This window comes from Simplicispira metamorpha, assembly GCF_004341365.1.
GTDB lineage: Bacteria > Pseudomonadota > Gammaproteobacteria > Burkholderiales > Burkholderiaceae_C > Simplicispira > Simplicispira metamorpha.
In genome coordinates, this window is sequence record NZ_SLXH01000028.1 from 1 (window position 1) to 56,527 (window position 56,527).

The window sequence follows — 56,527 nt, forward strand, 5'->3', positions numbered from 1 at the left end:
CGCCCAGTCATACAGCCGCTCGCCCTTGGCACCCGCGCCTGCTGAGAGGCGCTGCCAAGCGCTTGCTGGTTGCGCTTGTGCGATGGTCTGGGCGCTGCTGTAGTTGGGCCCTTGCCACCACAGGGGCTCATTGCAGGCAACCGCCAGCACAAAGGACTGCTCGCGCGATTCCAGCCACGCGCGCAGGCGCCGGTCGCCGCCATACACTGCATCGCCTGTGACCCAGCCACAAGGCACCCCGGCATCGAGCGCGCGCTCGATCATGCGCTGGGCCAGTTGGGGCTTGGTCTGAAACTCTACCGAGGACGGTATCCCTGCCGCCTGGCAGCGTGCCCTGTCCTCGATCCACTCCCGGGGCAGGTACAGCTGGCGGTCGATGAAGGCGCCGCCTCCACAGCCGGCGTAGTGCAAAAAGACGCCGACCTGGCTGTTCTCAATGCGACCAGCCGTGCCGCTGTACTGGCGCTTGACGCCTGCCGAATGTCGCCCCTTCTTGATAAAGCCGGTCTCATCGACGATCAGCACTGCCTCTGCATCGCCCAGGTGCTCTGTCACGTAGTCACGCAGAATGTCCCGCGCCAGATCTGCATCCCAATGCGCACGCTCGAGCAGGTGCTGCACGCCGTCGGGCGTGGTATCACCGATGAACTCTGCCAGCTGCCAGCTGTTCTTGCGCTCGACGTTGCTCAGCAGCCCTTGCAGATAGCCCAGCACGCGGGCCCTGGGCTCGGGCCGCTTGAACAACGGCGCCAGGCGGCTGTGAACGCTGAGCAATTCCTGTAGCCACGGCTGCACCTCTACCGTCATCTTGACTTGCCACGTTGTTTTGACGCGTGGCACTTTACATCAAGTACTACGGCTGTAGTACTAGATCAGGCCTTCATAGCTGCCGCCGTCGACCTGCAGATTCTGGCCACTGATGTAGCCCGCCTGGGCCGAGCACAGGAAAGCGCAAGCATCCGCGAATTCTTCAGGTCGCCCAAACCGCCTGGCAGCGACCGGTTTGAGCAACTCCGCGCGGGCTTGCTCTTGGGAAATCTGCCTGCGCTGGGCCAGTTGCCCAGCCATGTATGCGATGCGGTCGGTCTCGATGCGTTCGGGCAGCAGGTTGTTGATGGTGACATTGTCTCGCACCACCTCGTTGGACATGGCCTTCGAAAAGGCGGTAAGGCCCGCTCGCGAGGCCGTCGAAAGTCCGAGCATCAGCTTCGGCGATTTCACCATGGCCGACGTGATGTTGACGATGCGCCCGAAGCGGCGCTCCCGCATCCCGGGCACCACCGCCTGGATCAGCAAAATGCCGCTGAGCATGTTGCTCTCGACGGCCGCGATCCACGTTGCGTGGTCCCATTGCCCGGCTTCGCCTGGCGCTGGCCCGCCGTTGTTGGTCACCAAGATGTCAGGGGACGGACAGGCGGCCAGCAGCGCGGCGCGCCCCGCATCGGTGCCGACATCCCCCATGACGGCGACCGGAGGCTGGCCCGACACCGCCGCGATCTCCGCAGCGGCTGCATGCAGCGCCTGCGCATTGCGGCCATTGATGACCACCATGCAGCCTTCCCGCGCGAGCGCCAAGGCGCATGCCTTCCCGAGTCCTCTCGAAGAAGCGCAAATGATGGCCTTGCGGCCAGCGATGCCCAGATCCATCGGTCACTTCCTATTCGAGCTTGCCCATGCGCCGAACCGCCTGGTTCATGCGTGCAGCGTCCTGACTCCAGAATGCCCGGAACTCGTCCGCGTCGAGGTAGGCGGGAGTTCCCTCTGCCTTGAGCAACGCTTGCTTGAATTCGGGATTCTCGGCGGCGATGCGAAACGCCGACTGCAACCGCTCCATCACGGTCGGTGACACGTCAAACGGTACGAAAGCCCCCGTCCACGGCAGCACGCCCACGTTCAGTCCCGAGGCCTCGGTGCTTGGAGCGGACGGGAACTGTGGCCACGCCTCCGCCCCCACGGTGGCCAGGACGCGCAGCTTACCCGCCCGGACATGGGAAGCGATCAAGGAACGCGGCAACATCGTGAAATCGACCTGGCCGCCAAGCAGCCCCACCATCAGGGGCGCGCCTCCCGCATAGGGGATGTGGTTGAGCTTGAGCCCGGCCTCATGGGCAAAGATCTCCACCGGAATGTGCACGGTGCCATAGTTCCCTGACGAGCCATAGCTCATCTCGCCGGGCCGCGAACGCGCACGGACCATCAGGTCGCTCAAGGTTTGCAGAGGGCTATCGGCCCTCACCACGATAGCGAGCGGATCGGTGCTGATGCGCGCCACCGGCTTGAGCTGGCTCAGCAGGAATGCCGGCTTTTGCTGGTTGACTTGGGCTTGCTCAGGCAAGGTTGACAAGCTCGACAGCGTGAAGAGGATCGAATAGCCGTCAGGCTTGGCGCTGGCGACGGCGGCCGCGCCGATCGCACCGGCCGCGCCCGCGCGGTTCTGAACCACCACGGGCTGGCCAAGCACCCGCTCCAGCGACGGTGCGAACTGCCGCGCCACGCTGTCGGCAAGGCCTCCAGGCGGAAAAGGTACCACCAGGTTCACGGGCCGGCGAGGAAAGGCATCCTGGGCAGCAAGCGGATTGGAAGCAATGCCGGCCGCACTCACGAGCAGCCAACGGCGACGAGACATCTGGAACGGGTTCTTCATGGGAACTCCTTCAGTCCCACACCACGTGCACTTCATGGGGGCCACGCAACTGGGCCCCGGAGATCCGGGGAGCGGGCCTCGCAGGGTCCAGCCGCAGGTTGGGCAATAGATCCAGCACGGCATTGAGCGCCACCTGCATCTCGGTCTTGGCGATGAACTGGCCGATGCACATGTGCGGACCGAAGCCAAAGCCGAACGAGGGCTTGGGCTTGCGGTCGATGTCGAACCGATCGGCCTGCTCGAAGGCCTCCTCATCACGATTGGCCGACATCACGATCGCCTGCACCATCGCGCCCTTCGGGATCTGCGCGCCACCGATCTCCAGATCCTCAGCCGCCTGGCGCACCTTGAATGTCGCGACGGGCTCGAACCGAACCGCTTCGTCGATCGCCTTGCCGACCAGCGCGCGATCATTCCGCACACGCTCGAGCAGTTCCGGCCGCTCCAGCAGCAATACCAGCAGCGACCCGAAGGTGCGCGTGGTGGTCTCACCGGCGGCCGGCAGCAGCGAGCGCACGAAGGTCGAGATCTCATGGTCGTCCAACTGGCGGCCCTCGTACTCAGCGCGAATCAGCCTGCTGATCAAATCCTCCCCCGTCGCGCCTTCGGCCCGCACCTGAACCACCGCTTCCTTGACTGCGTCATAGAGCATCTTGGCGGCCTCCATGGCCGCTCCGCGCGCCCGGGCTGCCTTTTCCGGGTCGACCTGGGGTCCCGCGAGGATGGCCAGGGCCCAGGCGGCGACCTGGTGGATGCGCTCTGGATCATTTTCCGGAAAACCGATCAGCGAATAGATCAGTCGGATGGGAAAGTGCAGCGCGAAGTCCATCAGGTCAGCGCGCTTGCAGGCTACCAGCGGCAGCAGGTATTCATCGCGAATGATGGCGTCCATCTTAGGCTTCCACCGGGTGACCACGTCGGGCATGAAGACCGGTTGCAGCAGTGCCCGTGCCCGGCGGTGCTCCTCTCCGTCCATCCCTGTCAGGATCAAGCCGTCAAAAAAAGCGCCCAGGCCTTCCGCGATGAAGCCACTGGTAAAGCGGGTCGGATCCCGAAGCACCGCCATCACGTCACGGTACTTGAAGACCGTGAACGTCGGACGGTTCGCATCTTGGCCCGCGATATTGGGCACACCGAGCCCGGCCATGAAGTTTTCCGCCACCACGGGGGAATTCCGGCGCATGGCGGCGTAGACCGCATGGAGATCGACGTCGGATCCGCGGTAGTTGTCCGCGACCCCCGCAAATGCCCGTTCGAGGGATGAAGTTCTGGTGCTGGTCATCGCAGGTTTCCTTCGCAAACTTTGCATCGCGCTCGGTGATTTATAGACATTTTTTCGAATTGTGCATCATTTAACACATATCAAATAACTCGTAAACCCGTGAAGGCACATAGTAAACACCTATGTCACTTCGATGAACATATGATCACAATCAAAAAAAGTGTTCAATTATTCCATGAGCAACCATTCCTCAAGCCCGCCTCTCTCTGAGGCTCGCCGTCCAAAGGCCCAAGGAGTCGGCGAAAGCACTGGCCGTGTGGCCGGAGCGGCGAGGCAGGTTGACAAAACCCTCTCGGATGGCCAATACCTCGATGAATGCGCTGTAGGCCGCCCGATCATGGACGCGCATCTGCCTCCGATCGACCCCATAAAGGATCAACATCCCTTGGGTGATCACCGCCGCCGGGTGGCGCGGGAGCGGCGCGAGCGCATGCGCGAACGCCTGATTGCGGCCACCATGGACGCCTACCGCAAGAGCGCGGGAAAACGCCGCCCCGTGATCGATGACGTGATCCGTGCGGCCAATGTCTCCCGCGGCACTTTCTATAAATACTTCGACACGCTGGACGAAGTTCTTGCGGAGATCGGCCGCACCACAGCGAGCGAAATGCTGCAGAGTTTCGAACGCCTGTTCGAGCCCCTGGATGACGGCGCAGTGATGCTCGCCACGGGCCCGTTGATGGCGCTGGCCCGTGCGGCGATGGATCCTGCCCACGGCGCCATTGTTTCTCATGCGGACTTGGTCGATCGCATCAACGGCGACGATCCGCGCCGCCAATTGGCTTTCCGCAGCCTGAACTATGGACACGAGCAAGGCGTCTTCCAGTTCGACTCGATCGAGGCCGCCTTCGATCTGGTGATAGGCACCAGTGTCGAAGGGGCTCGGCGCATCTCCCGTACGGGACAGCTCAATGGGGCCTGCATCCGCGAGACCGTGGTCATGATCCTGCTCGGCCTGGGCATGAAGCTCCCGGCGGCCAGGATCGCCGTGGCCATCGCCTGGCAGAGGCTCCAGGATGCGTCCGAACACTTGCATTGGTGGAAGCCAGTCGCGCCCGCCTAAGCCCGCCCTCTTCTTTTCCAGGAATCTGTATGAGCACTACACCTCTCTATGACGCCATCGTCATCGGCGCAGGCCACAACGGGCTGGCCAGCGCCTGCTATCTCGCCGCCGAGGGCCGCAAGGTCATCGTCGTCGAATCCCTCGGCAAGGTCGGTGGCATGGCCTCCTCCGGCTATCTGATACCCGAAGCCCCAAATCATCTGGTGCACCCCTGCGCCCTCGATCTGATGTCTCTGCGCGTGCATCCCATGATGCCGCAGGAGCTCCAGCTGGAGCGCCACGGCTTTCGTCAGACCGAAATGGAGCCTGGCTATGTCTATCTGCATCCGGATGGCAACTCACTCGTATTCGGCCGCAGCGCGGAGCAGACCGCCGCTGAGATCCGCCGTTTCAGCACGGCAGACGCCACGGAGTTCCTGGCCCTGATGCAACTGGTAAACACCTTCATCGACTTGGCGATCCCCATGATGCGGGTCGATCCCGCGCAGATGAATCTAGGAGCGAAATGGCAGGCGCTCAAGGTGCTGATCAAGAACCGGCACCTCAGGCCGGAACTCATGGGCTTGATGAAAAGCCCCGCCTACACCTCCATCATGGAACGGTTCGAGCACCCGGTCACGCAATCCGCCCTGTGCTGCCTGCTGGGTGCCGCCGGCCCTATCACAGGCGAGGGTACCGGGGTCTATTTCGCGCTGCTGGGTTTCATCCAGCGCTTCGGCCTGGGCCGCGCCGTGGGAGGCATGCAGACTCTGTCTGACGCCCTGGCGGCCCGCCTGACGGAACTGGGGGGCGAGATTCGGCTCCATGCTCCTGCTGCCGAGATCGTGGCCCGTGGCGGTCAAACCCAGGGCGTCCGGCTTGCCAGCGGCGAAGTGCTCGAGTCACGCAGCGTTGTCGCGGCGGTGCACCCCAAGATTGCCATGAATATGGTGACACCTGGCGCCATAGAACGCCGCTACCTGACGCGGGTCGATCTGGCGCCAGCCAATGCCCACGGCGGCTCGCCCATGAAGATCGACGTCGCACTTCGCGGCCAGGTTCGCGCCAGCCGCCACGAAGCCTTGCGCGCCGACGGACTGAGTCTTCGCAAGAGCGTGCTGCTGATCGGCACCGTGGAAGCGGTGCTCGACAACTTCAAATGCGCAGCGCGTGGCGATGTCTCCCGACTGCCCTATCTGTGGGCCACGGCACCGAGTGCCGTGGACCCCACGCAGGCCCCCGAAGGCCAGGACATCGCCTACCTGTATCCGATCGCCATGCCCCTCGAACCACGCGAAGGATGGGATGCCATCCGTGCCGCGGTGACACAAATGGTCATCGACCAAACGGACGCGTACCTGCCAGGGTTCAAGTCACAGGAGATTGGCCGCCGCGCCGAAGCGGCACCCGACTTCGCCAGTCGGCTGAATGTTCCCAACGGCTGCGTGGTGCACATCGACACCGGTGCCTCGCGTACAGGGCTCATGCGGCCGGCCTTCGGGCTCGGCGGCGACACGTTGCCGGTGAAGGGGCTGTTCTTCGGCGGCGCCGGCATCCATCCCGGCGGTGGCATCAATGGGCTGCCGGGCCGCATAGCCGCTGGCCGCGTGAAACGCTATCTGAAGTAAGTCCGTTATCCCCACTTTCCCATATCCATCCCTAAAGGAGACGCTCCATGAATACCACGACCAAAACCACCACCGAGAACGCCCAGAAGCTCGAAGCGGCCTATGCCAGCGTGTCCGACCTCTATCGCGGCAAAACGGACGACCTGTATGCCGCCTGCCGCGAGATGCGCAAGACCACACGCGTCTACGAAGGCGACTTCATTGCCAAGTTCCTCGGGGTTCCGACCAACGCCGGGTTGCAGACCCGGCCGACCTACGCCGTGTTCCAGTATCAGGACGTGATGAATGTGCTCAAAGACGCCAACACCTTCACCAGCGGATTCATCCTCGAAGGCATGGGCAAGGTGTGGGATGGCCTGATGATCCTGGGCATGGACGGCGAGGCCCACCGCAAGGTGCGCGCCCTGCTGCAGCCGGCGTTCATGCCGGAAAACGTGAACAAGTGGCGCCCGAAGATCGACCGCGTCGCGCGCGAGGATTTCATCATGCCTCTGCTGCCCGACAAGAAAGCCGACCTCATGGAAATGGGCCTGAACTTTCCGGTGCGTGCCATGTACGCCCTCGTAGGCTTCCCGGAAGACAACCCCGATCAGTACAACCAATATGCAGTCTGGGCGCTATCGATGCTGGCGGCCAACCAGCTTGACAAAGCCAAGGCCGAGGAAGGCCGCCGGGTCGCCGCCATTGCGGTCAAGAGCCTGTACGACGCGCTCATGGAGCAGGTCCAGCGGCGCCGCGCCGAAGGCGCAACGGGCGATGACCTCATTACCCGCCTGATGAACGCCGAATACGAGGGCCACAAGCTCGACGACCACGAGGTCGCGACCTTCGCCCGCTCGCTGCTGCCCGCTGCCGGTGAGACCACCACACGAACCTTCAGTGCGGCGATGACGTTCCTGCTGACCATCCCCGGCCTGCTCGACCGCGTGCGCAACGACCGCAATCTGGTGCCCAAGCTGATCGACGAAGCCGTGCGTTTCGAGCCCTCCTCCACGTTCAAGGTGCGCGAGACCTCCGCCGACGTACAGATCGGTGACGTGACGATCCCCAAGGGCTCCTTCGTCCAGTGCATGGTCGCCTCGGCCAACCGCGACGAAAGCGCCTTCGAGAATCCCGACGTGTTCGACATCGATCGCCGCCAGAAGCCGTCGTTCGGCTTCGGCTTTGGCCCGCACATGTGCATTGGCCAGTTCGTGGCCAAGCTCGAACTGAACTGCGCGATCAACGGGATTCTGGACCTCATGCCCAACGTGCGGCTCGACCCCGAGCAACCCGCGCCCAAAATCGAAGGCGCCCATCTGCGCGGGGCCAAGAGCGTGCACGTCATCTGGGATTGATCAGGAAGGCCCCTCCGATCATGCGAACCTTCGACACGATCCCCGAGCGCTCCGACTTCGCCTACCAATGCCTGGTCGGCCCGCAAAAGGTCAGCGGCGCCAGGCTGGCCGATCTGCGCGACCACTTCGGCCTCAAGCTCACCAAGCACATGCCGTTTGGCAGCGTGCGCGACGATGAAGGCCACATCTACTCGGTGGTGCGCGCTCTCAACGCGCCGGACAGCACGCCCAACCCCACCAAGTTCATCTACCAGAGCACCCGCCTGGATGGCCAGAACATCCGCATCGACAAGGAAAAGATCGCCTCCAGAGCGCTCACCCTGTTTCCCGCACGCGGGCTCGATGGCGACACCGCCTGGTGGTCCAGCCATCCAGAGGATCCCGGTCAGCCCTGGCGGCTGACCGCCTCTGGCACCGGGTTCAGTTGGCGGGAAGAGGGCTTGCTCGACCTCACCGGCCAACTCATCGGCAATGGCATGCAGTGGTATTTGCCTGGGGTGGACTGGGGCACCTTCTACGTCGCACAGCTCTACGACGTGCAGGGCACCTGCGAGGGCAGAAAGGTCAAGGGCATGATTTCCCTGGACCAGGCCTGGATGGCGGAAGGCGGCGCCATCCACATGCACAAGGACCTGGTCGTCAACAACAAGATGCACGTCATCTGGTGGAACTTTGCCACGATCTACAAGGACGGGAGCTGGGATGTCGGCTCCTTCCTGGTCGGCCACGACAAACTGGGCTACGCCATTCTCCAGAACGAAAAGGGCGAAGTTCGCTGCACCACGGATATCGAAGGCACGGTGCGCCATGAAAAGGACGGCTGGTTCGCCGAGGACGCGCGCATCATCCTGGAAGGCAAAGAGGAATGGGAGTTCCTGCCCGACCCCAAAGGCCGAATGCTCGACTTCGTGGGCGGTTTTCCCATCACAGCCCAGCAGGAAGGACGATGGCGCCGAGTAGGCGATACGCGCGAGCCCGACCGCTGGATGGCCTGGGGCGAAAGCGACAAGCGCAATGGCACGGCACGTAACGTCCGTGGCACCGAAATCTGAACTGGAGACCATGTCATGGACAAAAACACCATCGAACATTTCCTGCACGCTCAGGTGCGGGCTTGGAACGCCGGCGACAAGGAAGGCTTCTTCGCTGCCTACCGCTCCGTAGCGCCCGAGAGCCTACAAATCGAGTATGTCGGTCGAGGTCCTGCGGCCGAAGGCTGGACGATCCTGGAGGGCATGTGGACGCAGCAAAATTCCAAGATCGAGATCGAAGAAGTGGCCCTGATCATCAATGGGAGCGAGGTCGCATGCCACAACCGGAACAAGGTGCGGGGCAATTCGCTGACCATCGAGACCATCGAGCTATACCACTTCGACAATGGCAGGCTGACCGTGCGCTATTTCATTCACCAGCCCTGAAGCAGTGAAAGATGCCCTGCACCCGACCCGAAAGCCTTGGCAAGCGCGCTCCGCAGCTCTGCCACCATCGCTGAACGAGCAACTCCACGGCCGGTGCTTGAGCCCCTGCGAGGCAGACCGTTAGCCGCGCGTGACGGTTGCCCGCTGGGCCTATAGCGAAAGTGCTCTGCCGAAACTGCAGATCCCGGAACTCATTGCGATCTCATCCCGTTTCCATGGGCTGCCGACATGAGTGCTGCCTCCACAGAGATAAATCACCATGCATCAGATCCCTTCAGAACAGATCAAGCGCTTCATGAGCGGCCAGGTCCGCTGCTGGAACAACCACGACAAGGCCGGCCTGCTAGCCCTGTACCGCGAAGTGGCCCCAGACCTCCTGGACATCGAATACGTGGGCCGCGCGCAGCAGGCCGATGGCTGGCTCGTCATCGAAGAGATGTACGACAAGCACAACCACCAGTTCCGCCTCGAGGTCGTGAGCACCATCATCAACGGCAACGAGGCCGCTGTGCACCACCGCAACTGCATCGTCGGCACGAACCAGGTGATCGAGAGCATCGAGACCTACCGGTTCGGTCTCGGCAGCCTGCACGTGCGCTACTTCCTCAAGCATCCAGAGGATGCCGCCGTGAACCTGGAACAGTTCCGCGGCTTCGCCGCCACCCCGTCGAAGGAAGTCCCATGAGCAAGCCCGCGCTTCCCGGCCCGCACGTGGGCCGCTTCAAGGACCAGGTTGCCATCGTCACGGGCGGCGCTTCCGGCATCGGCGAGGCCACCTGCCGTCGCCTCGTCGCCGAAGGCGCCACCGTGGTCGTGGCCGACGTCAACGCCGAACGGGCCGCAGCGCTGGCTTCGGAGCTGGGCCCACGTGCCAGCGCGCAGGTCTTCGACGCCGCAGACGTGCGAAGCATCGAGCGACTCGTTCAGGGCACGGTCGAGCGCTTCGGGCGACTGGACGTGCTGCATAACAATGCCGCATTGAGTTCTCCGGTCATCCATGCCAAGGACAAGAACGCCATCGACATCGAATTCGAGGTCTGGGATCAGGTCATGGCCGTGAACCTGCGCGGCTACCTGGCGGGTTGCAAGTACGCGCTGCCGACCATGATCGCCCAAGGCGGTGGCACGATCGTGAACACCGCGTCGACCGGCGGGTTCTCGGGCGACATCACGCGCATGGCCTACAGCGTGTCGAAGGCAGCCATCATCGGCCTGACCCGCCAGATTGCCACCCACCATGGCGCCCAGGGCGTGCGCTGCAATGCCGTCGCGCCCGGCCTGGTGCTCACTCCCGGCACGCGTGGCGCGGCCGCGAGCGTGATCGACGTAATGCAGCGCCACCTGCTGGTGCCCGAGTTCGGCGAGCCCGAGGACATCGCAGCGCTGGTGTGTTTCCTGGCCTCAGGCGAGGCGCGCTACATCAACGGGCAGACGTACATCGCCGACGGCGGCATGCTGGCGCACAACCCGACCATGGCCGACCTCGTCGACATGGCCAAGTCCAGGAAGAGCAGTTGAACCACGTGAACCTCTTCCATAGCGGCTGGCGCAAGGCGTTGGACAAATCGGCCTGATGCCACACACCCCCGCCGACTCGCTGCTCGCCCCGTTCCGAGGGTCGGGCTTCCGTTACCTGTGGCTGGCCTGGCTGTCCGGCAACATGACCATGTGGATGCACGAGGTAACCGCCGCCTGGCGCATGGCCCAGCTCACCGACAGTCCCGCGTGGGTGGCCTGGGTACAGGCGGCCGGCACCTTGCCGCTGTTCGTGCTGGGCCTGGCCAGCGGCGCGCTGGCCGACCTGCTCAACCGCAGGCGTTTCCTCGCCGTGGCGCAAGCCTGGATCGCCGTTGTGGCGGCCGTGCTGGCGGTGCTCGCAGGCATCGATGCCCTGACCCCAGGAACGCTGTTGCTGCTGTGCCTGCTCAATGGCGTTGGACTGGCGTTGCGGTTTCCGGTGTTCTCGGCCCTAGTGCCGGACCTGGTGGAGCGGCGCCTGCTTGCCTCTGCCCTGACCCTCAACGCCCTGGCCATCAACCTGACGCGGGTGCTGGGCCCTATCGTCGCGGGCATCGTCCTGGCCTGGCAGGGAACGGCGATGGTGTTCGCACTCAACGCCGTGCTGTCCATATTGGCCGGCGTACTGATCTGGCGCGCTCCCATTGCCCCCCATGTTCCCCCCGCCGAACGCCCGCGCCTGCTGCAGGCCATGCGCGATGGCGTGAGCCATGCCCGGACCTCTCCCATACTGCGGGCGGTGCTGTTCCGCGCTTTCATCTTCTTCACCCAGGCCGTAGCGCTGGTGGCCTTGCTGCCCCTGGTCGCCAAGGACATCGGCGCCAACGAAACCACCTACACCACCCTGCTGGCCTCCATGGGCGCGGGGGCCGTGCTCGCCGCCATGGCCCTGCCCCGCCTCCCGGCACTGGCGGCGCGCAACCGGATCATCGATGGGGGCGTGTGGCTGCACGCGCTGGCCACGCTGGGCGCAGTTTGGGCGCCCAGCGCGTGGACGCTCGCGCCAGCGCTCGCCCTGTCCGGTGCGGTCTGGCTGTGTGTGGCCAACACGCTCACCATGTGCGCGCAATTGGCATTGCCGGCCACCTTGCGCGCAAGGGGCATGGCGATCTACCAGATGAGCATCATGGGCGGCAGCGCGGCGGGGGCCATTCTGTGGGGCACCATCGCGGAACGCACCTCGGTGGGTGCATCCCTGGCGGCATCGGCGATTGCCAGCCTGCTGCTACTGCTGTGGACCCGTGGCACCAGCCTAGAAGAACGCGCCCGTCACTAAGCTTGCGGCCCCAGGGCGCCAGCAGTCACGCCGTCCTTGAATGCAAACACTTCGACGCCGACCGCTTCGCAGTCGGGGTAGACATCGGGTTTCTCGGTCGAGACGCGTGCTGCCAGTACCTGGGGATGGGCGAGCAGCGCGCGCAGCAGATCATCCGCCAGCGTCTCCTGCAATTGGATATGCCCGCGCCCCACGCGCTCCCGAACCGCCTCACGCACGAAATCGTAGTCCACGACCTCCCCCAGATGGTCATCCACCGGTGTGCTGCACGCCAGGGGAACGTACAGATCCACATTGATGCGCACACGCTGCGGATGCCCCTGCTCAAAGGCATGCGCCCCGATGTTGATGTCTACCACATGGTTGCGCAGGAAAAGGCGGCGACACCGCGCCAATGCAGGAGTCAGAAGGGTGTTGGACATTTCAGCGGGCTCCCATCTCGCGAGCCAGGAACATCACGTCGCGCGGCTGGCGGGTCAGGTGCTGGCCTCCATCGACAAGGATGGTGGAGCCTGTCGAAGCCGGGAATGTCAGCAGGAAGCGGACCGCGTCGGCGATATCCTCCGGCGGGGAGCTTCGCCCCAGCGGATTGAGCAGTTGGCCCAACTCGAACTCCCGCTCGTTCATCGGCCCGGACAGCAGGGCGAGCCCCGGAGCCACACCTCCTACACGCAAGCGCGGCGCCATGGCCATGGCCAACATTTTTGTGGCTGCTTCCAGCGCCGCCTTGGACAGGGTGTAGGAAAAATAGTCAGGGTTCGGGTTCCACAGCTTCTGATCGAGCAGATTCACCACGCACCCTGTCCTCCCGGTATCCATCAGATGCTGGTACAAGGCCTGCGCCAGCAAGATGGCGGGCGCGGTGTTGGCCTTCCAGTGAAGCTCCATCGCCGCCAATCCGCAGGTCTCGGCGTTGTCGTACTCGAAAACGGACGCATTGTTCACTACGGCATCAATGCGGCCGAATCGCCTCACCACCTCAGGCACCAGCGCTCGGCAACCGGCCTCATCGCTCAAGTCGGCGTAGAGCGCTTCCGCTTGTCCTTCACCGCGGCGCAGCTCCCTGAGCGTGTCCTGCGCTTCCTCCGACGAGTGCCGATAGGTGATCGCCACGTTCCATCCAGCCGCAGCCAGATCAAGCGCGATCACGCGTCCAATGCGGCGAGCACCGCCGGTAACAAGCACGACAGAACGGGACATCGGTTCAGGCTCTCGATAAAAAATACTAGGCAGAAAAGCGGCGGGCTGCCGTACCGCGGCTCAGCGATCTAGCGCCAAGGCCCGGCGCCGCGCAGGGCGATCGGCGCGGGCCAGATAGGCGTCGATGACCGGGCAGCCGCCCAGCAGCGGGCGCGCAGTGTCGAACAAGCTCATGAACAGGATGTCCGCAGCGGTGAAACGCTGCCCGAGCAGGTAGGGGCCGCGTGACAGCGTGTGCCGGATGCGCTGCATCATTGATTGACTCAGGCCGCGCATCGCCGGATCCTGCACCAGCAGGCCCTTCTCCTCCATGTAGACCAGGGGTTCGGTCAAACCCACCTGATAGAAGAGCCAGGTGAGATAGGCTCCACGCAACGCATGCCCCGCCGGCACGCCGACCTCGGCCTCGGGATGCAGATCGGTCAGGTAAAGCGCAATGGCAGCCGTCTCGGATACCAAGTGGCCATCGTGCTCCAGCGCGGGCGTGAACCCATGCGGGTGCGGATTGCGCGGATCGGCTTCACTGCCATCGTTGCGCGGGTATTTCACCACCACGACCTCCCGTTCCATGCCCAATTCCTCCAGCAGCCACAGAATGCGCGCCGAATTGGAGCCGGGTGCGTGATACAGCTTCAGCATCATGTGTCCTTGTAGCGAGATAGGCGATGTGATCGACGCCCGTGCAAAACCGCGTCATCGTTCTTTATCAGTCGTGCCTGGCCTGGGTCGGCAACCCAAAAGCAGCCCAGGCACCCGCGGAGAGCGCCGCACCGGTCATCCAGAACACCGGGGCAACACCCAGCGCGGCGCCGGCGGCGCCAAAACCCAAGGGCATCACCAAGGTGGAGAAATGGATGACGGTGGACCGCAGGCCAAGGGCCTCGCCTTGGCGCTCCGGCGGTGCAAAGGTGTGCAGGCTGGACATGACAGCGGGCTGGATGGCCCCCAGTCCCAGGCCTATGGTGCCGGCGCAAGCCGCCATGGCCCACGTGCTGTCCAACCAGGGATAGAGCAGGAAAACCGATGCCGTCAAGGTCAGCGCACCGGTCATCACCCACCGGGGCTGGAGACGCTCCGCCAAAAAGGGGATCGCCAGCCGCACGGCCGCTGAGGTGACGGCGTAGCTGGCCAGCACCGTGCCGATGGCCGATGCGCTCAAGCCCCGCTCGTGACCCAGGATCGGCAACGCAAAAGCGTGTGCATCCCAGCAGGCGGCAATCAGCCAATTGATGAAGAACAGTCGCCGAAGATCGCGGTCGCCCAGCAGGTCCCAAGCCTTCGGGGGAGTATCGGTCCGTTTCGCGGGCGCCCGAGGCGCCTCGGCAGGGACTCGGGTGGTGGCGAGCAGCGTCCCCAGAGGCAGCAGAGCCAGTCCGACGAAAGCCGCGCGATAGCTCACATGGTCGATCAGCATGCCCGCCAGGACCGGGCCGATGAAAGTCGCGATGGACGGCGCGAGTGCCACCCAGCTGAAGATCCGCAGGCGTTCCGCCTCGCCCCGGGCCAGCCGGCCTGCCGTGCGCTGCAGTGAAATCATGCCCACCGCAGAGCCCGCCCCCACCAGGGCCGCGGCGCCTCCCAGAGCCCAGACATGGGACGCCGAAGCGGCAAGAGCGGCCCCCGCCAGCGCCAGCAAGGCACCAATGCGCGTTCCCAGGTGGTACCCCCGACGATCCACCAGGCGCCCGGCAGGAATGGCGAGCACAAAGGGGAAGGCGGCAAACAGCGCCATCAACAACCCGATCACGGCAGGGCCCCGCGATTCGCTCACCGCCAACAAGGGGACGGTCATGCGCATGCCGTTGAGGCAGCCATGCAATCCGACCTGCGCGGCGACCAGCGTCAGCAGCGTCCATCCGAAACTGAAACGCCCGCTGCGCGCCATGGAATCAACCGAGGGCATCCTCGATGGCCGCGATCAGCCTTGCATCATCGGGTGCCACGTCGGGAGCGAAACGGGCCACCACGGCCCCATCACGGCCAATCAGGAATTTCTCGAAGTTCCACATCACATCGGTATCTGCCTTGGGCAGCAGTTGATGCTTGGACAAGGTGTCGCGCAGCCGTGGATCGCCGGACGCGACGGCATGAGGCTGCGCAGCGATCAGGGTGGCATAGAGCGGGTGTCTGGGCTCACTGTTGATCCGCAATTTGGTGAAAAGCGGAAAGCTCACGCGGTAGTTGGTGTCGCAGAAGTCGCGGATCTCGTCCTCGCTTCCCGGCTCCTGGCCCGCAAAATCGTTGCAGGGAAATCCCAGCACGTGCAGGCCACGGTCGCGAAAGCGGTCGTACAGGGACTGCAGGCCGGCGTACTGCGGGGTCAGCCCGCATTGGGAAGCCACGTTGACAACCAGCATCACCTGTCCCTTGAAGGGGGCAAGGCTCGTATCGGAGCCGTTCAGGGCCTGAAGGGGAATGTCGAAGATCGATGTGCTCACGGTGATACCTCCTGGTAGGCTTGTTGAACCAAAGTCATGCGGCCGCCCGCCAGCATCAAAGCGCAGAACATCTGCAGTTCAACGCTCTCGGCGGTCGAAAAGTGCTCGGCCAACGCTGTGAAATGCCCTTCTCCAATGGCATGCGCATCGGCTGCGAACAGCTCGGCATACGCCAGCGCGGCCCGCTCGGCGGGCGAAAAGTGGGCGCTGCCGATCTGCTGGCAATTGAGGGCTTCCAGGTCTTGCGCGTCCACGCGGTCGCTCTTGCGCGCCAGCTGGCAGGCTTGGCACTGCGTGATGCTGGCGATGCGCAGCCGCACCAGTTCCCGCAGCCGCCCGTCCAGCACGCCGTGGCTGTGGAACTGGTCCAGCAGCGCCAGCCATGCCAGCGCGGCCTGCGGCCGGTGGGCCCAGACCTGCACCGGCACGGTGGAACTGAGCATGCGTGTCTCGACGCCCCGCCGCACGGCCTCGCGCAGTTGCGCCGGAAAATCGGCCAGCGGCACCAGCGGCAGGCGCGCCACGGTCACAGCCGCTCGATGAGGGTGGCGGTCCCCATGCCGCCGGCGCAGCAGATCGCCTGCAGCGCATAACGTCCGCCCCGACGCTCCAGCTCGTGCAGCATCGACGTCATGATGCGCGCTCCGCTCGCCCCCAAGGGGTGCCCCAGCGCGATGGCGCCGCCGTTGACGTTCAAACGCTCGGAAGACACGCCCAGCTCTTTCATCCAGACCAGGGGAACCGAGGCAAACGCCTCGTTGATCTCGAAGAGGTCGATGTCGTCCAGTGTGAGCCCCGCCTGCGCCAGCACTTTGCGGGTGGCCGCGACCGGCCCGGTCAGCATCAGCGTGGGATCGGAGCCCACCGTGGTCATGCCGAGAATGCGCGCGCGGGGCTTGAGGCCCAGCGATCGGGCCTTGACCGAAGACATCAGCAGCAAACCCGCCGCCCCATCCGAGATCTGCGAAGAGTTCCCGGCAGTCAGGCGACCGTCCGCGCGGAAGCTGGTTTTGAGGGTCGCCAGCTTCTCGACGGCCGTACCGGGACGGATCGTTTCGTCTGCGGAGAACAAGTGCGCCTCGCCCTCTGCGCCCTTCTCGCGCACCTGCATCACGGGCACCGGCACGATTTCTTTCTCGAAATGGCCGGCAGAGGCAGCCGCGCAAGCGCGCCGATGGCTTTCCGCGGCGAACGCATCGAGGTCTTCCCGGCCCAGCTCCCACTGGTCGCACAAGCGCTCGGCCGCTTCACCCTGGCTCGTCATTTCGTAGCGCTCGGCGACCATCCAGCCAAAGGCCTCCCCATGGATGCTGCGGTTGCTGCCCATGGGCACCCGGCTCATGTTCTCGGCACCGCCGGCCACGACCACCTCGGCCGACCCGAACGCAATCAGGCCCGCAGCCACGTGCACGGCCTCTTCACCCGAACCGCATTTGCGGTCGATCGTCAGGCCAGGAATCGTGCAGGGCCAGCCGGCCCCCAGCAGTGAAGTGCGCGCGATATTGGCCGACTGCTCACCGACCTGGGTGACGCAGCCGAAGATGACATCGTCCACCAATTCCGGCTCAAGCCCCGAACGGGTAATGAGCTCGTCCAGGACGACGGCACCCAGGTGATCGGCGCGCACGGGCGCCAGGCTGCCTTTGAATTTTCCGACGGGCGTGCGAACCGCCCCGACGATCACCACATCCGGGCGGCTCACAGAACGCTCGCTTTCAGGCCGGAGCCAGGAATGCGCTGGCCTTTTTCGTCGTACTGGTACACGCCCGCGCCGGTCTTGCGCCCATGGCGGCCGGAGGCCACCATCTTGATGATCAGAGGGCAGGGACGGAACTTGTCGCCCAGCGTCGAGTGCAGGTAACGAAGCACCGACAGCCGGGTATCCCATCCGGTCAGGTCTCCGAGTTCGAGGGGCCCCATCGGATGGTTGAAGCCCATGCGCAGCGCCGTGTCGATGTCCTCGGCAGTGGCCACGCCTTCCTGCAGCATCCACATCGCTTCGTTGCCCAGCATGGCCGACATCCGGCTGGTGGTCAGGCCCGGGGACTCGTTGACGATGATCGACGTCTTGCCCAGCGCGTCGCTGTATTCGCGGGTTCTGGCCACGGTCTCGTCGCTGGTGGCGATGCCGCGCACCAGCTCGACCAGCTTCATCTTGTGCACCGGATTGAAGAAGTGCATGCCCACCACCCGTTCAGGCTGGGGCACGGCCGTGGCGATCTCGGTCACGCTCAGCGCGGAGGTGTTCGTGGCGATGATGGCGTCGGGCAGCATGTGGGCGGCGGCCGTGGCCACCACCTGCTTCTTCACCGCGATGTTCTCGGTGACGGTCTCGACCAGCAGTGCGGCCCCCGCGGATGCGGCAGCGAGATCGGCTTGCGTCGTGAGCCTGGATTTCGCCGCCTCGGCCACCGCCGCATCGAGCTTGCCGAGGCGAACCCCGTCGTCCAGGATCTTGGCCACGGCGGAGAGTGCCTTGGCGGCCGCAGCCTCGTTGCTGTCCACCAGCACGGTGACGAAGCCGGAGCTGGCGAAGGCATGGGCGATGCCGGTTCCCATCAGGCCGCCACCGGCGACGACCACCTTGTTTTGCGTAATGCTCATGTACTGTCTCCCTGATTGCTTATTGGGCTGTCGTGACGATGTTGCGCAACAGACCGATGCCGGGAATCTCGGCCTCGACCACGTCACCGGGCTTGAGAAACTTGCCGGAACCCTGCCCCGTGCCGGCCGGCGAGCCGGTGAACATGACATCGCCGCTCTCGAAACGCGAGCGCTCGTCCACGAACTTCACCAGTTCCGCGACATCCCAGGTCATCTCAGCCGTGTCGCCGTCCTGGCGAATTTCCCCATTCACGCGCAGCAGCAGGCGCAGCGACAGCTTTCCCTCGCGCGCAAACTCATCGCGCGTCACGATCCACGGGCCGAGGCCCGTGGTCTGGTCACCGCTCTTGGCCGCAAATAGATCCATTCCGACACCGGGCGGTCCGCTGCGCTGCAGATCGCGCGAGCTCACGTCGTTGCCCACGGTGTATCCCAGCACGCTGGAGATGGGGTCATCGCGGTTGACCGTGTCGCCGATCACGGCCACCAGTTCCACCTCGTGATCCAGCTCCTGCGTCAGGGGCGGGTAGCGCAATGCGTCGTTCGCCCCGATGAGCGCGCCATGGGCCTTCAGGAAGGCGATAGGCTGGCTGTGGCTCTTGATGCCGAAGTCGGCCGCGAGGTGCTTGGCGTAGTTGGCCCCAGCGACCACCACCCGGTTGGTCTTCTCGATGGGTGGCAGAAGCCGCACCGAGTCGAGCGCGCGCACGGCGCCACGGAAGCGCAGCGCAGCCTCCCCCTCGCCGCGCGTGATAGCCGGGCCCCAATCGGAGACCCCGCCCTCGATCGGGCGCAGTTCGTCGCGTTCGGTATCGACCAGCGCCCAGAACGGGGCACCGCCATCGGTGCAGCGTGCGAGCTTCATGCGGCGACTCTGGCAGCAGGTTGGACGGCGGGCTTGCCCAGCTTGGCAGGATCCAGGTGCAGCAGCTCGCACGCATTCTTCCAGCGAATCTTCTGCAGATCGTCGTCCGACAGGCGCAGGCCATCGGTCAGGTCGTGGCGAACGGCATCGCTGCCGCCGAAGTTGCTGCCATACAGAACGCGATCGGCACCAATGATGTCAACCAGTGCCTGGCGCATCGGCACCTCGTGCAATTCGACGTCGAACCAGAAGTTCTTCAGATACTCCTCGACCGGCTTCTTGTTGAACGCCACGTCGAGATTGCGGTTGGTCTGGGCCAGACGGCCGAGCTGGTACGGGATGTACCCGCCGCCATGGGTGATGTAGACCTTGAGATTGGGGAAGCGATCCAGAACGCCGCCATTGATAAGGTACCAGAAGAATCGCGTCTCGTCGTAGTTCATGCCGACGATGGCCGTGGTTTCGTACTGGTCATGGTCGGCCTGCATGCCCCAGGTGACCGATTGGTTGTAGCCGTGGATGAAGATCGGCAGATCGAGGTCGCACATCGTTTTCCAGACGACGTCGAGCTGCGGCGAATCCGCCTCCAACCCGCCGAAGTTCGCGCCGCCAGCCACCAGGCCCTTCGCGCCGAGTTCGGTGCAGGCGCGGCGGATTTCCTTGGCTGCGTCGTGCGGCGCATTCAGCGGCGCATGGGCCCAGAACATCAGGCGATCCGGCGCGGCCGAGCAGTAGTCGGCAAGGATATCGTTGACCTTGGTGGCGAAGCGCACCGAGAACTCGGGGTCGGCCCAGTACATGTAGCAGTGCGAAGGCACCGACAGCACCTGCGCATTCTGCCCTGCGGCATCCATGCCATTGAGGCGGTTCTTCGGATCCGCCCAACGGGCCATGTATTCCTCGACGCTCGGTCCCTTCCCGGCACGAACCGCTGCCTTGCGTTCGGGCGAGCCCAGGCGCAGCACCCAATGGCCAACGCGAAGCTTGACGTCGCCATCCGGGTGCCGCTCAAAGAACGGCCCCCAAAACGGATGCTGGTTGTAGTACCCCGGTAGCGGGGCATGGGCGTGGAGGTCGATCAGCATGGTGATTCTTTCAGGTTCGGGCACGGCCCCAAGGGCCGGTGCAGATGTCGTTCGCGTGCTACTGAAGCAGTGACAGCCGCCAGAAATCCGGCATGCGTTTACACTGCGTCAATGCGATATTAATCAAAAACAGAGATTTTGTTCAAGTTATCGCAAACACTGAGGCGACGACACAGCCGCTACAGGCACCCTGAAGACTGTCTTGCATGGAGCTCTTTATGTACAAACACCTACTCGTCGCCCTGGACGACACCCCGCTGGGAATGGCAACCGTCACCCATTCGGTCAGCTTTGCGCGGGCACTGGGGGCCCGGATCACCTTTTTCCACGCGGCCCCCGATCTGGCCGCCACCGGCGAAGGCTCCATGCTGCATTCGCTCGACCGCCAAGCCTTCACCGCCGAAAGCGACATGCCCCGACATGCGGTGCTGCTCAAGGCGGCCACGGCCGCGAGGATCGGCGGCGTCGAATGCTCGACGGATGCGCTCGTCAGCGACCATCCGGCCCAGGCCATTCTCGAAGCGGCGCAACGGCACGCCTGCGATCTGCTCTTCGTGAGTTCCCACGGCCGCGTGCCTGGCTTGCGGGGTTGGCTGCACAGCAGCGTGACCCGCCAGCTGCTGCAAATCGCCAACCTTCCCGTGCATGTGGCCAGCATCGAGTCGAATGACGAGCAGGCCGACGCGAACCGCGCGCTCGCCATCGTGGCGGGAGAACATCGTTCCATCGCTGCGGTACTCACCGGTCTGCAGCAATTGGATCGCGCAGGGCGTATCGATGGCACGATTCCCGACGTGGCGCTGATGCGGCAAATGGCCGACTACCTGCGCCAGTTTCCGGCGAGGCTGCACCACCCCAAGGAAGAGGCCTTCATCTTCCGCCTGCTCCGGCAGCGCACGAGCGAACACAACGCAATGCTGGACGAACTGGAACGGCAGCATGTGCTGGAAAATACCTTGATCGATGCCTTGTTCACCGCCCTCGCCCGTCACGGGCATGGAGATGCAGACGCCGCGGAAGCAGTCACCGCCGCCGTCCAGCGCCTCAGCGGCGCGGTCTGGGAGCACATGTCCCTGGAGGAGACCGTCATTTTCCCGGCTGCACGCCGGCATCTGACCAGCACCGACTGGTCAGCTGTCTACAAAGCCTTTTCCGCGCACCACGACCCCCTTTTCAGCCACTCCCCCGAGATGCCAATGAGGCAATTGTTCGCACGCATCGCTACCGCCCTGCAATAGGGTGACGGGTGCATGCCACTGCCGCAGGAGACAATTCACCGCCTGGCGCGGGGGGGCGCACCTGTGGCCAGGGCCTCCACCATTCGGCCAATGCGCCGGGGCAACGTCTTGCGATCAGCATCCCCCGGCACCAGTTGCTCGCTCAACACATAGCGGATCAGGAGTTCGCATACCAGTTCCCGATCCACCTTGACGCCAAAACGAACCTCCCAGGCATCGAAAACAGAGCCGAGAACGTCCTGGAACCGGACCACCGAGTCGTGGAAGATGCGGCGAAAGAAACCAAGGGCGTATTCCGGTGCGGCGACCAGCAACCGGCGCGCGCGGCCATGCTCCAGGTAGTGGTCCAGGTAGCGAATCAACGCGTCGAAGCGCTCGTCGGGGTCCTGGTAGGGTTGGACGGCCTCTGCCAAGGTGACATGGAACTGCTCGCGTTTGTGACGGGCAAACGCATCCAGCAGTTCATCCTGAGACGCGAAATAGCGATAGAACGTGCCGCGGGAAATACCCGCCTCGCGGCAGACATCGAGTATCGAGATCCGCTCGGCGCCAGATTTCAGCACGATGTTCTCGGTGACCATCAGGATGTTCGCAATCGTTTGCTCGGAACGCCGGTTGCTGCGCCCACGGCGTACGCCAACCGGCCCTGTCTCTGCGGCCACCGGGCTCTTCTTCTCCACCATGGCGACAGCCGCCGCAGATTTCTGCACAACAGGCGCCGCAACGCCACGATCCACCACCCTGCGACGGGGCTTGCCAACCGCTTTCGATGCGACTGCGGCTTGCTTGTTCGTACTCTTGAGGGTCATTTCCATGCTTTCTGAGGTTCAGTGAGAGATTCGGCGCTTGGCGATGCGGCCAAGGGTTTACCAGCACGCGCGGTGAAAAATCTAAATATAGAATTCTCATCTTTATCTAGAATTTTTTGCATCCTTGGGTGTGGCTTGGAGCGTTTTGCATGGCAGGAATCGGCAATCCCGACACGTGGTCCCTCGGTCAACAAGATACGGTCATTGCGGCGCTCGAACGCGCGGTAGCCAAACATTCCGACCGGGTGTTGCTCGACTTCTCGGGTGAACTCCATACCTACGGCGAAGTGGATCGCCAGTCGACCCGTTTGGCCCATGCGTTCGCGGCGCTGGGCGTGCAACCCGGCCAGACGGTCGTGACGATGCTCGACAACAACATCGATGCCGTGCTGTGCTGGTTCGCCATCAATAAGCTCTGCGCCGTCAGCGTACCCATCAATACCGCGCTCAAGGGTGAATTCCTGCGCCACCAGATTGCCGATGCCGGCGCGGCGCTCGTGGTCTGCGAGGCCGCGTATGCCGAACGCATCGCGGCGGTTTCGGACGGGTTGCCGGACGTGCAGCAGGTCCTGACCCGGGGCACGCCCGGCGACAGGCAGTGCGGCACCCTGCCCCTGGCCTCGCTCGACGAACACCGCGGCAGCGATGACAGCGCGTTCGAGCGCAAACCCCAGCCCTGGGAACTGGCCTGCCTCATCTACACCTCGGGCACGACCGGACCGTCCAAGGGCTGCATGATCAGCTACAACTACATGTGCAATCTGGCGCGTCTGCAACTGCGCGCTGGGCCGGCCAACGAAAACGACGTCACGATCACGCCCCTGCCGCTGTTCCACATGAACGCCATGTGCGTGGGCGTGCTGGCATCGATTCTGGTCGGCGCCCGCGTCGCTTTCGTTCCGCGTTTTTCGGTGTCGAACTTCTGGCCCGAAGTGGAGCGCAGCGGTGCCACCATCGCCTCCATCTTGGGCAGCATGGGGGCGATGCTGGCCAACGCGCCGGATACCGAGGCCGGGCGGCGCTGCAAGGGGCAAATCCATACAGTGCGGGGCAATCCGTTCACGGAGGAAGTCAAATCCATCTGGCGCGAACGCTTCGGCGCGAAACAGGTGGGCGGCAACGGCTATGGCCTCACCGAAGCGGCAGTGATCACTTCGCTGGCCGGTGGCGAATATGCCGCCCCCGGTTCGTCTGGAAAGCGTATTCCCGATTTCGACGTGCGCATCGTGGACGACCTCGACCGGGAAGTGCCGACCGGGACTTCTGGCGAAATCGTGGTGCGGCCGCTGCGCCCGGACATCATGTTCATGGGCTACTGGCGCAGGCCGGAAGACACGCTGAAGATCATGCGCAACCTCTGGCTGCACACCGGGGATATTGGCAAGTTCGACGAGCAAGGCTTTTTCTATTTCGTTGATCGCAAGAAAGACTACCTGCGCAGACGCGGCGAAAACATCTCCAGCTTCGAGATGGAAGCCGCCTTCGCCCGCCACCCGGCCCTGGCCGAAGTCGCCGTTCACGCCGTCTCGTCCGACAAGGGGGAAGACGACGTCAAGGTGACCGCCATGCTGCGCCCCGGCATGGCGCTGGCGCCCGAGGATCTTTTCAGGTGGGCCATCGACGCCGTCCCCTACTACGCCCTGCCGCGTTACATCGAATTCCGCGACAGCCTTCCCAAGAACCCCCAGGGGCGGGTTCTGAAGTATGAACTGCGCGACCAAGGTTGCACACCGGCCACCTGGGACCAGGAAACCAGCGGCATTCAGGTCACCAAGCGCTGAAGCCAGTCTCCGGTGCATCAGTATTCGCGCACCGGCACATGGGCCGGGCGCGAGTTGTAGCCTGGCAAATGCAGCCCGCCATCCACGTGCATGGTGATTCCGGTCACGAACCGCGCCATCTCCGAGCCCAGAAAGACGGCCACAGGCCCAATATCCAGTTCCGGATCACCCGAGCGACCCATGGGCCGGGCGGCGGCCGAGCGCTCGGCGAAACCGGGGATTTCGGCGGCCAGCTTATGGAATGTCGCCCCCATGGCGGTCGGTGCAATGGCGTTGCAAGTGATGTTGAACCGGCCCCATTCGGCCGCCGCGCTGCGCGTCAGTCCGATGACACCGGATTTGCCCGTGTTGTAGTCGGCATGCTGCCAGGCTCCGATGTCCACGTCGATCGACGTGAAATTGATGATGCGCCCACCACCACGCGCACGCATGTGCGGCAAGGCAGCGCGCATGGCCCACCAGGACGCCCAGACGGTAGATGTCAGCGTACGCTCCAGCATCGCATCCGTCTTGTCCTCCAGCAACACGTTCTCAGATGGGACGAAGGCATTGTTGATGAGAATGTCGAGCCCGCCAAAGCTATCCACCGCGGCCTGAATGGCGGCTTCCACGCTGTCCTTGCGGAGCACGTTGGTAGGCACGAACAGGGCGCGCGCGCCCATCTGCTGGAGTTCGGCCTCGGCCTCGGCGCCGGTCACGGGATCGAGCTCGGCAATCAGTACCGCAGCGCCTTCTCGCGCATAGCAGCGTGCAATGCCGCGTCCGATACCACCGCCCGCTCCGGTGATCAGCGCCACCTTGTCTTTTAGCAAGCCCATTGAATCTCCTTATATTAGACAGAATTCTTTTTATCGTACACTTTAAGACACTTCGTGTCAGCCGGAAAAATCAGGCTTCGCGCGTTGCCAGCCGACGGCAGAGGCCCCGAAAGAAAGTTCCCATGCCTGTATTCCGACGCCGCATTCTGATCGCAACCGATCCCGTGGAAGCCGGCTTTCGCTGCCGGGCCGCGCTGGAGGATGACTTCCATCATTTCCGGGTCGAACTCGTCGTCCGGGATGGGCTCATCGCCTTCGTGCGTGGCGAAGCTCCTCGCCACCCTTACAGCCTGTGTCCTTCGGCGGCTGGCCAACTCCAACAGCTGGTCGGCACTCCCCCTGCGACAAGCGCCCACGGCGTGATGCGCCAAGTCGATCCCAGCGAGCAATGCACCCACATGCTGGAACTCAGCGGCCTGGCCGCGGCCGCCGCGTCCCGGGCCCTGCCGCGACGCCGTTATGACATCGAGGTGCCACTGAGAATCGAAGGACGCACATACGCGACCCTCGATCGCGACGGCATCCGGCTGCTGGCCTGGGATATCCAGGACCTGGACATCGTAGGGCCTCCCCCTTACGAAGGCATCGGGTTGCGCCAGGGCATGGCGCGCTGGGCGTTTGCCCACCTGACCGAAGACATGGCCGAAGCAGCACTGGTATTGCGGCGATGTGCCGTGATTTCCATGGGGAAGAATCGTCCCCTCGATGCACAGCGCCATGCCAGAACGACCGGGGCCTGCTATGCGCAGCAGCCTGGAAGAGCCCCTCTGGCTTTGCGCCAAGTGGGCTCGACCTGGAATTTCACGTGGCAGCCCGGCCAGCTATGCCGCGATGACCAGGAATGGCTCGCGTTCAAGGCTTGAAGGCAAGCGCGAGGTCAAAGGAAGATGGCCAGATTCGGCGTACCCAGCACGGCCTGGTCCAGCAGGATCTCGCGCTTGGCCAGCTTGAACCCCTCGCCATCAGCCCGCAGGATGTCCCTGCGTTCCGCGCTGATCAGGTCGTATTCATCGAAGTTGAACCGGCTGCGCGTCACTAGCAGATAGCTGCGCACACTGTATTCCTGGGGCTTGTCCGTCTCTTCGACCAGAACGTTGGTCACGAGTCGGCGCGTGCGCGATGGTGGATCTTCCGCCCAGGCGCTCTTGGTGCCGGTAAGGCGCACGATGCGCCCCATCACGGAGCGCCAATCGTCGTGGTAGTGCTGCATGGTGCGCACCACCGATGCCGCCTGCTGGTTGACCGGCCGTGTTTCCCTCAAGGGAGCGGAGTAGATCAGGTCTTGCGCGAGCAGGGCGCCCCATTCCTTGAGGCGGATTTCGTCAAGCAGGCGCGCCTCGACGTACAGAAATTGAAGGATCTGGTTGTAAACCGGCGATCCGATAGGCACCAGGGCGCCTTGGGCTTCACTCATGGGAGTCTCCGAGATTGGATGGTATCGAGTTGCAAGGAAGGATCAGACCGCGTCGCCCATGAGCTGGCGCCAGTACAACCACCAGTGCCACTGCGTGTCGTCCTTGGTGAAGCCTTCGTTGACGATGCCCGGGCCGGGCCAGCCTTTGGGCGCCCCGGTTTCATAGACAGCCTGGTACTTCAGGGTCATCTTCTTGCCCTGCGCGCCCTTGGCGGCCAGGGTCATGTGCGGCCAGGTGTCGGAGTCGTCCTGCTCCACCATGCCTGATGTGCCAAACAGCTGGATGGTCTGCCTGAGCATCTTGTCGCGCAACTCCTGCGGGGCGTCCTTTTCCGCAAAGATCCAGTTCACGAACTCCAGCTTGTCGGGCCCCTTCGGGACGTAGGCATGCATGGTCATCGAGCCGACCACCGAGCCATCGGCCTGTGGGATGTAGACGAAGCCAAACAGCACGTTCGGGAAGATGCCGCCGACCTGCGGCGGCATGCTGGTCTGCACATGCAGCTGTTCGGGCGTGAGGTTGCGCTTGAGCTGCTCGACCATCTCCTTCGTCATGCCGGCTGGCGGGAGCGCATTGAGCTTTTCGTCCACGCTCAGCACGTCGGGATCGAGCCCGGTCATGCGGCGAATCTTCCGCCCCAGGTCGATGCATCGCAACGCGTGCCCGTGCGGCGAACTGACTTCCACCCCGTACATCTCTGGGCTCAGGTCGCCACCGCTGCCCTCCCCTTCGCCCTTCTTGGAATAGTTGCCGACCTCGCCAAGCCAGCGGTGCAGGGTCAGCGTGTGGTAGCCGTCGGCGGCAGACTGCTCCCCTGCTGCCTTCCAGTTGGCACGCACCGTGAAGCGCTGCGGCGGCCCCAGCACTTCCATGCCTTTGTCGGTGCGCTTGAAAAGGATGTCGTAGTACCACTTGGCGTCGCCAAGGAATTCCTCGAACGAGGGGCCATCGATGTTCCAGGTTGCAAAGATCAGCCCGCCATACAAGGTGACCCGGGCCTTCTTCAACCCCAGTTCCTCCTTGCTCATCATCTTGCCGTGCATCGTCTCCTTCTCGACCGGCGCGCCGAGAAAGGCTCCGTTCGGACGGAAAGCCCAGCCATGGTAGATGCAGGTGTGGATCTGCGTGTTGCCCGCATCCAGGGTCGAAACCCGCATGCCCCGGTGCGTGCACAGGTTGAGAAGCACGTGAACCTCGCCCGACTTATCGCGCGTGACCAGCACCGAGTCGGAACCCATGTCGCGAGTGACGAAGTCCCCCGAGTTGGGAATCTCGGACTCATGGCCGAGGAAAACCCAGATCTTGCCGAAGATCCGCTCCATCTCCAGCTCGTAGAGCTCGGGGTCCGAGAGCGCGCGCATCTGCACCTCCCGTGTGTTCACATTGACCAGATCAACGACCTTGGTTCCATCGGAAAGCGTGGGGGGGGTGGGGCTTAGCATGCGCGTCTCCTTCATCTGTTTGGGCAGCTGTGGGGACGAAATATAAACAACCTAGCAAAGTCTGTACATATAAAGCCCGTTCCAGTGGCCCAAATGCGGCCAAAAACCAGGGTTAACACTAGGTTCGCGCATACCCTCCCAGCCTGGCATCCGCGCCATCCTTCTGGTTCGTGCCGAATTCCGATCAGGCCTTGAGAGAAGCGGTGATCTTGGCATGTGGCCCCGCCACCTGGCTTGCCCAGGCGTCCGGCATCTGGTCGAAGCGATACCCGACATGGTCAAAGGTGATGCGATGCTCGTGCGCCATCCGCAGGAGCCGGCGCCAGGTGGCCTCGCGATCGCTGGCCGAGCGCTGCCCCGTACCCACGCAACTGAGCGTGCGGAACAGCAGGTCGGCGATATCGAGCTTCACTTCGCGCCCGCCCCCCGTGCCGACGGTGAGGATGCGCGCGCCCCAGCGCGTGGCCTTCAGCGCCGCGAGCATGGGCGCACCGCATACGCCGTCGAGAACCACGTCGAACCCCTCGCCCGCCACGGCCTTCAGGGCCACGGCATCGTCGGTGCCGCCCAGGGCCACCACCGCGTCGGCCAGGCCCCGCGCGCGCAAGCGCTCCAGGGCGGCCGCATCGCGGGCCGCCCCCACCACACGGCCAGCGCCCAGAATGCGCGCGAGCTGCAGGGCGAGCTGCCCGAGCGTTCCCGTGGCCCCCAAGATCAGCACGGTTTCGCCAGGCTGGATGCGGGCCTGTTCCAGCGGCAGCAGTGCGCCGGTGCCCGCGATGCCCATGGTGATGGCCAGCGCATCGTCGACATCGTCGGGAACGTCCCACACCTCTTCGGTAGGTACCAAGGTGCGTTCGGCCCAGGCCCCGAAGGGCGCCACCGAGCGCTCGCCGAAATAGACCCGGCGCCCGTCCGGGGCGTGGCCTACCCCCTCGCCCCGAATCACGCACGGGAATTGCACGCCCAGGCGGTAGGCCCCCAGAACATCCCAGCCTCCCAGCCCCGCGGTATCGACCTTGATCAAGGTCGCGCCCTCGCGGGCCTGTGGTTCGGGAAAGTCCTGCAGAACCGGCGGCAGTCCGCGCTCGGCAATCACGGCCGCCCGCATCATGCAGCCCCCAGATCGTAGAGATGGCTCATCTGATGCTCCCAAAGGCTACAGCGCGGTCTCTGCGTCCGCATCAGCGAACATCTTGTTGATGTCGCCCGAGGTCACCGGCTTGCCCGTCTGCCGCACCGGCTTGGCCCCCCCCATGCCCAGCATCGGTTCGACACTCACGTGCTTGGCCTGCGCCCGCAGCGCTCCCACGGTGCAGTTCTCGCGTCCCAGGATGGAGAACGGGTCGTAGGAGAACTCGCGCATGGCGTTGAGGTGGCCGATCTTGTCGATCTGCGCGTCTGTCAGGTGCCGGGTCTGCGCATGGAAGATCTCCGGCGAACCCGGCCAGGTGCAGTCGGAGTGCGGGTAGTCGCACTCCCAGGTCACCTTGTCTTCGCCGATGTCGGCCAGATTGCGCAAGCCGAACTCGTCTTCGATGAAGCAGGTGATGATGTGCTGCCTGAAGACGTCGCTGGGCTTGCCGCCGCCGAAGTCCGTCATGGTCCACTCGTGATGGTGCCGGTAGGTGAAGTCGGCACGCTCCAGCAGGTATGGAATCCATCCGATGCTGCCCTCGGAGAGGGCCATGCGCAGATTGGGGTACTTCTTCCACATGGGGGCCCATATCCAGTCGGCGGCCGAGTTGGCGATCGAGATCGGCATCGAGGTGATCCAGGCATCGATCGGCGTGAGGTCCGAGGCATGCTCGGCCTTGACGCCGGTGCCGATGTGGCAGCAGATCACCACGTCATTGTCCGCGCAAGCCTTCCACACCGGATCCCAATGGTCGGAGTGGATCGAGGGGAACCCATGCAGCGCGGGGTTGTCCGAGAGGGAGATCGCGTGAACCCCCAGCTTGGCCATGCGGCGGATCTCCTGGGCAGCCAGTTCACCATCCCACCATGGAATCAGGCTCAGCGGAATGAACCGCCCCGGCGCTGCATTGCACCAGTCGTGCAGGTGCCAGTCGTTGTAGGCCTGGATGGCGGCGAACGAAACCTCCCGCGCATCCCTGTACTGCTGGAAGCGCTGCCCCGCGAAACCGGGAAAGGTCGGGAAGCAGATGGAGCCCAGCACACCATTGGCGTTCATATCGTCCACCCGGGCCTTGATGTCCCACGTCCCGCGGCGCATGTGCTCGTAGCCCAAAGGCTCCATGCCGTATTCGTCCTTGGGGCGCCCCACCACGGAGTTCAGGCCCATGTAGCCTGTCGCGCGGTCTTCGAAGACCCAGACGTCACGGCCCCTGCTTTGAACCACCTTGGGCTGGCGGCCCTTGAATTTGGCTGGCATGTGGCGATCAAAAGCCCCGCGCGGCTCGATCGCGTGGTCGTCAACGCTGACAAGAATGAGGTCGTCGAGTTTCATGATGGACTCCAGATAAAGGAATATGCAAACAAAAGATGAAACCCCGATCGCGCCTGGAACGATCGGGAATCTGCGCCGCGCCGGCCGCGCCGCACATCGCGGCGGGCACGTCCGGCGGGGAATACCGTGCGGCTGATTTGACGGCCTGGGGCTTCAGTCCCAGATCACGGGCACAGAGGACGCGCCGCGCAGCATGCTGCCGGCGATCACGGGCGCGGGGCGATCCGGATCGAGCCGGATGTTGGGGAACAGGTCGAGCACCGCGTTGATGGCGATGGAAAGCTCCATCTTCGCCAGGTACTGGCCGATGCACATGTGCGGGCCGAAGCCGAAGGTGAAGGACGGCTTCTGGCGGCGGTCGATGTCGAAGGTGTCGCTGTTATCGAAGATCTCTTCGTCGCGGTTGGCGGAGGCGACCACGCACTGCACCATCGCATCCCTGGGGATCTGCACGCCCCGGATCTCGACATCGCGAACGGCCTGGCGCACCTTGACGGTGGACACGGGCTCGAAGCGCACCCCCTCGTCGATCAGCTTGGACACCAGGCTGCGATCGTTGCGGACCCGTTCGACCAGGGCGGGACGCTGCAGCAGCAGCGTCATGATCGAGCTGAAGGTCCGGGTGGTGGTTTCGCCGCCGGCGGCCACCATCGAACGCGCGAAGGTCGTGATTTCGTGGTCGTCGAGCTTGCGCCCCTCGAATTCGGCGCGCAGCAGGCGGCACACCAGGTCGTCTCCGGGAGCTCCTTCGGCGCGGCGGCGCTTGACCAGCGCCATCACGGTCTCATACAAGGTGTTGGTGGCCTTCATCGCGCGCTCGCGGGACGCGGCCTCCTCGGCCGGGTCGATCTTCGGGCCAGCCAGCACGGTCAGGCCCATCGCCGCGTACTCGTAGAAATTGCCCAGTTCCTCGTCGGGAAAGCCGATCAATCCGTAGATGACGCGGATCGGGAAGTACAGGCCGAAGTCCAGCAGGTCGGCGCGCTTGTCGGGCACCAGGGGCAGGATGAACTCGTCGCGGATCTGGTGCTCTATCGCGGCGCGCCAGGGCAGCACGGCATCGGGTGCAAACACCGGCTGCAGCAGCCCGCGGGCCTTGCGGTGCGCCTCGCCATCCATGGCCGTGATGACCAGTCCGTCGGCACTGAAAAAGCTGCCGAAGCCCTTGGCCATGAAGCGGCTGTTGAAGGTGGCGGAGTCCTGCAGCACGTTCTTGACGTCGTTGTACTTGAACAGGGTGAAGGTCGGGTGGCCGTGGTTGGCACCGGCATGCGTGGGCACGCCGATGCTGTTCATGAAGTCGCCGGTCGCGACCGGCGACGTCGCGCGCCTGTCGCGGCACACCGCGTACAGGTCGATGTCGGTCCCTCGGTAGTTGGCCGAAAGTGCAGCGAAAGCCTCTTCGAGCTTCTCGGAACGATAGGTGGTTTTCATTTTTTCCTCAAAGGTGGAAGGCGACACCGCAGGTCACAGAAAAATGCCGAGGTTGGGCGTGCCGAGCACGGATTGGTCAATCAGGACCTCGCGCCGCGCCAGTTGCAAGGCGCCGCCCTCCTTGCGCAACACGTCATGGCGGTCGCAGGGGATCAGGTCAAAATAGTCAAAATCGAATCGGTTCCGGGTGAGAAGCATGTAGCTCTGCACCTTGAATTCATTCGGCTTGTCGGTCTTGTAGACGCGCACGTTGCTGACCATCCGGCGCGTGCGCGAGGGAGGGTCTTCGCACCAGGCGCTGCGGGTTTCCGTGATACGGCGCACGCGCAGCATCAACGAGGCATAGTTGTCGTGCATGTGCTGAACGGTTCGAATGGTCGTGCCGTCCTGCATGCGCACAGGGCGTGTCAAGCGCTGCGGGACGTTGTATTCGATGTCCTGCGCCAGCAGCGCGCGCCATTCGTCAAAGCGCAGTTCATCGAGCATCTCCGCCTCGTCAATGAGGAATTCGACGCATTCGTTGTAAAGGGGACTGCCGACAGGCATGCGGTTGCCGCGCACGGTGGATGGCAGAGGTGTGGGTTCGAGCAGGTTGGCAAGCATGGTGATCTCCTGGTGGTGAAGGGTTGGCATCGGCGGCTCAAGACTCGCGAGTCATCAGCTCGTGCCAGTACTGCCAGAAGCTCCAGTTGGTGTCGTCCTTGGTGAAGCCGCTGCCAACATGACCGGGACCCGGCCAGCCGTCAGGCTTGCCGGTCTCATACTTGGCTTGGTATTTGAGCGTGATGTTCTTGCTCATCGCCCCTTTGGAGACGATGGTCTGGTGCGGCCAGGTGTCCGAGTCGTCCTGCTCCACCATGCCGGAAGTGCCCAGGAACTGGCAGGAAATGCGCAGCATCGCGGCCTTCTGCTCGGGCGGCGTATCCTTTTCTGCCAGGATCCAGTTCATGAACATGAACTTATCCGGCCCCATGGGCACATAGGTGTGCAGGGCCATCGCGCCCGTCACCTTGCCATCGGCCGTCGGCAGGTAGATGAACTCGAACAGTCCGTTGGGAAAGAAGTTGCCCACTTGCGGCGGGTTGGAGCTCATGATCTCGATCTGCTCAGGCGAGAGGCGGCTCACCACATCGGGGATCATCTCGGCCGTCAAGCCCGGGGGGGGCAGGACAGTGAGCTTTTCCTGGGCCGAAAGCTCGGCTGGATCCCTGCCTGTGATCCGGTGAACCTTACGGCCCAGATCGATACAACGCATGGTGTGGCCATGGTCAGTCCAGACTTCAACGCCATACATTTCCGGTGTCAGGTCCGCCCCACCTCCTTCGGCATTGGGCTTCTTCGCATAGGGGCCGATCTCACCCAGCCAGCGGTGCAGGGTCAGCGTGTGATAGCCATCGCATGCCCCCTGCTCGGCAGCTGTCTTCCAATTGGCCTTGATGATGAAGCGCTGCGGTGGCCCCAAAACCTCCATGCCACTGGTGGTACGGCACCACATGGTGTCGTAGTAGAACTTTGCGTCTCCCAGGAACTCGTCGAAGGAAGGGCCGTCGAGGTTCCAGGTGGCGAAAATCATGCCGCCGTAGACCGCCACGCGGGCCTTGGTGAGCGAGAGTTGCTCTTTGCTCATCATCTTCCCGTGCATGCACTCCTTGTCGACGGGGGCGCCGATGAAGTCCCCATTGGGCTTGAATGCCCAGCCGTGGTAGATGCACATGTGGGCCTGGGTGTTGCCCACGTCCAGCGTGGAGACCTTCATGCCCCGGTGGGTGCAGACGTTGAGCACCACGTGCACCTGGCCCTCGCGGTCACGCGTGACGAGGACCGAATCCGAACCCATATCCCGCTGGACGAAATCTCCCGAGTTGGGTATTTCCGTTTCATGGGCCAGGAAGACCCAGGTCTTGGCGAAGATCTTTTCCATCTCGAGCTGGTACAGCTCGGCATCGGACAAGACCCGCATCTTCACTTCACGGGTGTCCAGATTGATGAGGTCCGAGATCCTGGTTCCGTCGGACAACACCGGATTGCTACGCGTCAACATTTCATCGTCTCCTTGGGACCGGCACGATTGCCGGCATGGAGACAATTTAGGACATTTTTTCTATTTGTGTTCAACTTCTAGAGGTTTACCCGAAGCCGAAACGCCTGCCCTGTTGATCTATCGCAAATTACCAGGGGGGGATGGCCGTGAAAGGCGCCTTCAAGAAGTCTCCGTTCCCGCCGGATGCAAGGCAACGCCAATCGCCAGCATGATCAAGAGCACCGCGGCCCCGTCTTGCCAATGCAGCGCCTCGTTCAGCCACAGCGCGCCCGACAGCAGCCCGAGCACGGGGATCAGGGAAATGCTGACACTCGCTGCGACTGGCGGCAAGGCGCGGGCCAGGGCGAACCACGCCACGTGGCAAAACCCAAAAATCAACAGTGCGTTGTAGGCGATCGCTGCCCAGACCCGTGGCGAAGGCTGGTTCGCGGGCAGGCCATCGGTGCTCCCCACATACAGCAGAACCGCGACTGTCGTGATCGCCGTCATCCAGAACCCGATCGCGAGCACAGGCACATCCATGGCGCTGCGCCGCAGTTGCTGGGTTCCCAGGGCCCACACCGCGGTTCCGGCCAGCAGGGTGAGCCCGGCCAAGGGAACCCCGCTGAGGCGCGAGAATTCATGCCACAGCAGCAACACCACGCCTACAGTAGCGCTTCCCACGCCCACCCATTGCGGCCGGGACAGGCGCTGGCGATACAGCAACATGCCCCAGAGCGCCGAAAACACGGGCATGGTGTAGCCGATGATCGCCGCCCGGCCGGAACTCAGGCCCGGCAAAGCCCACATCAGACACAGGTGCCAGGCCACCATGTTGGTGGTTGCCAGCAGCAGCAACTCGCCCCAGTACCGTCGTGGCACCTGCAGGGGCACCCGCAGCAGCTTCAGTCCCACCCACAGGCACGGCAGGCCCAATACCATGGACCAGGCCCGGAACGCCATCGCGGGATAGGCGCCGACGGCTGATTTCATGATGGGCCAATTCACCCCCCAGAACAGGGTGACGAACACGAGCAGCCAGACCTGGCGTCGGCTCAGGACAAAACCCGTCATGCCGCGACGGAGGTATCGAGCTTCAGCAGGCGGCGCGCATTCCCGCTGCGGATCTTGGCCACGTCGGCGTCGGAAAGGCCCAGTCCGGCGGTCAGGTCGCCATTGTCGTAGGCCCCCCCGAAGTTGGTGCCGTAGAGGATCTGATCGGCACCCACCACCTCCACCACGGCGCGGCGCAGCGCCGGATGGTGCACGTCCAGGTCGAACCAGAAGTTGGACAGGTAGTCCATGAACGGGCGCTTGTTGCGTGCGTCGGGCGCCATCGACTTGTTCAGCTCGGCCAGGCGCCCGAGCTGGAACACAGCCATGCCACCGGCGTGGTTGATGTAGGTTTTCAGCGTGGGGAACACGTCCAGCGCGCCGCCGCAGATCAGGTACCAGAAGAATAGGGTTTCATCGACGCAATCGCCCACGATCGAGGTGGTCTCGAAACGGTCTTCCGCATGCTTGTCGCCCCACCATACGGACTGGTTGTAACCATGCACCATCAGTGGCACATCCAGCCGCGTGACAGCCTCCCAAACGGGGAACAATTCCTCGCTATAGGCCTGCAGGCCCTTGAAATTGGCGCCCCCCACGCAGACCCCCTTGGCCCCGAGTTGCGTGACGGCGCGCTCGATCTCGCGTGCAGCCGCGACCGGATCGGCCAGGTTGGCGTGTGCCCAGAAAGCAAAGTGCGCCGGGTCCTGGGCGCAGTAGGCGGACATCTCGTCGTTGCAGATGCGCGCGTATTCGCTTCCGAAGTCGTCCGCCCAGTACATGAATGCATGCGAGGGCGTGGACACCACTATCTGGTCCACGCCGCGCTGGGCCATCAGTTCGCGGCGCGCGGCATGCGTCATCTTTGCCAGCAGGTTCGCCTCCGCCTGCTGGTCCGAGGCGGCCTTCGATTTTTGCTTGGTTCCCAGCGCGAAGTGCCCGACGGTGAACCCCTGCATCTTCATGAAAGGCCCCCAGAAATCGTGGCGGTTGAGCATTCCAGGAGTCAGCAGGTGTGCGTGGGCGTCGATCAGCATAGGTCGTCAGGGTGATGGGACGGGGAATGGCCCCCGGGACAGCCGCCCGGACTTGACATCAGCCGAGCCAGCACAGTCTAATGTTTGAACACTTATTGTCAATGTGTTTCAATTTCAGCAAGAACCTGAGAGACCCGATGCAACCCACCACATACCACCTGCTTGGCCGTACCGGTTTGCGCGTCTCGCGCCTGTCCCTGGGTACCATGACCTTTGGCACCGAGAACGGTTGGGGCTGCGACCGGGAGACCGCACGCGCGATGTTCGACACCTACCTGGCATCCGGGGGGAATTTCATCGATTCGGCGGACATCTACACGCAAGGCACCGCCGAGACCTGGCTGGGCGAATTTATGTCGGAAACGGGTATGCGCGATCGCGTCGTTCTGGCCACCAAGTACAGCTTCAATCACCAGAACCCGCAAGGCAACCCGAACGCCGCGGGCAACGGCCGCAAGAATCTGATCCGTTCCCTGGATGCCTCGCTGGCGCGGCTGAAGACGGACTATGTGGATCTCTACTACCTCCATGCATGGGATGGCATCACGCCGGCGGAGGAGGTTCTGCGCAGCATGGATCAGTTGGTGCGCGCCGGCAAGATCCGCCACTGGGCGCTCTCGGACGTGCCCGCCTGGTATGCCGCGCGCATCACCACCCTGGCGCAGTACCATGGCCTCGAAGGTCCTTGCGCGGTGCAGCTCGAGTATTCGCTGGTGCAGCGCGGCATCGAGTACGAGTTTCCCGCCATGTGCCAGGAAGTGGGCCTCGGGCTGGTGGCCTGGAGTCCTTTGGGCGGCGGCCTGCTGTCCGGCAAGTACCAGCCCAATGTGGAGGCACAAGCACAGCAGGCTGGGCGCATCAGGGCCACCGCCGCGGTGGCGACACCCGCGCTGAACAAGCTGACGCCGCGCAACTGGGAGATCGTCGCGGCGCTCGAATCCGTCGCCAATGAATTGGGGCAGCCCATGGCCAGGGTGGCCATCAACTGGCTGTCGGGCCGCCCGGCGCTCAGTTCGGTGATCCTGGGCGCCACCCGGCTCGAACAGCTGCAGGACAGCTTGGGCGCGCTGGACTTCGAGTTGCCTTCCGAACTCCGTACCCGGCTTGATCAGGTGAGCGCGTTGCCACCGCTGTTTCCCTACAACTTTCTGAGCGCCATTCAGCCGCGCATGCACGGGGGAGCCAGCGTGTCGCCCCATCCTCCCCACTTTGACGAACCTCCTGCGGCTCGCAGTGGCGGCTGGCGCTGAGCGACAGAACAGCGCCCCTGGAGAACCCGCCCATCCTTGGCAAATGTCCGGGGAACTCGCACGAAAGAGCCTCGGAGGAACCCGTGAAAATGGCAGGCATGGCCTCCCGGCCAATCGAAACGGAGACATCCACATGATTTGCTGGACCCGGCGTCGGATGCTTGGCCTCGCGGCCAGTGCACTCCCGACATGGGCAGCTCCTGGCTACGCCCAAACCACCTGGCCCACCAAGCCAGTCTCGATCACGGTGGCATACGCCGGTGGCGGTGCCATCGACGGGCTGATTCGCTACTGCACCGAGCAGATCCAAAAGCGCCATCCCGAGATCGTGTTCGTCATCGAGTACAAGCCTGGCGCAGGCGGCAACATTGCGGCGGACGCTGTCGCCCGCATGAAAGGCGATGGGCACCAGTTCCTGATGACAGGATCCTCGACCCAGGCGGCCAACGTCAGCTTGTACAAAACCCTCCCATTCGATCCGGAAAAGGATTGCGCGCCGATCGCCTCCATGGCCACCGTGCCTTACATCCTGGTGGTCAACCCCGCGCGCGTGCCGGTCAGCACGTTCCAGGAGTTCGTCGCCTTCGTCAAATCCAGGCCGGGCCAGTTGAGCTACGCCAGTTCGGCGATCACCGGAAGGCTCGCTGGCGAGATTCTCAAGCAGCGCACGGGATTGCAGGCGACCTTCGTGCCGTACAAGACCTTGGCCCAGGTGGTTTCCGACATCATCGGCGGCCATCTTGACTACGCCTTTGGCGACCCCCAGGGCTACCTGCCACATGTGCGCTCCGGCCGCCTGCGTGCAATTGCCGTGACGACGCGCGCGCGCATCGCAGCCGCCAGCGACATTCCTACCCTCGCGGAGTCGGGCGTCGCTGATTTCGACGTCTCCGCGTGGCTGGCTCTCTACGGGAAGGCCGGGATGCCAGCCTTCGCAATCCAACGCTTCAACCAGTTGATCAACGAGGTGCTGGAAGCGCCCGAGGGCCAGGCATTCCTTACCAGCATCGGGCTGCAGCCACTGCTTGGCAAGCCCGACCAGCTTGCCGCCCTGCAAAAGCGCGATACGCTGGCCTGGGCACAGGCCATCCGGGCGGCAGGCATCACGATCGAATAGTCCATGCCTGAAATCAGGTCCCCCGCCAACGCCAACCCTATGCCTGCGGTCGATCCCGTTTACCTTTGCGAGGGTGCGTTGGGCTTCTGGCAAATTGCCGAGCGGCAGCCCAGCCGCATCGCGATCACGGAATCCAATGGCGGCTGCAGCACGTTCGGCGAGCTGCGCGACCGCGTCGATCGCATGTCCCATGCGCTGCGCGGCTGCGGTGCGAAGACCGGCGACGCCGTCGCGGTCTTGTTGCCGAACTCCAGCGACTGGCTGGCGAGCGCGCTCGCCATCTCGCAAATAGGCGCCTACCTGGTGCCTTTGAATTGGCACCTGACGGCCGAAGAATTGGCCTACCTGTTGTCCAACAGCATGAGCCGCGTGCTGATTGCCGATCATCGCTTTGCCTCCACGGCCAGCCAGGCGGCCCGACAGGCGGCGCTCCCCGAGCAAGGGCGCCTGGCGGTTGCCGGAGACATACCGGGTTTTCGCGATCTGCAATCCTTGCTGGGCGCGCAGCCCGATGACCCTCTTGGCGACCGGCTGGCAGGCAGCACCATGTTCTATTCCTCCGGCACCACGGGACGCCCCAAGGGAATTCGGCGGCCGCTGACAGGATTGCCCCCCGAAGGGGCATTGGCGCGCACCCTTCCGCTCTATTCGGGCATGTTCGGCCTGCGCGCGGGCAATGGTGCGCACTTGGTCTGCACACCGCTCTACCACGCGGCTCCCGGCTCCCGCGCCATCCAGATGCTGCATCTCGGGCATCGGATCGTGCTGCTGGAAAAATGGGACAGCGAACGCGTGCTCGCCCTGATCGAAAGCGAACGCATCGACAGCGTGCAGCTGGTGCCGATCCTGTTCCACCGCCTGCTGCAACTTCCGCAGGCTATCCGGCAGCGCTACGACCTTTCGAGCCTCAGAACCGTCATTCACGCGGCTGCCCCATGCCCGCCGGAGACCAAGCGCCGGATGATCGACTGGCTTGGCCCTGTTCTGCACGAGTACTACGCGTGCAGCGAGGGAGGGGGCACCTATGTCGGCAGCGACGACTGGCTGCGGCGCCCCGGGACAGTGGGCCGCCGGTATCCGTTCAGCAAGCTCGCCATCCTGGATGAGGGCGGAGCCGAGCTTCCTGCCGGCGAGCCCGGGTTGATCTACATGAATGATGGCTTCGATTTCGAGTATTTCAACGATCCGCAGAAGACCCGTTCCGTCAAGCGCGGTGACCTGTTCACCGCGGGAGACTATGGATACCTCGATGAGGAAGGCTGGCTCTACCTCTGCGACCGCCGCTCCGATCTCATTCTTTCCGGCGGCGTCAACATCTACCCTGCCGAGATCGAGGCCGTTCTGATGCAGCATCCTGCGGTATCCGACGCAGTCGTCGTGGGACTGCCGGATCCCGAATGGGGCCAGAGTGTCTGCGCATTGGTCCAACCCCGCGAGCCGGCCCCATCGCACGCGCTGGAGGCGTTGCGTGCCGAGCTGATGGCGTACTGCGGGCAGCACCTGGCTTCCTTCAAGCGGCCCAGGCACCTCCTCCTCGCGCACGTCCCGCGCACCGATGCCGGCAAAGTCGGCCGCGCTGCTGTCCGGCAAGCGCTGCTGGCGGGAGAACTGCGTCCGCTGGCAGGTGCCGCTCCTGCCTGACCACAGGCTCAGCGCACCATCAGCGTCCCGCCATCGACGGCAAAGATCTGGCCGGTCATGAAGCGCGCCCCGGGAGATGCCAGGAAGGCGAGCACCGGCACCAGATCCTGCGCCAGGTCGCCCAGCTTGCCGCCCAGCGGGATCACCCTGGCCATCAGCGCATCGTGCGCGCTCAGTTGCTCCGGGCTCATTTCGGAACGGGTCTGGTCATACATGGGCGTCCAGATGGCCGGGGCGATCGCATTCACGCGGATGTTGTAGGGCCCCCATTCCTGGGCCACGGTGCGGGTCCAGGCCAGGACAGCCCCTTTGGCGGCCGAATAGGCAGACTTGTTGGGAAGCCCCAGCGCGCCAGCTGCGGAAGCGAAGTTGATGATGCTGCCGCCCTGCTCCCTCAGATGGGGAAACACCGCCCGGTTCATCAGGAAGGTACCAGTGGCATTGACAGCAAAGATCTTTTCCCACAACGCCAAACTGGTCCCCTGCGCCGGCGAAGACGGCGCGATGCCCGCAGCGTGGATCAGCACATCCAGGCCGCCCAGGCGGGTGCAGGCGGCATCGACCGCGCGCGCAACCGAGCCCTCGTCGGCCACATCGACCTCCACAAAGCCCCCTGCTCCCGCCGCCGTGGCAACGGCTTCGCCGCGTTCGCGGTTCAGGTCCATGGACACGACCAGCGCCCCCATGCCCGTCAGCGAGCGCACAAGGCCCTCGCCCATGCCACTGGCCCCTCCGGTGATGAGGATGCGACGGCCGGCCAACTCTGAAACGGACATGGTGGCGCTCCTCTAGCGCTGCACTTTGATGGTGGAGGACTCGATGTCCCAGGTAGCAGGCGTCACACCTTCATCGCGCAGCTGGTACTTCAGAACCCGCCCCTGCGGATTGACCGGCAGTTCGGCCCGGAACTCGATGTAACGGGGCACGGCGTAATATGGCACCCGATCCACCATCCAGCGGCACAGGGCCTCTTCGGTGAGTTGAGCACCCGCCACCCGCTTGGCTGTGACCTTCAGGTCGTCCTCGCCCAGGTTCGACCGCACGGCATGAACCGCGACCTGCTCGATGTCGGGATGCTGCAGGATCGCCGATTCCATCTCGAAGCTGGAGATATTCTCCCCCCGCCGACGCAGATAGTCCTTCTTGCGATCCACGAAGTAGAAGAACCCGGCCTCGTCGAACTTGCCAATGTCTCCCGTGTGGAACCACATGTTCCCCATCACCTTCTGCGTGTCCTCGGCCCGGCGCCAGTAGCCCTTGAACATGATGTCGGGATGCAGGGGCCGACACACGACCTCGCCGGCCTGCCCGGGCGGCAGCGGATTATCCTGGTCGTCGAAAATGCGCACGTCGAACTCGGGAGCGCACCGCCCCGACGAGCCTGGAGGAACCGGCTCGCCGGCTGGCACCGACGTGATCAGCGCCTCCGTCAGGCCGTAGGCGTTGGAGCCGATGTGGCGCGAGCCGAAGCGGGTGCGCCAGATCGCCTTGATGTCTTCCGTGAACGGATTGCCCTTGACCGTGTGGATCTGGCCGAAGCAGCGCCTCATCGCGTCATTGTCCGGGGCCTGGGCCAACAGCGTACCCAGGGCGCCCAGGATGGACACCACGGTGGCCCCGGATGCCTCCACGGCAGGCCAGAAGCCGCTGACCGAGAACCGTGGAGCGATCGAGATCGTTCCACCCACCAGCAGCGTGGACACCACGCCGGTCGCGATCGCGTTCATGTGGAACAGCGGCAACGGGGTCCACAGCACATCGTTCGGGCCGAACGGCGCAGCCCGCAGGAGCAGGCGCGCCACATGGCACATCTGGTTGCCGCTGATCATGCAGCCCTTAGAAGGCCCTGTTGTCCCGGACGTGTAGATCAGGGCGTTGAGCGCGGCCGGGTCGGGCAGCTCGGCCAGGGGCGTGGTGTCGTGCCCCCGGTGATCGTCAAGGCTTTCTATGGCAAAACCAACGTCTGGACAGCCATTCTCAACAACCCCGCGCACCAACAGACGCCTAATGCCTTGAAGGTGCCCGGCCACCTCGAATAGGCGCGGAGCGTAGGCCGCATCGCACACCACGATCTCGGCCCCCGAGTCGGCCACCTGGTGGCGCAGGAACTCGCCCTTGAGCGCCGTGTTCAACGGAACGCTCACGGCCGACAGCTTGTTGAGCGCGATCCAGAGAACCACGGCGTCGAGGTGGTTGTCGAACAGAGAAGTGACGGTGGCGCCGGCCTTCACCCCCAATGCCTGCAGCGCATGGGCCATGCGGTTGCTGAGAGCGTCGAACTCGGCGTAGGTGGTTTTCTCGCCACTGAAATCGAACAGGATTTTGTCCGGATGCGCGAGAACCGCGCGGGCCAAGGACGCCACGGGAGTGTCACGCAGTCCTGGCGTCCAGCCAGGTGCGCTATCAATGTCTTTGCTCATTCGATGTGCCCTGCCGCGACCGGCGGCAGATTTTTTTGCGTTGTGTGAAGGCGCCGATCGGAAGCATGCTGCATGCCACCGCGGCAACGGAACCCGGGCGCCCGCCCGTGGGTGGAGAACGCCCATCAAGGCTGCGTGATGCGCGTACGCAGCAGGCCGATGCCCTCCACCTCCAGTTCCACGACGTCATCAGGCTTGAGGTAGCGCATATGCTCCAGGCCACAGCCATTGCCCACCGTTCCCGACCCGATGAACTCACCGGGATGCAGGGTTTCGGAGCGCGAGACATGCGCGATCACATCCTCGAACTTCCAATACATGTCGCGCGAATTGCCGCGCCCCCATTCCTCGCCATTGACACGGGCGACCATGTTCAGGTTGTAGGGATCGGGGAGCTCATCGGCAGTGACCAGGCAGGGCCCCATCACGTTGCTGGTATCGAAGTCCTTGCCCTTGGCCGGCCCCAGCATGCCGCCCATTTCCACGGACTGGGCATCACGCGCGCTGATGTCATTGAAGATCGTGTAGCCAAAGATGTACTCGCGCGCCTTCTCTTTGGGCACGTCCTTGGCCCGCGCGCCCAGATAGAAGCCGAACTCGAGTTCAAAATCGAGCGCCTTGCTGTAGCCGGGCCACACGACATCGTCGTCCACGCCGATGGTCGCAAAACGGTTGCATTTGTAATAGATGGGCTGGCGCAGGAAGGTCTCGATCGCGCGCTCGTCTGAGCGGGTGTTCATGGCCTTCAGTGTGGCTTCAGGGTCCGGCGTGCGCGCTGCGCGTGCCCGCCGCGCTGCCGCATAGCTCTGGCGCAGATGCAGCTCGAAGCAAGAGGCATCGCGCATTTGCGGTGGCGGTTGGATGGGCGCCAGGATTCTGACCGCGCTGCGCTCCCGGACGGCCGCACGGGGCGCGCGCGCGATCAGGTCGCGCGCAAGCTCGGAGGCCGAGGGCCCCGCTTCGATCAGCGCGAGGATGCTCGCCAGCGCGTCCGCGCTGCCGCCATGGACGGTCTGCGCCGCCTGCCGCAAGTCAAGCACCGCCTGGTCACCCTCGATGAATGCGCCTGCGCGGGCGGCTTCGCCTGCGGCCTGAAATGTCACCAGTCTCATATTGAACGTTTCTCTTGTGGGAGGATTGAAAACCAGGGGCGAAGCGCCTCTGGCGGGAACGAAGACTCAACTGGCCGACGGCAGAGGCGGCGCGTCGGCGGATTCCAGCCGACGGCGAAGCACCACCGGCGCTCCACCATGGCTGCGCTTGACCAACCATTGGGCAAGCGAAGCATCCATGTAGTCGGCGTGACCTGGGAACCAGTTCGCGAGCGCATGGGCGAGATCGCGGGCTATCTGCCCTGGACCGCCATTGCGCAGAATCTCCTGCACCTCGTGCACGGAACGCAGAACCGCCGTATGTTCGTCCACATGGCACTGTGCGGCAGGAAACCCGGTGGAGTCCATCCAGCGCCGCTCCTGCTCGAAATGTTCGACGGCATGTGCCTCGAAAGCGGCAAGGCACCCCGCCAGATCGGCATCTTTCGCTGTTTGAAGGGCCGCCACGCACGCGACAAATTCGCGATGGGTGCCATCCATGTCACCGTGCCCAAGCAAGTAGCGATCGGACCAAGCCATGGCATTGCCGCCGCTCTCTCCAACGGCCCCGGATGGCGAGTGCTCCTGGGACAAGCGCATGTCTTCCATGATCACACCCGACCGGCCACTGGAATGCACGCGCCTGTGATGGCGCTGGCATCATTCGACAGCAGAAACGCGATGACGGCGGCCAGCGAGCGCGGGGACACCCAGCGCGCGGTGTCGGCATCGGGCATATCGGCCCTGTTGGCAGGTGTATCCAGAATGCTGGGGCACACAGCGTTCACACGCACGCCACGATCCTTGACCTCCTCGGCAAGCGCTTCGGTCAGCCGCGCGACGCCAGCCTTAGACGCCGCATAAGCCCCCATTCCCATACCGGCCTTCTGTGCAGCCAGCGCTCCCACGTTGACGATGCCTGAGCCATCGGCCGCCAACAGCCGTGGCAGAGCCTCCCGGCACGCCACCACGGTACTGCGCAGATTCATCGCATAGAGCGCATCCCACGACTCCAGGGTTCCGCTCTCCAGCGTTTCCCATCGGAAACCCCCGGCGGCGTTCACCAGGCCATCGAAGCCCTGGAGCCGCTCGCTTGCCTGCTGGAATGCGGGCCGTGTGGCATCCGGGTCGGTCAGGTCAATGCCACCGATCACCGCCGTGATCCCAGGCACATCCTGGGCCGCAACACGATCGAGCAGGACAACGCGGGCTCCCTGTTCGACCAGCACGGCTCCCACGGCACGGCCCAGCACGCCCAGGCCGCCGGTCACAACGATATGGCGGTTCGCCAAAGAATGTTCACTCATAGATGCAGATGGTTGGTAGAAACCATTAGTTAGACACATTGACGCAATTTGTTCAGATATTAAACTCTCTCAACCCGCCGACGTCAATTCGTAGCGGCCCTGACCCAACCCTATGCCAGCTCGACATACCCCGCGTTCATGCCACGAAAACTGCCCCAGATCACCAGCGACTCATCGGCCTTTTGGCAGGGAGGGGAATCGGGCCGACTGATGATCCATCGCTGCGGCACCTGCCGACGATTCTTTCATCCACCCGCTCCGATCTGCCCATCCTGCGGTTCGCTGGATGTGGAGCCCCAGGCCACGAGCGGCCGCGGCCGCATCGCCACCTACACCATCAACCACCAGACGTGGAAGCCCGAGCTGGTCGCTCCCTACGTCGTGGCCATCGTCGAGCTCGACGATCAGCCCGGCCTGCGCCTGCTCAGCAACGTCGTGGAATTAGCGCCCGATCAGGTGCGAATCGGCATGCCGGTACATGTCACTTTCGAGCAACACGAAGACGTCTGGCTCCCTCTGTTCAAGAAAGCCGAATGATGTTCGACCATCTGTACGAAAAAAACGTGGCGATCGCCGGCGTAGGCCAATCCGAAGTGGCCCGCCCATCCGACAAGTCCGCCATGCGCCTGACCCTGGACGCATGCCTGGAGGCCATTGCCGATGCGGGGCTCACGCGAAAGGACATCGATGGCGTGGCTTGCTGGCCAGGCGACAACAACAATGGCAACAGCTTTTCCCCGGTGGGCCCCAATGCGCTGATCGGCACGATGGGGCTTCACGTCAACTGGTATGGCGGCGGCTACGAAGGGCCGGGGCCACTGGCCGGCGTGATCAACGGCGCGATGGCCATCGCCGCGGGCCTGTGCCGCCATGTGCTGGTGTTCCGCACGATCACCGAAGCGAGCGCGCGGCGGCTCGACAAGAATGCCAACGCCTTGAGCAACAAGACCGCCGGGCGCGACAGCAGCTTCTTCTGGCAGTGGTACACCCCTTATGAAGTGCACTCGGCCATCAACCTGATGGCCATGTACGCGCAGCGGCACTTCCACGAATACGGGACCACCCCCGAGCAGTTGGCGCAAATCGCCCTGACCTGCCGTGCTAACGCCGTGCTCAACCCAAAGGCTGTGTACCGCACGCCCATGACCATGGACGACTACTTGGCCTCCCGCATGATCTCGACGCCCCTGCGCATGTTCGATTGCGACGTGCACTGCGACGGGGCGACGGCCATCGTGCTCTCGCGCATGGATGCGGCGCGCCATGGACCGAATCCCCCCATCCGCCTAGAGGCCATCGGTTCGGCCCTGCACCAGCCCTGGTCCTGGGATCAGGTTTCCCTGACCGGCGGGGCCAGTATCGACGCGGCACGCATGATGTGGCAGCGAACCGATCTCAAGCCAGCTGATGTCCGCAGTGCCCAGTTGTACGACGGCTTTTCCATCCTGACCCTGCTCTGGCTGGAGGCCTTGGGCCTGTGCCCAGTGGGCGAAAGCGGCCGCTTCGTCGAAGGCGGCACGCGGATCGCCCGCGACGGCGCCCTGCCGGTGAATACCAATGGCGGCCAGCTCTCGGGAGGAAGAACCCACGGCCTTGGGTATGTGCACGAGGCTTGCACCCAACTCTGGGAGCGCGCCGGACAGCGCCAGATCGCGCCGCACCAGGTAGCGGTCGCGGCGGCCGGCGGAGGCCCGCTGGCCGGCTCGCTTCTGCTCGTGCGCGAGTGAACTGGCCCCGGCCCCACGTGCTCTTCCCTTCCCCATTGCCGGCACCCTATGACACAACCTCTCCCCACCTCTTCACATACCGCGCATGGCCTGGGCATCGATCTGACCGAGTTCAAGAGCGCGTGGCGCATCGTGATTCTGGCCACGCTGGGACTGGCGATCAACTCCAACTCATCCATGCTGTATGCCTACGGCGCGATGATGGTTCCGCTGCAGCAGACCTTTGACTGGGACCGCGCGGATCTTCAGTCCGCAGTGAGCTTCATGTTTTTGGGATCGGTGGTCGCATCCCAGATCGTGGGCTGGCTCAATCTGCGCTTTGGCATGAAGCGCGTCACGGTGATCTCGCTGTGCATGCTTTCCCTGGCCTTCATCGCCATGACGCGCTTGGGGCCTTCGATCGTAACGCTCTACCTGGGATTTTTCCTGATGTCCATGGCCAGCATGGGCACCATGCACGTCACCTGGACCCATCTGGTGAACCTGTGGTTCGAGCGCAACCGCGGCCTGGCTCTCGCGCTGGTTCTTTCCGGCACCGGTCTGGCCGCCATGCTCATTCCCTCGGCGGTGAACGCCGTGATCTCGCAATGGAACTGGCAGGCGGCCTTCTGGCTTCTGGCGACTCTGCCAATGATCCTGGTGCTGCCCCTGGTGCTGGCCTGGATGAAAGAGCCTGCCCGCCCCCCGGCCCGCAAGCACAGCGAGTCAGCATCGTCAGCAGGTGCCGTGGTCACGGGTGCCTCGCTGCGCGAAGGCGTGCGCAATCCCCGCTTCTGGCTTCTGAACATCGCCTTGTCCATGATCGTGGCCTGCGTGGTGACGCTGGTCACGAATGGTGTCCCCCTGTTGCGCGACAAAGGCCTGGAGGCAGGGGATGCAGCGCGCATCTTCGGCAGCTTTGGCTTATCGCTGATATTGGGGCGGGTCGTCGTGGGCTACCTGGTGGACCGCCTCTGGGCGCCTGGCGTGGCCGCCGTCGCCCTGGGGCTACCGGCCCTGGGATGCCTGCTCCTGGGTATCAGCGACGCGAACGATAGCGGCTGGCTCGTGCTGGGTGTCATGCTGGTGGGCATCGGCGCGGGTGCCGAGTTCGACCTGGCGGCCTTTCTCGTCTCGCGGTATTTCGGCATGCGCGACTACGGCCGCCTCTTCGGCATCCACCTCGGGCTGATCACGCTGGCTTCCACGCTGGCCCCATGGCTCTTCGGGCAACTCTACCGGAGCACCGGCTCTTACCAGACGACGCTGTGGGTCTGCGGGCCCATGTTTCTCTTTGGTGGCCTCGCTTTGCTCTCGTTGGGCCGTTATCCGATCTTCGAGCGCAAGACCGCCCCTGACCAAACTCTTTGAAGCAGAACTCTATGTCCCACAATTCCATCGTCATCGTCGGTGCCGGCCAAGCCGGCTATCAGGTTGCAGCATCGCTGCGGCAAGAAGGATTTGAAGGCGCGATCACGCTCGTCGGCGACGAACCTGGCGTTCCCTACCAGCGTCCACCACTGTCCAAGGCCTATCTGCTGGGGAAAGTGGGCGTGGCGGCACTGCGCTTTCGCCCCCCCGAGTACTTTGACGAGCACCGCATCACGCGCATACAGGGCAGTGCCACTGCCATCGACCGGGAACGCCGCGAGCTTGTCCTCGCCAGCGGCGAAAGACTCGCCTACGAGCACCTGGTGCTGGCAACCGGCGCGCGCAACCGTGTGCCGGCGGTCGCGGGCATCGAGCTCGGCGGCGTATTCGGCTTGCGCAACCTGGCAGATGCCGACGGGCTGTCACAGCGCCTGGGCAGCGCGAAGCGCGCAGTGGTCATTGGCGCGGGCTTCATCGGCCTGGAGTTCGCGGCCGTCGCAGCCGCACGCGGCATCGCGGTGGACGTGCTGGAGCTGGGCACGCGGCCAATGGCCCGAGCCCTCTCTGCGGTCACGTCCCAGGTATTCGATCACGCCCACGCCCGGTGGGGTGTGCGAATCCACTATGGCCAGAGCCTCGCCGCAATCCACGGCGATGGCGGCCAGGTGCGCAGCGTGGAGCTGGCCAGCGGCGAAGTCCTGCCGGCGGATCTGGTGGTCTATGGCATCGGCGTGCTGCCCAACGCGGAACTCGCTGCTCAGGCACAGTTGACCGTCAACAACGGCATCGTTGTCGACGCCCATCTGCTCACCAGCGACCCGGCCATTTCCGCCATCGGCGACGTGGTCAGCTTTCCCAGCCCCTGGTCACCACAGGCCATCCGGCTCGAGTCGGTTCAGAATGCCGTGGACCAGGCCAAGGCCGTGGCGGCCCGGCTCATGGGCAAGCCCGCCGGCTATGCCGCCCTGCCCTGGTTCTGGACCGACCAGGGAGAACTCAAGCTGCAAATCGCCGGCCTCGCCGACGGGCACGATGAAACCGTCGTGCTCGGCTCCGTCGAGCAGCACCAGATCAGCGTCCTTTGCTTCCGCGCCGGCCGTTTGGTGGCAGTGGAATCATGCAATCGGCCAGCCGACCACATGGCGGCGCGCAAGCTCATTGCACGCAACACGCCGCTCAGTCCTGCCGAGGCGGCCGCTCCAGGCTTCGATCTCAAGGCGTTCGAAGTCTCGACACGCGAGACCGCCTGAAAACGCGCCGATCCAGCGGCTTCCGCCGGGCTTTCAGCGGCCCTGCGCGGCGACCCCACCCACGCCCACGCCCGCCACTGCCAACTACCCCGCGCCATGAATCGCTTAAAAATCTCCACCCGGCTTGCCATTTCGTTCTCCACCATGGTGCTGCTGCTGGTCGCGCAGGGCGCAATGGTGCTGTTCCTGTCCGCCGCGCAGCGTGAGGCGATGGAGGACATCGTTCAAAGGAGCACCCCCATCACCAAGGCATTGAGTGCGGTGATCGACGGGTCGAACATGGAAACCATCCAGTTCCGCAATCTGGCCTTGTTCTCGTCCCCGGACATTCAGCAGGCGGCGCTGGCCCAGATCAAGGTCGAACGCAGCAACATCGCCGCACAGACGCAAATTCTGGATCAGCTGATCGAATCCGAGGAAGGTAAGGCCTTGCACCAGAGCATCAAGCCTCTGCGCGCCAAGGACCTTGCATTGGGCAATCAGTTTCTTGAACTGTTTGCCAAGGAACAATGGGTGGAGGCGCTGGCCTTGCTGGAGAGCAAACAGCGCCCCGCGCAGATCGAATACCAGAACGCGATCCGCAAGCAAGCGGAACTCCAGGCGCAGGTCATGGCCGAAGCCGGCCATCGGGCCGAGGCGGCCACCCACAATTTGACGCGGGGGCTCCTGGTCGCGAGCGCCGTGACCATTGCTCTGGCCCTGTTCCTCGCTATCACCATCATCCGCTCAATCACTCGCCCACTGATGCAGGCCGTTTCAGTGGCCGACCGCGTCGCCAGCGGCGATCTGAGCGGGCACATCACCGTGCAGTCCCAGGACGAAATGGGCCACCTGCTGGAGACGCTGCAGCGCATGCAGCACAGCCTGGCGCAGACTGTCACGGCGGTGCGCAGCAATGCGCAGGGTGTCGCCTCGGCCAGCACCGAGATCGCGGCGGGCAACCATGACCTGTCGGGTCGCACCGAAGAGCAGGCCAGCGCACTGCAGCAAACTGCCGCGTCGATAGAACAACTGGGCTCCACGGTGAAGCAGAACGCCGACAACGCGCGCCAGGCCAACCAGCTCGCCCTGAGTGCCTCCACCGTGGCCACCCAAGGCGGCGAAGTGGTCGCCGAAGTGGTCAAAACCATGAAGGGCATCGACGACAGCAGCAACAAGATTGCCGACATCATCAGTGTGATCGACGGCATCGCTTTCCAGACCAACATTCTGGCCCTGAACGCTGCAGTGGAAGCCGCCCGCGCGGGCGAGCAAGGCCGCGGCTTTGCCGTGGTAGCCAGCGAGGTGCGCAGCCTCGCAGGCCGCAGCGCCGAAGCAGCCAAGGAAATCAAGCGGCTCATCACCGACAGCGTGGAACGCGTGGAGCAGGGGTCGCAGCTCGTGGGCAAGGCCGGTGCCACGATGACGGAGGTCGTCACCGCCATCCGCCGCGTAACGGACATCATGGGCGAAATCAGCGTCGCGAGCAGCGAGCAGAGCCAGGACATGGGACAGATCGGCGAAGCGGTCGCGCAGATGGACCAGACCACGCAGCGGAATGCCGCGCTGGTCGAAGAAATGGCCGCGGCTGCCAGCAGCCTAAGCAGCCAGTCCCAGGCGCTGGTGGAAGCCGTGGCGGTGTTCAAGCTGTCGGACGAAGAGGTCGTGCGCACCATCAGTGCCGTGCCCCTGCCTCGCACGCTCCACGCAAGCGCGCCGATAAAAACTATCATGCTAGCCAGGGAGCACTAGGGCCGCAAGCATCAAAGCGGCAAGGCCCAGCCGCCATTGCCGCGCCCGTCTCACACGAAAGCGCGCCGCCCGCCATGGGCAGTGAGGGCGATTGGAAGCGCATCTGAGTTTCCGGCGGTCTGGACTGTTCGGCGGGAAATCAGCACGCGAGTGAATGCCCCGTTCATTGGCGCGGGATCTGCCTGAGCGGTGAACACGCGTCCTCTTTGAAGTTTTGATAGCTGCTTGCGCTTTCTGGATGGGCGCTTGAGGCCAATTTGGCCTGTATCTTCCGTGCACGCATCCGGGCCCCTGCAAGGGTATTGCCCTGCACTGAAGATGAGACCAGCCCCGCCACAGCGCCAACCTGGACCGCTGGTGACGAACGCGCCACGCGCACTCGGAGCGCGTGGACATCCACCCGCAAAAAAACACCCCCTGGTACAAGCCGTGAAGGTCTGCCAGGGGGTTCAAAACCCCGGATTCCACGGGGTACTGTGTCAATCACCGGCCTTGCCTCCGGTACTTGCACCTTGGAGAACGTGTCCAGGTCCGGCCCGGTCAGGCCATGGCTCCCAGAAAGTCAGCCTTGCCCAGCTCCACGCCTGCCTGGCGGAGCAACGCATAGGCCGTGGTCACATGAAAGAAGAAATTCGGCAGCGACCACTGCTGTAAGAAGGTCTGCCCCGTGAAGTGCAGCGGATCGCCTTGCCGCTGCGGCACGACCAGGGGCCGCTCGGCGCTCCCGGCCAATTGCTGCGGCGAAACGCCTTCCACGAAGCCGATGGCGTCCCGGACGCGGACACGCAACCCTTCGAAGCTCTCGTCGGAGCCTTGAGCGGCAGGCAGTTCCACGGCACCCAGGCGCGCGACGGCGAGCCGCGCCACCTCGCTGGCAATGGCAACTTGCTTGCCAAAGGTCAGCATGTCGGGCGACAGCTTCGTATTCAGGAAGGCCGCGCTGTCAAAACTTCTGGCCTGGGCATGGCCTTCGGCTTTGTCAAGCCAGGTCAGCAGGTTGCGCAGCATGCGGGCATAGATTTCCGCGCTGGCGGCATGCATGGATAAAGACATGGTCGGATATGGTTGGTTGGGTTCAGAGTTTGTTGGATCCCATGCGTGCGAAGAACTCGCGCATGGGCACCATGGACGGGGAGTGGCTGGTGAAGCCGCCATCCACTGGAATCACCGCCCCCGTGATGAATGAGGACTCGTCGCTGGCCAGGAAGCTCACCACGTCGGCAATCTGCTTTGGCGAACCGAGCTGGGGCGTCAGGTGCTGATCCAGGAGGATCTGCTTGATCTCCTGCGGAACGCCCTTCTGCGCGTGCTCGTTGAGCACAAAGCCAATCATGATGGCATTGGATCGGATACCCTCCTTGCCGTACTGAGCGGCCACGGAACGTGCCAGCGCCATCAGCGCCGCCTTGGAAGCGGCATAGGCGGTCAGCGTTGCATCACCCAGCAGCCCGAAGCCCGACGTCGCAAAGATGATCGATCCACCGCCGACCTTGAGCATGTGCGGAATGGCGTGCTTGCAGCACAGCATGGCGCCGCGCGCATTGACGTTCATGGCCCTGTCCCATGCGGAAAGGTCCACGTTGCAGACATCGCGGTCACCGGCACGCTGCGCCGGATCCAACGCGGCCGCATTGTTGTGCAGGACATCGATCCGCCCAAAGTGGTCGAGCACGGCGGAAACCATCGCCGCAACCCCCTCCTCGGAAGTCAGGTCGGTTTGGATGGCCAGAGCCTTGCCACCCCCCGCCTTGATTTCGGCGGCCACCGACTGGGCTCCCTCCAGGTTGATGTCCACCACCGCGACACGGGCTCCATGCCGGGCCAGCGAACGCGCACATTCAGCCCCAAGACCCGCCCCCGCACCGGTCACGATGGCGACCTTTCCATCCAGTTTGCGTTCGCTCATTGCATCTCCAGAAAAGCGATGTTTTGAAATTCATTCACCAGAAAAACAGGGCGCCCGTTTCTCGCGAAACGCCAGCGCGGCTTCCTTGACGTCGTTCATCGGAACCAGCATGGCGAACAGATCCAATTCCAGGTCCAGGCCGCTCTTGAGGTCAAGGTGGCAGGCCGCGCGTGCAGCCTGCTTGGCGAACAGCGTTGCCGTGGGCGGCTTCTGGGCAATGCGTTCGGCCAGGGCAGTGACCTCCGCGAGCAGCGAGTCCGCGCTGTCGGCCATGCGGGTGATCAGGCCGATGTCAAATGCCCGGCGTGCGTCAACGCGATCACCGGTCAGGAGCAAGTCCAGAGCACGCCCCGGGCCGACCACGGCTCCAAGGCGCTGGGTTCCTCCCCCTCCGGGGATCAGGCCCAGCCCCGTTTCGGGAAGGGCAAACACGGCGTCCGGGGCCGCGAAACGCAGATCGCAAGCCAAGGCCAGTTCCATGCCCCCGCCCATGCAATAGCCATGAATGGCGGCGATCACAGGTTTCTCGGTGCGATCCAGCGCCTCGATCCAACGCGACTTCTGCATGCGCCGACGCACCTGCACCGATGTTTCCGCCGCCCGCCGTTCCTTGATGTCGGCTCCGGCGCAAAACCCGCGCGCGCCCGCGCCGCGTATCACGATCACCCGAACGGACGGATCGCTATCGAGCTCGGCCAGCGCCGCAGGTACACCACGGCGAATGTCGTCGTTGATCGCATTGATCTGGTCCGGGCGATTGAGCACGATCCAGCCAACGCCTCCCCGGCGCTCCACCTCGACGGCATTCCCGGGGTTCGCAGCTTCGTCACGCGTCGGGGTGGCCGGTTTGTGAAAGGAGGTTTCCATCATCGCTTCAATACTCCTCGAACTCAAACAGTTGCCCCCGCAGGTCGGCCGGATCGACCCGGATCAGCGGCTTCCCACCCACGGCCTCGCATTCGTCGATCCAGGTGAAACGGGTACCGCGTGCCTTCAGGTCCTCGGCCTTGGCCTGGAGACCGTTCACCGCGATGCGGATGTAGTAGGGGCCGGGCCCCCAGGAATTCAGGTAGACGCCGGCATCACCGTTCCAGCGGGTCGCCTCGATCACGTCCAGCGAAGCGCTGTGCGGCACCGTGAATTCCATGCGGGCGCGACGGTACCCCTCCTTGTCCAGAGACTCCACAGGGCTGCCAGGCTCCCAATCGAGGTTGGCCGATACCGTGCGCAGGGTTTCGTCCAGATTGCGGACGATGTAGCCGCGCGAGGTGACTCGCACCATGTCGCCCGGCTTGGGATCGCGCGGCTCGGGCGGGGGCACGCTGAAGGTGTCGGCCGGCATCTGCAGCGGCTCCAGGGGCATGACCTCGATGCACAGACCGCCGTCCACCGATGGGTGGTAGCGGGGATCCTCGGGCGTCGCGCCCAGCCAGAGCCGGTCGAACGGCATGTCGGGGGTGCGTTGTGCCATGCGGAACCGCAGGCGCCGGCGCATGAGCTTCTCGACCAGCAGGTCGAACTTGTCGCCGCGCGCGGCCAGCACGATCGAGTGGGTCACCATGGGCCGGTGCGCGCCCTGGTAAGCCTTGAGGCTCTCCAGGAAGTCGTGGAACATCGGATCGCCCGGGTTTGGTTGGTCCAAGTGGCACTGCGGCTCGATGCGGGTGGGGGCGACCGCCAACGATTTGTGAACCCGCAGGAAATGGGCAATGTAGGGATGGCCATCGAACGCTTGGCGCCAGTTGGGATGGCCGTGGAGGCCCAGCTTCGTCACCAACAGTTGCGCCATGCCGTCCGGGTCGGACAGCATCATGTCGGCACTCATCAACAGATCAAACACAGGCGTTGCTCCAAGAGAAGGAAAAAGTCAAAGAGGAAGTGCGCCATCCGCGGGCAGTGCAGACTTGGTCTGCCGTGGATTGAGCAGGAAATGGGACAAGGCGGGAATCAGCACCAGGGCACCCACCATGTTCCACAGGAACATGAAGGTCAGCAAAATGCCCATGTCCGCCTGGAACTTGATCGGCGAAAACGCCCAGGTGATCACGCCCGCGGCCATGGTCAGCCCCACCAGCGCCACCACGCGTCCCGTGAAGTCGAGCGACCTCCGGTATGCCTCGGCGAGCGTCGAGCCACGGCGCTGCATCGCAATCTGCACACTCAGCAGGTACAGGGCGTAGTCCACCCCGACGCCGACACCCACCGCGATCACTGGCAACGTGGCCACCTTGAGCCCGATGCCCATCCACACCATCAAGGCCTTGCAGATGATGGTGGTGATCACCAAGGGAACCATCGCCACGATGGTGGCGCGCAGGCTGCGGAAGGTCAGCAGGCACAGCAGCGCCGTGGCGCCATACACGGCCAGGTACATCAGCAAGATGCCGCGCTCGACCTCAATGTTGGTCGCCGCCTCGATACCCGCGGAACCCGCCGCGAGCAAAAAGCGCGGCCCGCCGTCGGCAGAAGCACTGTTGTGCTCCGCGGCAAAGGCCTCACTCACCTGAAGCACGCGCTTGAGCGTGTCCGCCTTGTGATCGGCCAGGTAGGCAATCAGTGGCGAGACGGAACACGAGGTATTGGTGATGTCCGGACTCGCAATCATGGCGGCCCCCACCGCCGCATTCGTGATGCCCTGGTCCCGGCTGATGGTGAGCCACTTGCCACTGCCCTCATTCAAGGCTGCAGTGATGAAGCGCGTGGACTCCGCCAGCGAACTGGTGGCCTGCACGCCCTCGGTCTGGCGCAGTGCCTGGGCCAGTTGGTCCATCAACTGCAAGGTGCCGTACAGCCGGCAGCCATCGTCAGGATTGGTCATGATGACCACGAACTGATCATTCGACAGCCCGTAGTGGGCCGTGATATAGGCACTGTCGCGGTTGTAGCGCGAGTCCTGCCTCAATTCGGGCGCCCCCGGATCCAGGTCGCCGATGCGCAGGTCGAACATCACGACCGTGCAGACCGCGGTCATCACGGCGGCAAGCGCCACCGTCACCGTGGCCGCGCGACGCTCCGTCAGGCGATCCAGCGCACTCCAGGTGCGTCCGAGCCATCCTTGCTTGCGCGTCGTGTCCTCGGCGAGGGCGCGGCGCGCCGCAGCCTCGCTCACGCCGATGTAGGACAAGGTCACCGGGATCAGCACGAGCTTGGTGAAGACCAGCACCGTGATCCCGATGCTGGTGGTCAGGGCCAGATCGCGAATAACCGGGATATCGATGATCACCAGCACGGCGAAGCCGACAATGTTCGTCAAAAGCGCCGTCAGGCCCGCCATGAAGAGGCGCCGGAAGGTGTAGCGCGCGGCAACGTATTTGTGCGTCCCACGGCCCACGTCCTGCAGGATGCCGTTCATCTTCTGGGCACCGTGCGAGAGCCCAATCGCGAAAATCAGGAATGGGACCAGGATCGAGTAGGGGTCCAGCTCGTAGCCCAGCAGGTTCATCAACCCCAGCAGCCACACCACCCCGGCAACGGCCACGCTCACCAGCAGCACGGTGCTGCGGATGCACCGGGTATAGAGGTAGACAAACAGCGCGGCGACCGCCACCGAGAGTCCGAAAAAGAGCATCACCTCATGGAGCCCTGCGATCAGATCGCCGACGATCTTTGCAAACCCGACCATGTAAATGCCGGTGCTCTCGTCCTCGAACGACCGGATCTCCTTCTCCAGGATGCGGGAGAACTCGCCATAGTTCAACGGCTCGCCCGTCTTGGGATGCCGGTCCAGCAACGGCACGATGATCATCGTAGAGCGCGCGTCATTGGCCACCAGGCTTCCAACAATGCCTGACCGCCCAACGTTTTCCTTGAGCTTGCCGATCGATTCCTGGCTGCCGCTGTAGTCCGGCGGCATGACAGGCCCCCCCACCACGCCCTCCTCCGT

At 64.0% G+C, this 56,527-nt stretch carries 54 protein-coding genes (1 of these 54 cut by a window edge); 19 read left to right on the plus strand and 35 right to left on the minus strand.

Going from position 1 to position 56,527, the window contains the following annotated elements:
• The 4 genes from EV674_RS13985 to EV674_RS14000 all read right to left on the minus strand — a co-directional run.
• Positions 1-807 (minus strand): IS701 family transposase (locus tag EV674_RS13985; RefSeq protein ID WP_132750461.1); only part of this gene is annotated, 807 nt, incomplete at its 3' end.
• A 60-nt stretch (positions 808-867) separates the two neighbouring features.
• Positions 868-1,647 (minus strand): SDR family oxidoreductase, encoded by a 780-nt coding sequence (locus tag EV674_RS13990; RefSeq protein WP_119014742.1) that lies wholly within the window; start codon positions 1,645-1,647, stop codon positions 868-870.
• 10 nt (positions 1,648-1,657) lie between these two features.
• Complete coding sequence (locus EV674_RS13995) at positions 1,658-2,644, minus strand: Bug family tripartite tricarboxylate transporter substrate binding protein (protein WP_157891323.1); 987 nt, start codon at positions 2,642-2,644, stop codon at positions 1,658-1,660.
• 10 nt (positions 2,645-2,654) lie between these two features.
• A complete protein-coding gene (locus tag EV674_RS14000; RefSeq protein ID WP_063460652.1) occupies positions 2,655-3,926 on the minus strand; it encodes a cytochrome P450 in 1,272 nt (423 codons plus the stop codon).
• A gap of 337 nt (positions 3,927-4,263) precedes the next feature.
• Here EV674_RS14000 and EV674_RS14005 point away from each other — a divergent pair, with 337 nt between their 5' ends.
• The 8 genes from EV674_RS14005 (at position 4,264) to EV674_RS14040 (ending at position 12,145) form a co-directional block, all read left to right on the plus strand.
• Positions 4,264-4,989 carry a TetR/AcrR family transcriptional regulator gene (locus EV674_RS14005; protein ID WP_157983723.1) on the plus strand — a complete coding sequence of 242 codons (726 nt, stop codon included), beginning with the start codon at positions 4,264-4,266 and terminating at the stop codon, positions 4,987-4,989.
• Positions 4,990-5,018: 29 nt separating this feature from the next.
• Positions 5,019-6,596, plus strand: coding sequence for a phytoene desaturase family protein (locus EV674_RS14010; protein WP_119014739.1), 1,578 nt, complete (start codon positions 5,019-5,021; stop codon positions 6,594-6,596).
• A gap of 47 nt (positions 6,597-6,643) precedes the next feature.
• Complete coding sequence (locus EV674_RS14015) at positions 6,644-7,933, plus strand: cytochrome P450 (protein ID WP_060987161.1); 1,290 nt, start codon at positions 6,644-6,646, stop codon at positions 7,931-7,933.
• A 20-nt stretch (positions 7,934-7,953) separates the two neighbouring features.
• A complete protein-coding gene (locus EV674_RS14020; RefSeq protein ID WP_119014738.1) occupies positions 7,954-8,985 on the plus strand; it encodes a hypothetical protein in 1,032 nt (343 codons plus the stop codon).
• 15 nt (positions 8,986-9,000) lie between these two features.
• Complete coding sequence (locus EV674_RS14025; protein ID WP_119014737.1) at positions 9,001-9,351, plus strand: nuclear transport factor 2 family protein; 351 nt, start codon at positions 9,001-9,003, stop codon at positions 9,349-9,351.
• Positions 9,352-9,610: 259 nt separating this feature from the next.
• Entirely contained in the window at positions 9,611-10,036 is a 426-nt protein-coding gene (locus EV674_RS14030; protein ID WP_193552725.1) for a nuclear transport factor 2 family protein, read from the plus strand.
• Positions 10,033-10,869 (plus strand): SDR family NAD(P)-dependent oxidoreductase, encoded by an 837-nt coding sequence (locus tag EV674_RS14035; protein WP_119014736.1) that lies wholly within the window; start codon positions 10,033-10,035, stop codon positions 10,867-10,869. Before EV674_RS14030 ends, EV674_RS14035 begins: the two co-directional genes overlap by 4 nt.
• Before the next feature lie 55 nt (positions 10,870-10,924).
• Entirely contained in the window at positions 10,925-12,145 is a 1,221-nt protein-coding gene (locus tag EV674_RS14040; protein WP_119014735.1) for an MFS transporter, read from the plus strand.
• On the opposite strand, the gene EV674_RS14045 is transcribed toward EV674_RS14040, so the two are convergent.
• From EV674_RS14045 to EV674_RS14090, 10 genes are all read right to left on the minus strand, one after another.
• Positions 12,142-12,567: a dihydroneopterin aldolase gene (locus EV674_RS14045; protein WP_119014734.1), complete on the minus strand. Its 426-nt coding sequence runs from the start codon at positions 12,565-12,567 to the stop codon at positions 12,142-12,144. The genes EV674_RS14040 and EV674_RS14045 overlap by 4 nt on opposite strands.
• A 1-nt stretch (position 12,568) precedes the next feature.
• Complete coding sequence (locus EV674_RS14050) at positions 12,569-13,345, minus strand: SDR family oxidoreductase (protein WP_119014733.1); 777 nt, start codon at positions 13,343-13,345, stop codon at positions 12,569-12,571.
• A 60-nt stretch (positions 13,346-13,405) separates the two neighbouring features.
• Positions 13,406-13,984: a glutathione S-transferase family protein gene (locus EV674_RS14055; RefSeq protein ID WP_157983722.1), complete on the minus strand. Its 579-nt coding sequence runs from the start codon at positions 13,982-13,984 to the stop codon at positions 13,406-13,408.
• Between the two features lie 67 nt (positions 13,985-14,051).
• Positions 14,052-15,248, minus strand: a complete 1,197-nt coding sequence (locus EV674_RS14060) for an MFS transporter (protein ID WP_241525036.1) — start codon at positions 15,246-15,248, stop codon at positions 14,052-14,054.
• Positions 15,235-15,783: a glutathione peroxidase gene (locus EV674_RS14065; protein ID WP_119014731.1), complete on the minus strand. Its 549-nt coding sequence runs from the start codon at positions 15,781-15,783 to the stop codon at positions 15,235-15,237. Before EV674_RS14065 ends, EV674_RS14060 begins: the two co-directional genes overlap by 14 nt.
• Positions 15,780-16,313, minus strand: a complete 534-nt coding sequence (locus tag EV674_RS14070) for a carboxymuconolactone decarboxylase family protein (protein ID WP_241525035.1) — start codon at positions 16,311-16,313, stop codon at positions 15,780-15,782. Before EV674_RS14070 ends, EV674_RS14065 begins: the two co-directional genes overlap by 4 nt.
• A complete protein-coding gene (locus EV674_RS14075; protein ID WP_119014730.1) occupies positions 16,310-17,485 on the minus strand; it encodes a thiolase family protein in 1,176 nt (391 codons plus the stop codon). The genes EV674_RS14070 and EV674_RS14075 overlap by 4 nt, the downstream gene beginning before the upstream one ends.
• Positions 17,482-18,387: a 3-hydroxyacyl-CoA dehydrogenase gene (locus EV674_RS14080; RefSeq protein ID WP_119014729.1), complete on the minus strand. Its 906-nt coding sequence runs from the start codon at positions 18,385-18,387 to the stop codon at positions 17,482-17,484. The genes EV674_RS14075 and EV674_RS14080 overlap by 4 nt, the downstream gene beginning before the upstream one ends.
• A gap of 19 nt (positions 18,388-18,406) precedes the next feature.
• Positions 18,407-19,252, minus strand: coding sequence for a fumarylacetoacetate hydrolase family protein (locus tag EV674_RS14085; RefSeq protein ID WP_060987171.1), 846 nt, complete (start codon positions 19,250-19,252; stop codon positions 18,407-18,409).
• Positions 19,249-20,337, minus strand: coding sequence for an amidohydrolase family protein (locus EV674_RS14090; RefSeq protein ID WP_119014728.1), 1,089 nt, complete (start codon positions 20,335-20,337; stop codon positions 19,249-19,251). The genes EV674_RS14085 and EV674_RS14090 overlap by 4 nt, the downstream gene beginning before the upstream one ends.
• Before the next feature lie 218 nt (positions 20,338-20,555).
• On the opposite strand from EV674_RS14090, the gene EV674_RS14095 reads away from it, so the two are divergent.
• A complete protein-coding gene (locus EV674_RS14095; protein WP_165887105.1) occupies positions 20,556-21,575 on the plus strand; it encodes a universal stress protein in 1,020 nt (339 codons plus the stop codon).
• Between the two features lie 35 nt (positions 21,576-21,610).
• Here the strand turns inward: EV674_RS14095 and EV674_RS14100 are convergent, their stop codons facing one another.
• The gene (locus EV674_RS14100) at positions 21,611-22,390 is read right to left on the minus strand and encodes a TetR/AcrR family transcriptional regulator (RefSeq protein ID WP_206613253.1); all 780 of its coding nucleotides are present in this window, start codon (positions 22,388-22,390) and stop codon (positions 21,611-21,613) included.
• Positions 22,391-22,533: 143 nt separating this feature from the next.
• On the opposite strand from EV674_RS14100, the gene EV674_RS14105 reads away from it, so the two are divergent.
• Positions 22,534-24,165, plus strand: a complete 1,632-nt coding sequence (locus tag EV674_RS14105) for an ATP-dependent acyl-CoA ligase (protein ID WP_119014334.1) — start codon at positions 22,534-22,536, stop codon at positions 24,163-24,165.
• A 17-nt stretch (positions 24,166-24,182) separates the two neighbouring features.
• On the opposite strand, the gene EV674_RS14110 is transcribed toward EV674_RS14105, so the two are convergent.
• Positions 24,183-24,983 (minus strand): SDR family NAD(P)-dependent oxidoreductase, encoded by an 801-nt coding sequence (locus tag EV674_RS14110; RefSeq protein WP_119014333.1) that lies wholly within the window; start codon positions 24,981-24,983, stop codon positions 24,183-24,185.
• Between the two features lie 122 nt (positions 24,984-25,105).
• Between EV674_RS14110 and EV674_RS14115 the strand changes: the two genes are divergently transcribed.
• Positions 25,106-25,846 (plus strand): DUF2889 domain-containing protein, encoded by a 741-nt coding sequence (locus tag EV674_RS14115; RefSeq protein WP_063460662.1) that lies wholly within the window; start codon positions 25,106-25,108, stop codon positions 25,844-25,846.
• Positions 25,847-25,860: 14 nt separating this feature from the next.
• Here EV674_RS14115 and EV674_RS14120 read toward each other — a convergent pair whose 3' ends face one another.
• The 9 genes from EV674_RS14120 to EV674_RS14160 all read right to left on the minus strand — a co-directional run bounded on the left by EV674_RS14120 (position 25,861) and on the right by EV674_RS14160 (position 35,854).
• Positions 25,861-26,397, minus strand: a complete 537-nt coding sequence (locus EV674_RS14120; RefSeq protein ID WP_063460663.1) for a 3-phenylpropionate/cinnamic acid dioxygenase subunit beta — start codon at positions 26,395-26,397, stop codon at positions 25,861-25,863.
• 42 nt (positions 26,398-26,439) lie between these two features.
• Entirely contained in the window at positions 26,440-27,840 is a 1,401-nt protein-coding gene (locus tag EV674_RS14125; protein WP_063460928.1) for an aromatic ring-hydroxylating dioxygenase subunit alpha, read from the minus strand.
• 184 nt (positions 27,841-28,024) lie between these two features.
• Positions 28,025-28,939, minus strand: coding sequence for a quinone oxidoreductase family protein (locus EV674_RS14130; protein ID WP_242421852.1), 915 nt, complete (start codon positions 28,937-28,939; stop codon positions 28,025-28,027).
• A 60-nt stretch (positions 28,940-28,999) separates the two neighbouring features.
• Positions 29,000-30,310, minus strand: a complete 1,311-nt coding sequence (locus EV674_RS14135; RefSeq protein WP_060987180.1) for an amidohydrolase family protein — start codon at positions 30,308-30,310, stop codon at positions 29,000-29,002.
• A 153-nt stretch (positions 30,311-30,463) separates the two neighbouring features.
• The gene (locus EV674_RS14140) at positions 30,464-31,744 is read right to left on the minus strand and encodes a cytochrome P450 (protein ID WP_060987181.1); all 1,281 of its coding nucleotides are present in this window, start codon (positions 31,742-31,744) and stop codon (positions 30,464-30,466) included.
• A 33-nt stretch (positions 31,745-31,777) separates the two neighbouring features.
• Positions 31,778-32,347 carry an aromatic-ring-hydroxylating dioxygenase subunit beta gene (locus tag EV674_RS14145; RefSeq protein ID WP_063460664.1) on the minus strand — a complete coding sequence of 190 codons (570 nt, stop codon included), beginning with the start codon at positions 32,345-32,347 and terminating at the stop codon, positions 31,778-31,780.
• 37 nt (positions 32,348-32,384) lie between these two features.
• The gene (locus tag EV674_RS14150) at positions 32,385-33,785 is read right to left on the minus strand and encodes an aromatic ring-hydroxylating dioxygenase subunit alpha (protein WP_063460665.1); all 1,401 of its coding nucleotides are present in this window, start codon (positions 33,783-33,785) and stop codon (positions 32,385-32,387) included.
• A 159-nt stretch (positions 33,786-33,944) separates the two neighbouring features.
• Entirely contained in the window at positions 33,945-34,838 is an 894-nt protein-coding gene (locus EV674_RS14155) for a DMT family transporter (RefSeq protein WP_119014332.1), read from the minus strand.
• Complete coding sequence (locus tag EV674_RS14160) at positions 34,835-35,854, minus strand: amidohydrolase family protein (protein ID WP_119014331.1); 1,020 nt, start codon at positions 35,852-35,854, stop codon at positions 34,835-34,837. Before EV674_RS14160 ends, EV674_RS14155 begins: the two co-directional genes overlap by 4 nt.
• A gap of 137 nt (positions 35,855-35,991) precedes the next feature.
• On the opposite strand from EV674_RS14160, the gene EV674_RS14165 reads away from it, so the two are divergent.
• From EV674_RS14165 to EV674_RS14175, 3 genes are all read left to right on the plus strand, one after another.
• The gene (locus EV674_RS14165) at positions 35,992-37,104 is read left to right on the plus strand and encodes an aldo/keto reductase (protein ID WP_063460668.1); all 1,113 of its coding nucleotides are present in this window, start codon (positions 35,992-35,994) and stop codon (positions 37,102-37,104) included.
• A 133-nt stretch (positions 37,105-37,237) separates the two neighbouring features.
• Positions 37,238-38,221, plus strand: a complete 984-nt coding sequence (locus tag EV674_RS14170; protein ID WP_157983707.1) for a Bug family tripartite tricarboxylate transporter substrate binding protein — start codon at positions 37,238-37,240, stop codon at positions 38,219-38,221.
• 39 nt (positions 38,222-38,260) lie between these two features.
• Positions 38,261-39,862, plus strand: a complete 1,602-nt coding sequence (locus EV674_RS14175) for an AMP-binding protein (RefSeq protein WP_165887106.1) — start codon at positions 38,261-38,263, stop codon at positions 39,860-39,862.
• 8 nt (positions 39,863-39,870) lie between these two features.
• Here the strand turns inward: EV674_RS14175 and EV674_RS14180 are convergent, their stop codons facing one another.
• The 5 genes from EV674_RS14180 to EV674_RS14200 form a co-directional block, all read right to left on the minus strand.
• Complete coding sequence (locus EV674_RS14180; RefSeq protein WP_119014328.1) at positions 39,871-40,638, minus strand: SDR family NAD(P)-dependent oxidoreductase; 768 nt, start codon at positions 40,636-40,638, stop codon at positions 39,871-39,873.
• A gap of 12 nt (positions 40,639-40,650) precedes the next feature.
• Positions 40,651-42,282: an AMP-binding protein gene (locus EV674_RS14185; protein WP_119014327.1), complete on the minus strand. Its 1,632-nt coding sequence runs from the start codon at positions 42,280-42,282 to the stop codon at positions 40,651-40,653.
• A 125-nt stretch (positions 42,283-42,407) separates the two neighbouring features.
• Positions 42,408-43,394 (minus strand): fumarylacetoacetate hydrolase family protein, encoded by a 987-nt coding sequence (locus tag EV674_RS14190; RefSeq protein ID WP_119014326.1) that lies wholly within the window; start codon positions 43,392-43,394, stop codon positions 42,408-42,410.
• Positions 43,395-43,460: 66 nt separating this feature from the next.
• A complete protein-coding gene (locus EV674_RS14195) occupies positions 43,461-43,982 on the minus strand; it encodes a bacteriohemerythrin (protein WP_241525005.1) in 522 nt (173 codons plus the stop codon).
• A 2-nt stretch (positions 43,983-43,984) separates the two neighbouring features.
• Positions 43,985-44,680 carry an SDR family NAD(P)-dependent oxidoreductase gene (locus EV674_RS14200; protein ID WP_119014325.1) on the minus strand — a complete coding sequence of 232 codons (696 nt, stop codon included), beginning with the start codon at positions 44,678-44,680 and terminating at the stop codon, positions 43,985-43,987.
• Between the two features lie 138 nt (positions 44,681-44,818).
• On the opposite strand from EV674_RS14200, the gene EV674_RS14205 reads away from it, so the two are divergent.
• From EV674_RS14205 to EV674_RS14225, 5 genes are all read left to right on the plus strand, one after another.
• Complete coding sequence (locus EV674_RS14205; protein WP_119014324.1) at positions 44,819-45,217, plus strand: Zn-ribbon domain-containing OB-fold protein; 399 nt, start codon at positions 44,819-44,821, stop codon at positions 45,215-45,217.
• Positions 45,214-46,407 (plus strand): thiolase family protein, encoded by a 1,194-nt coding sequence (locus tag EV674_RS14210; RefSeq protein ID WP_206613252.1) that lies wholly within the window; start codon positions 45,214-45,216, stop codon positions 46,405-46,407. The genes EV674_RS14205 and EV674_RS14210 overlap by 4 nt, the downstream gene beginning before the upstream one ends.
• 48 nt (positions 46,408-46,455) lie before the next feature.
• The gene (locus EV674_RS14215; protein WP_119014323.1) at positions 46,456-47,757 is read left to right on the plus strand and encodes an MFS transporter; all 1,302 of its coding nucleotides are present in this window, start codon (positions 46,456-46,458) and stop codon (positions 47,755-47,757) included.
• Between the two features lie 11 nt (positions 47,758-47,768).
• Positions 47,769-49,007, plus strand: coding sequence for an NAD(P)/FAD-dependent oxidoreductase (locus EV674_RS14220; RefSeq protein WP_119014322.1), 1,239 nt, complete (start codon positions 47,769-47,771; stop codon positions 49,005-49,007).
• Positions 49,008-49,103: 96 nt separating this feature from the next.
• Entirely contained in the window at positions 49,104-50,738 is a 1,635-nt protein-coding gene (locus EV674_RS14225; RefSeq protein WP_119014321.1) for a methyl-accepting chemotaxis protein, read from the plus strand.
• Positions 50,739-51,278: 540 nt separating this feature from the next.
• Here the strand turns inward: EV674_RS14225 and EV674_RS14230 are convergent.
• The 5 genes in view from EV674_RS14230 to EV674_RS14250 are tightly spaced (at most 34 nt apart) and all read right to left on the minus strand, a layout consistent with a single transcriptional unit that may run on beyond the window.
• Complete coding sequence (locus tag EV674_RS14230; RefSeq protein WP_060986285.1) at positions 51,279-51,779, minus strand: DUF1993 domain-containing protein; 501 nt, start codon at positions 51,777-51,779, stop codon at positions 51,279-51,281.
• A gap of 34 nt (positions 51,780-51,813) precedes the next feature.
• A complete protein-coding gene (locus EV674_RS14235; protein ID WP_119014319.1) occupies positions 51,814-52,644 on the minus strand; it encodes an SDR family NAD(P)-dependent oxidoreductase in 831 nt (276 codons plus the stop codon).
• A 30-nt stretch (positions 52,645-52,674) separates the two neighbouring features.
• The gene (locus EV674_RS14240) at positions 52,675-53,514 is read right to left on the minus strand and encodes an enoyl-CoA hydratase/isomerase family protein (protein ID WP_241525004.1); all 840 of its coding nucleotides are present in this window, start codon (positions 53,512-53,514) and stop codon (positions 52,675-52,677) included.
• Between the two features lie 4 nt (positions 53,515-53,518).
• On the minus strand, positions 53,519-54,484 hold the full coding sequence (locus EV674_RS14245; RefSeq protein ID WP_119014318.1) for a VOC family protein: 966 nt from the start codon (positions 54,482-54,484) through the stop codon (positions 53,519-53,521).
• Positions 54,485-54,511: 27 nt separating this feature from the next.
• Positions 54,512-56,527 carry the 3' portion of an efflux RND transporter permease subunit gene (locus tag EV674_RS14250; protein WP_241525003.1) on the minus strand. The gene runs 396 nt beyond the window's last position, so 2,016 of the gene's 2,412 nt are visible here — the last part of the coding sequence; the start codon falls outside the window, past its right edge; its stop codon occupies positions 54,512-54,514.

Bases quoted from the DNA above. Each gene is read 5' to 3' on its own strand.
- EV674_RS13990 (WP_119014742.1), bottom strand. From the start codon at position 1,647: ATGGATCTGGGCATCGCTGGCCGCAAGGCCATCATTTGCGCTTCTTCG.
- EV674_RS13995 (WP_157891323.1), bottom strand. From the start codon at position 2,644: ATGAAGAACCCGTTCCAGATGTCTCGTCGCCGTTGGCTGCTCGTGAGT.
- EV674_RS14000 (WP_063460652.1), bottom strand. From the start codon at position 3,926: ATGACCAGCACCAGAACTTCATCCCTCGAACGGGCATTTGCGGGGGTC.
- EV674_RS14005 (WP_157983723.1), top strand. From the start codon at position 4,264: ATGGACGCGCATCTGCCTCCGATCGACCCCATAAAGGATCAACATCCC.
- EV674_RS14010 (WP_119014739.1), top strand. From the start codon at position 5,019: ATGAGCACTACACCTCTCTATGACGCCATCGTCATCGGCGCAGGCCAC.
- EV674_RS14015 (WP_060987161.1), top strand. From the start codon at position 6,644: ATGAATACCACGACCAAAACCACCACCGAGAACGCCCAGAAGCTCGAA.
- EV674_RS14020 (WP_119014738.1), top strand. From the start codon at position 7,954: ATGCGAACCTTCGACACGATCCCCGAGCGCTCCGACTTCGCCTACCAA.
- EV674_RS14025 (WP_119014737.1), top strand. From the start codon at position 9,001: ATGGACAAAAACACCATCGAACATTTCCTGCACGCTCAGGTGCGGGCT.
- EV674_RS14030 (WP_193552725.1), top strand. From the start codon at position 9,611: ATGCATCAGATCCCTTCAGAACAGATCAAGCGCTTCATGAGCGGCCAG.
- EV674_RS14035 (WP_119014736.1), top strand. From the start codon at position 10,033: ATGAGCAAGCCCGCGCTTCCCGGCCCGCACGTGGGCCGCTTCAAGGAC.
- EV674_RS14040 (WP_119014735.1), top strand. From the start codon at position 10,925: ATGCCACACACCCCCGCCGACTCGCTGCTCGCCCCGTTCCGAGGGTCG.
- EV674_RS14045 (WP_119014734.1), bottom strand. From the start codon at position 12,567: ATGTCCAACACCCTTCTGACTCCTGCATTGGCGCGGTGTCGCCGCCTT.
- EV674_RS14050 (WP_119014733.1), bottom strand. From the start codon at position 13,345: ATGTCCCGTTCTGTCGTGCTTGTTACCGGCGGTGCTCGCCGCATTGGA.
- EV674_RS14055 (WP_157983722.1), bottom strand. From the start codon at position 13,984: ATGCTGAAGCTGTATCACGCACCCGGCTCCAATTCGGCGCGCATTCTG.
- EV674_RS14060 (WP_241525036.1), bottom strand. From the start codon at position 15,248: ATGCCCTCGGTTGATTCCATGGCGCGCAGCGGGCGTTTCAGTTTCGGA.
- EV674_RS14080 (WP_119014729.1), bottom strand. From the start codon at position 18,387: ATGAGCATTACGCAAAACAAGGTGGTCGTCGCCGGTGGCGGCCTGATG.
- EV674_RS14085 (WP_060987171.1), bottom strand. From the start codon at position 19,252: ATGAAGCTCGCACGCTGCACCGATGGCGGTGCCCCGTTCTGGGCGCTG.
- EV674_RS14090 (WP_119014728.1), bottom strand. From the start codon at position 20,337: ATGCTGATCGACCTCCACGCCCATGCCCCGCTACCGGGGTACTACAAC.
- EV674_RS14095 (WP_165887105.1), top strand. From the start codon at position 20,556: ATGTACAAACACCTACTCGTCGCCCTGGACGACACCCCGCTGGGAATG.
- EV674_RS14100 (WP_206613253.1), bottom strand. From the start codon at position 22,390: ATGGAAATGACCCTCAAGAGTACGAACAAGCAAGCCGCAGTCGCATCG.
- EV674_RS14105 (WP_119014334.1), top strand. From the start codon at position 22,534: ATGGCAGGAATCGGCAATCCCGACACGTGGTCCCTCGGTCAACAAGAT.
- EV674_RS14110 (WP_119014333.1), bottom strand. From the start codon at position 24,983: ATGGGCTTGCTAAAAGACAAGGTGGCGCTGATCACCGGAGCGGGCGGT.
- EV674_RS14115 (WP_063460662.1), top strand. From the start codon at position 25,106: ATGCCTGTATTCCGACGCCGCATTCTGATCGCAACCGATCCCGTGGAA.
- EV674_RS14120 (WP_063460663.1), bottom strand. From the start codon at position 26,397: ATGAGTGAAGCCCAAGGCGCCCTGGTGCCTATCGGATCGCCGGTTTAC.
- EV674_RS14125 (WP_063460928.1), bottom strand. From the start codon at position 27,840: ATGCTAAGCCCCACCCCCCCCACGCTTTCCGATGGAACCAAGGTCGTT.
- EV674_RS14135 (WP_060987180.1), bottom strand. From the start codon at position 30,310: ATGAAACTCGACGACCTCATTCTTGTCAGCGTTGACGACCACGCGATC.
- EV674_RS14140 (WP_060987181.1), bottom strand. From the start codon at position 31,744: ATGAAAACCACCTATCGTTCCGAGAAGCTCGAAGAGGCTTTCGCTGCA.
- EV674_RS14145 (WP_063460664.1), bottom strand. From the start codon at position 32,347: ATGCTTGCCAACCTGCTCGAACCCACACCTCTGCCATCCACCGTGCGC.
- EV674_RS14150 (WP_063460665.1), bottom strand. From the start codon at position 33,785: ATGTTGACGCGTAGCAATCCGGTGTTGTCCGACGGAACCAGGATCTCG.
- EV674_RS14155 (WP_119014332.1), bottom strand. From the start codon at position 34,838: ATGACGGGTTTTGTCCTGAGCCGACGCCAGGTCTGGCTGCTCGTGTTC.
- EV674_RS14160 (WP_119014331.1), bottom strand. From the start codon at position 35,854: ATGCTGATCGACGCCCACGCACACCTGCTGACTCCTGGAATGCTCAAC.
- EV674_RS14165 (WP_063460668.1), top strand. From the start codon at position 35,992: ATGCAACCCACCACATACCACCTGCTTGGCCGTACCGGTTTGCGCGTC.
- EV674_RS14170 (WP_157983707.1), top strand. From the start codon at position 37,238: ATGATTTGCTGGACCCGGCGTCGGATGCTTGGCCTCGCGGCCAGTGCA.
- EV674_RS14175 (WP_165887106.1), top strand. From the start codon at position 38,261: ATGCCTGCGGTCGATCCCGTTTACCTTTGCGAGGGTGCGTTGGGCTTC.
- EV674_RS14180 (WP_119014328.1), bottom strand. From the start codon at position 40,638: ATGTCCGTTTCAGAGTTGGCCGGCCGTCGCATCCTCATCACCGGAGGG.
- EV674_RS14185 (WP_119014327.1), bottom strand. From the start codon at position 42,282: ATGAGCAAAGACATTGATAGCGCACCTGGCTGGACGCCAGGACTGCGT.
- EV674_RS14190 (WP_119014326.1), bottom strand. From the start codon at position 43,394: ATGAGACTGGTGACATTTCAGGCCGCAGGCGAAGCCGCCCGCGCAGGC.
- EV674_RS14195 (WP_241525005.1), bottom strand. From the start codon at position 43,982: ATGGAAGACATGCGCTTGTCCCAGGAGCACTCGCCATCCGGGGCCGTT.
- EV674_RS14200 (WP_119014325.1), bottom strand. From the start codon at position 44,680: ATGAGTGAACATTCTTTGGCGAACCGCCATATCGTTGTGACCGGCGGC.
- EV674_RS14205 (WP_119014324.1), top strand. From the start codon at position 44,819: ATGCCACGAAAACTGCCCCAGATCACCAGCGACTCATCGGCCTTTTGG.
- EV674_RS14210 (WP_206613252.1), top strand. From the start codon at position 45,214: ATGATGTTCGACCATCTGTACGAAAAAAACGTGGCGATCGCCGGCGTA.
- EV674_RS14215 (WP_119014323.1), top strand. From the start codon at position 46,456: ATGACACAACCTCTCCCCACCTCTTCACATACCGCGCATGGCCTGGGC.
- EV674_RS14220 (WP_119014322.1), top strand. From the start codon at position 47,769: ATGTCCCACAATTCCATCGTCATCGTCGGTGCCGGCCAAGCCGGCTAT.
- EV674_RS14225 (WP_119014321.1), top strand. From the start codon at position 49,104: ATGAATCGCTTAAAAATCTCCACCCGGCTTGCCATTTCGTTCTCCACC.
- EV674_RS14230 (WP_060986285.1), bottom strand. From the start codon at position 51,779: ATGCATGCCGCCAGCGCGGAAATCTATGCCCGCATGCTGCGCAACCTG.
- EV674_RS14235 (WP_119014319.1), bottom strand. From the start codon at position 52,644: ATGAGCGAACGCAAACTGGATGGAAAGGTCGCCATCGTGACCGGTGCG.
- EV674_RS14240 (WP_241525004.1), bottom strand. From the start codon at position 53,514: ATGATGGAAACCTCCTTTCACAAACCGGCCACCCCGACGCGTGACGAA.